Origin of the sequence: Flavobacterium kayseriense (assembly GCF_014305095.1) — a bacterium.
GTDB classification, from domain to species: domain Bacteria; phylum Bacteroidota; class Bacteroidia; order Flavobacteriales; family Flavobacteriaceae; genus Flavobacterium; species Flavobacterium kayseriense.
In genome coordinates, this window is record NZ_JACRUI010000001.1 from 765,723 (window position 1) to 823,393 (window position 57,671).

Here is a 57,671-nt window from a genome sequence, read left to right on the forward strand (position 1 = left end):
GATTTGCATCAAATGCGAGGACGTGTGGGTCGAAGTAATAAAAAAGCATTCTGTTATTTCATTTGTCCGCCTTATTCCGCCATGACCGAGGATGCCAGAAAACGAATTCAAGCGCTGGAACAATTTAGTGAGTTGGGCAGCGGATTTAATATTGCGATGAAGGATCTTGAAATTCGTGGTGCAGGAGATTTGTTAGGTGGTGAGCAATCGGGTTTCATCAACGAAATAGGATTTGATACCTATCAAAAAATCATGAACGAGGCCATAGAAGAATTGAAAGAGAATGAGTTCAAAGATTTATACCCTGAAGAAAATAATATCGAGACCAAGGAATATGTAAAAGACTTGCAAATAGACACTGATTTTGAGTTGTTATTCTCAGATGAATACATCAATAATATTAGCGAACGATTGAGTTTGTACAATGAATTGGGTGCCGTTAAAAACGAGGAAGAGTTAATTGTTTTTCAAAATAAATTAATTGACCGTTTCGGACCTATGCCACCTCGAGCTATCGCGCTGATGAATAGTATTCGAATTAAGTGGATTGCAACTGGAATCGGAATCGAAAAGCTCGTGATGAAGCAAGGGAAGATGATTTGTTATTTTGTTTCTGATCAGCAATCGGATTATTACCAGTCGAAACGCTTTAAAAAGGTTTTGGATTTTGTACAAAAACGGACTGACATTTGTAAAATGAAAGAGAAACAAACACCAAATGGTTTGCGCTTATTATTGACTTTTGATGATGCAAAAACGACTAGAAAGGCTTTAGAGATGATGAAGCTGTTGGGAGGAGAGTAAAATCTTGTATGTCTAATTGAGTAAGTAATCGTACTCTTTTAGTCTTGTAGCTTTTCTAATCTTAAACAAATCTTCTACATAATACCCATAGTGAACTGTAATGTTCCCATCCTTTACGGTATTGTAAGGAGCAGGGAAACTTTTAGAGATCTCTTCTTGAAACTTCTTCTCATACTCAAATTCAATTGGTTCGATAAAATCGATATTAATCGGAGCATAGGAGTCAGGAGAAATAGTACTAAATAGTCCTTTAGGTTTTAATGGTGATGCCCATCGTCCTTGTTTTGTCATATAAACATCATCAAATAGATATTTCATTTGAACAAATTCTCCCTCAAATTCTAAAACATAGAATAAACAATACTCGTAGTCACCATAATTAGATTTAAATGGAATGTAATTTTGCTTCGCTGGAGACTCGTGTGCATAGGATGTGAATTGGATAGTGTCTTTTGCATAATCACCATAAATAACACTAACAACAGCATATTTTGCTATCGTTCTAGAATCTAAAGAAATACCATTGCAATGACTTTGAGGAGAATTCCATAATTTAATTTTCTTTCCAATAAATACATGAAGTTTTGAAGGATTTTCTGGATGTGTCGGCCAGACTTCACATGGTTCTAAAACTAAGTTCACAGTGATTCTTTTCTGTTTTAGCAAATCACTAACTAAGTATTTTTTTGTGGTGTGGTCAGTAGATTCAAAAAATAGGGAATCTGATAACTTGGCTCGTATTTCAAAATTACCTAAAGTATCTGTTTTCGTTCTAAATTCTTTGTTATTTAAAAATTGTTGAATTATTTCTGAGCTTTCATTAGCTTTCTTGTAAGAGTCGGTATCTCGATCTCTAAATTTAGAAGTCGCTCTCCAATTATTGTATAAAGATTTATTAATTTTTCTTAATTTATTTATGGTGTCATTTTTAGTCACATAAACGATTGGGTCACCCAGTTTAGTTGAATTTAGTGCTTGTCCTTTTATTACTACTTCTTGTGAAAAAAGTAATTGTAATGAGAATAAAAATAGAATGATATATTTTTTCAACTTATGATTTTTTAGTAATCTTAAAGGTATATTTTTCTTTTGTCTTTTAAGCAATCGAAGTTACTGTTGTTGTTGTATTACTAGAAAATGATAGTTAATCAATGAAGGAGTATTAACGAGAAAGCTTTTACGTAATGAATACTATTTGATAGATTTAACCTCTTACTTTTGTGCTTTAGGTGTATAAACCTTTAAAAAGAAGTTAAAACATTGTAAACTAGTTGTTTTAGTTATTTCTGTTTTGCTATATTTGATGTAAATAATTGGATATGAATATTACAGCCGAAAAATCGTTTTTAATTGACTTGCTTCAAAACAGCACTGATATTGATTTTATTCACAAAGTAAAGAGCTTTATTTTGAAAGAAATCGACGCCAATGAATCATCACCTAAAAACAGTGATTTGTTGAAGATGGATTCAGGCACTGGCCTTAATAATGTGGACAATGAGAGTCCGCTTGAGGTTCAGAAAATCATTGAAGTTTGGACAGATTACACGCAATATTTTAGATCGTCACCTAAAGTAGATTCCAAGTAGCAGTATGGCATGATGTTAAATGTTGCGTATATTAGTTGCGTTTCGTTATGCAATTTATGCCTAGTTATAAATATTAGTTTACAAACAAGAAAGCCGTCAGTTAAAACTAACGGCTTTTTTGTATTACTCTATTTTGAAATCTTAGTTTTTCAAATCCTTGATTACCTTGAAAGCAACATCCACCTGTTCCTCGCTTACTAAAATTGTGAACTCATTAGAAGTTGAAATTACTTCATTGATAATGATACCTTCCCAAGCTAAACGTTGAAAAATAAAATAATAAATACCTGGAACTACAATATTTTCTTTTGGTAACTTAACTGTGATAGAAGCTAAATTCTCTAATTTCTGAATCAGCTTTTCGTTTGCAAAATGTTTTTCAACTAATGCATTTACGCTATTACTTAAAACAATATTGATTTCGTTTACTCCTCTGGATGAGGTATAAAACACATCTGGAAAGCCATTGATGTCCGAAATTAATTCGGCTTGCTTGTTGAGAACTGTTTCAGATACTGCAAATGTATAATCAGTTAATGCTGACCGAACCGTTATCTCACCAATATTTTTTATTACTTTATTGATTTTATGATTCAGTCTAAAGTCTAATTCTTCCGTTAATCGCTTAAGCGCCATTACAACAGCTCCTTGTTTTACTTCTTTGCCAAATTCACTTTCCAGCTCCGACATAATATTCCGAGAAAGTGAAGTCAAATTGATAATGCCAAGTGATAATGCATTCAACAAAAATGGTTTAGTTTTAATGTAATTTTCGACAATAGATGAAACGGTTTTCATAATGCGTTTGTTGTTTGTACTTAAATGTAGTAGTTATTTATTATGTGGTTGTGTTAAAAACGTATGCAAATATAAATAAAAAACAATTTGTTACAAATATAACAATGAAAAAAATACATTAAAAGTGATAAAAAGCGTCGATAAGGTGTTCAATTACAAAGGATTTCCCTTCTTTATGGACAGCTATGATATCAAAACGCACATTAAGGTCAAGGTTTTCTTGGTTCACATAGGCGTCAATTGCCTTGGTAAGAAGTTGTATTTTTTTTGGTTTTACAAAGTCTTGTGGCAACCCAAACTCTAACGATGACCTGGTTTTAACTTCAATGACCGCTAGGATTGTTTCTTTTTGAGCAATAATATCCACTTCGGCTTTTTGAAAAGTCCAATTTGTAGCTAAAATTGTGTAGCCGTCTTTTTGTAAAAATTCAACGGCTAATTCTTCTCCTAATTTACCTAATTCATTATGTTCAGCCATAATTAAGTAGTTTTATGATCTTGCATATAATGTTCTAATCTACTTTATAAATATAAGGGCGCTTTTAGTTGGAGTAACTTCCATTGAAACGGTACTACCTAAAATCAATGCTCTATTGTCTTGTATGTGTCCTGCAGGAAAATTGTAAATAATCGGAATAGTGTAATTTTTGGTTATATCCTCGATAATTTGGACTGCATTTTTCCCCCATGGAATGTCATTATCTTTCATTTTGGTCATCGAACCAACAACAATTCCTTTAATGCTTTCTAGACAACCATTGCGCTTAAGATTCATCATCATGCGATCAATATGGTACAGATATTCATCTAAGTCTTCGATAAATAAAATTTTATCACGGCAATCAATAGCTGATGGAGAGCCCAATAAACTGTATAGTATAGATAGGTTGCCACCGACTAATTCTCCACTAGCTTTCCCTATTTTATTCATGGGAGCGGTTGTTATTTCGTATTCTAGTTTGTTTCCAAAAAGTGAAAGACGCAAGGTCTCTATCGCTTCTTTTGTCGCTCTAGGAACGGTAATTGGCATAACTCCATGAATTGTTTTAAACCCCATTGTGTTAAGATGATTGTGTAAAACGGTAATATCGCTAAAGCCAACAATCCATTTAGGATGTTGCTTGAATTTGGTAAAATCAAGTAAATCAATGATTCGGACCGTTCCATAACCTCCTTTTACACACCAAATTGCTTTTATATTTGGATTATCTAATTGCTGCTGAAAATCAGCGGCGCGTTGTTCATCTGTCCCTGCAAGCTGGTTGTTGTCTAGACCTATGGTTTTCCCAATAACCACTTCAAGTCCCCAACTGTGTAGTAAATCTATCGCTGGTTTTAAATTATTATCTACATTTTTTCGAGCAGTTGCAAGTATAGCTACGGTGTCTCCTTTTTGTAAATTAGTTGGTGTGGTCATTGTTATTTGAGATTGGCTTGTTGTGGAATAAATAATGAGGAAGAATAGAAATAACTTAGAAAGAATAAAATTCTTGACTGAAAGTAAAAAATGAGGTTTATTCATAGTAAAATTTCCAATTCTATTAATTTTCATTGGCTGTACTGCCTAAAAGCAAATATAGCCATTTTCGAAAATAATTGTCGTTTTCTTGTGTAAATGAAGTATTTTTACTTCAAAAGGATGTGTTAATTGTTGCTAATTATGGTAAAATATATAGGTACACTATTGTTGTTACTGGTTTTCTTAGGACCAAATTGCTTTGCTCAACAAAAAAATTATCGCATCCATACCGTCGCCTTTTATAATTTCGAAAATCTTTTTGATACCATTAATGATCCTGCAACGAACGATGATGAATGGACGCCAAAAGGAGCTCAACATTGGACATCTAAAAAATACCATCAAAAATTAGAGAGCTTATCAAAAGTTTTATTAGAGATAGGTTCTGCCGAGAATACTAATTCACCCACATTTATAGGTTGTTCAGAGATCGAGAATCGCGGTGTTCTAGAGGATTTAATTAAACATCCAAAACTTATTCCTAAAGATTACGGAATCATCCATTTTGATTCCCCAGATAAACGTGGTATTGATGTGGCTTTGCTTTACCAACGCAAGTATTTCCGTCCTACATCCTACACTAATATTCCGTTATATGTTTACAAGAAGGAACTGCCAGCCGAGTTGCCTGTAGTTGTGACGGCCGCTGACAAGTCTGATGATGTTTTAGAAATCAATTATCAAAATAATCGTGTATTTACTAGGGACCAACTTTTGATAACCGGATTTCTGGATGACGAGGAGATTCATATTATTGTAAATCACTGGCCTTCAAGATCTGGTGGTGAGAAAAAATCAAGTCCGTTTAGAGAGGCCGCAGGTGCCTTAAATCGAAAAATTATAGACTCACTACAACGTATAAATAGCGATGCAAAAATAATTACACTTGGAGATCTCAACGATGGACCGTTTAATAATAGTGTCAAAAAAGCATTAGGTGCCAAAGCTAAAAAAGCAGAGGTGCCACCCTTGGGAATCTATAATCCTTTTGAAGAAATGGCTAACAAAGGTTTAGGAACCATTGCGTTTAGAGATTCATGGGATATCTTCGATCAGATTATGGTATCTCAAACTTTAATAGAGAGTGACTTTTCGTCTTATCGCTATTGGAAGGCGGGTATTTACAACAAACCTTTTTTAGTGCAAACATCAGGGCAATACAAAGGATATCCCAAACGGCATTCCGTTTCTGAGGTTGGTTTTAGTGATCACTTTCCCGTTTACATTTATTTAATCAAGGAAGCCAAATAAATTAATACTTTATGACTTTGTAAACCAAGCATCACAAAGCTTTTTAGTAAATTAGCGTAACTAAACAATAAGTCAAGAATCATGGCAATAGCAAAACCCTTTAACCTTACAAAGTGGATTGAGGAAAACCGTCAATTACTAAAACCGCCGGTGGGTAACAAGAATATATATAAAGAATCTGGTGATTATATCGTTATGGTGGTAGCAGGACCAAATGCCCGTAAAGACTATCACTACAATGAAACGGAGGAGTTGTTTTACCAGTTGGAAGGCAGTATAAAAGTTGTCATTCAAGAAGATGGAGTCCGTAAAGAAATGGAATTGAATGCCGGCGATATGTACTTGCATCCCGCAAAAACACCTCATTCTCCAGTTCGATCTCAGGGTTCAATTGGGTTGGTTTTCGAGCGCAAACGTGCTGGTCAAGGATTTGTGGATGGACTACTATGGTTTTGTGATAATTGCAATCATAAACTGCACGAAGTGTATTTTGAATTAAACGATATCGAAAAAGATTTTTTACCTCATTTCGAACACTATTATGGATCGAAGGATTTAAGAACCTGTACGTCCTGTGGCACCGTTATGGAGGTTGATCCTCGATTCGTGGCCAAATAGGTTTTTTTAGGAGCTAATTCCCGCTGTTCGTTGTATCTATTCCTTCTTAAAGAAATCAGGAATAGGATGCCACTTCCATCGGGGCTAGGATTGTACTGGTCAATGAAGCGATAGTCTAAATCATATTTTAAGTCAAATTTTGATCAAAATAGGATAGTAGAAACTTAATTATTTTAGTTTCATCATAGGGTGTATTTCACTGCTAGATTCTTACTATTCAACTTGAAACACTATATTTGTGTATAAATACAACAATTTTAACCAAAAAAGTTACAATGATAACAATAGCAAATCAATTCGGTATGAAAGAAGCTTTAGCTCAATTGGGTATAAAGGACGTAAATGAAGGAACTTCGACAGGACTTAATCACTTTTCAGACGGAGAAATTCTCGAAAGTTATTCACCTGTAGATGGTCAATTGATAGCAAAAGTTAAAACAACCACTGCTGCTGATTATGAAAAAGTAATGGAATCAGCAACAGCTGCTTTCAAAACTTTTAGAACCATGCCAGCACCGCAACGTGGAGAAATTGTACGTCAGTTTGGTGAGAAATTGCGTAAAAATAAGGAAGCTTTAGGGAAACTGGTTTCGTATGAAATGGGTAAATCACTGCAAGAAGGTTATGGCGAAGTACAAGAGATGATTGATATTTGTGACTTTGCAGTAGGACTTTCTCGTCAGTTGCACGGCTTAACCATGCACTCAGAACGTCCAGGACATCGTATGTATGAGCAATACCATCCAATGGGAGTAGTTGGAATTATTTCGGCGTTTAACTTTCCAGTTGCCGTTTGGGCTTGGAACACAGCCTTGGCATGGATTTGTGGCGATGTTTGCGTTTGGAAACCATCAGAGAAAACCCCACTTTGTGGTATAGCTTGTCAAAATATTATTGCAGAAGTTATCAAGGAAAATAATTTACCAGAAGGAATTTCTTGTTTAATAAATGGAGATTATAAAGTTGGTGAGATGATGACAAGTGATAAACGTGTGCCATTAATTTCAGCTACAGGTTCTACTCGCATGGGTAAAATTGTAGCGCAAACTGTTGCAGGTCGTTTAGGGAGATCGTTATTAGAGCTTGGTGGTAACAATGCTATCATAGTAACACCAGATGCAGATATCAAGATGACCGTAATAGGAGCTGTTTTTGGAGCGGTTGGTACTGCTGGTCAACGTTGTACTTCTACACGTCGTTTAATCATTCACGAAAGTATTTATGATAAAGTGAGAGAAGCACTGGTTTCGGCTTACGGTCAGTTGCGTATAGGGAATCCATTAGACGAAAACAATCACGTAGGTCCAGTAATTGATACACATGCCGTTCAAATGTACAATCATGCTTTGGCAAAAGTAGTTGCCGAAGGTGGAAATATATTAGTTGAAGGTGGAGTTCTTACTGGCGAAGGATATGAAAGTGGTTGTTATGTGAAACCCGCAATTGCTGAGGCAGATAATTCTTTTGAGATTGTACAGCACGAAACTTTTGCCCCTGTATTGTACTTGCTTAAATACTCCGGTACTGTAGAGGATGCATTGGCAATTCAAAATGGAGTAGCACAAGGTTTATCATCGGCTATTATGACTAATAATTTGCGTGAAGCCGAATTGTTTTTATCTGTAGTTGGATCTGATTGCGGAATTGCAAATGTGAATATTGGAACTTCGGGAGCAGAAATAGGTGGTGCTTTTGGTGGAGAAAAAGAAACTGGTGGAGGAAGAGAATCAGGATCTGATGCCTGGAAGGTATATATGAGACGCCAGACCAATACAATTAATTACACAACGAGTTTACCGCTAGCACAAGGGATAAAGTTCGATTTGTAGTTCAATTGTAAACATAAAAAAAGGCAATTTGATTTTTCAAATTGCCTTTTTTTATGTTTTTGAACGACTCTATAAATTAAAAGAGGCACCAATATTTAATGTAAACTGATTGTTTAAGTGGTCAAAACCGCTGGTGGTATTATCATATTTTGCAATAGGGAATCCTGCTTCGCTGAAAACACCAAAACCGTCTGTGAAGAAATAACGAAATCCTACGTGGCCACCAAAATTTTTCAAACCCAAATCAATTCCTGGATACAAATCCATCTTTGATCCCATATTAAATACGTTACCTAGATTAGCATTAAAACGTGCTTTAAGATCAATACGGTCTTTAAATTCTGGAATTTCACCCAAAACATTAGCGCGAACAGAAAGTAAATAGTTACCAGTTAATCCTAACGATATGTTTTCCCCTACGCCAAAATCAGTACTAAGGTAAATCCCTGTTCCTCCATCTTGTAAATTAGTTCCTATTTGTCCTTTAAAATCACCGTTCCCTTTAAACGCTTGGCCCTGCATTATAAATACTGTTATAAAAGCTAGTGCCGTTATGAGTTTTTTCATCACTCTTTTATTTTAAATTAATAAGATGTAAAAATAGTTCTTTATAATCTAATTTCGTCCTTTTTCTTCAAAATACAGTTGGTGTAGAGGCTCGCTTTGCCAAAACTCCTTGGTGTCGATATCCATAATAGTTAATGGTCCTTTAAAGGCTGCTCCCGTGTCGACATTCCAAATACATGCTCTTTGAACTGGTGTAGTTATCCCAATTCTTGTTACTGGAGTATGTCCTATATAGATTTCGTCATACAAGGTAAGTCTTTTTGGGTATAACAAGTCATTGGGTTTAATACTTGGGTCTAACGATAAAGCAGTTTCCCACAGTGTTCGATCCCAATAAAATAATTTTGGATAAAATTCATATTTTACACCATTCATATTAGTAAATCCTGCATGAACAAACAGGCGGTTTTTTTCGTCAAGGTGATAGTCACTTAGTTCTTTCAAGAATTTAATATGACTTTTTTTAGTAGCACCATCTACTTTGGTGTAAGCCGTAACAGTCGCTTCACCTCCATGATTATACCATAAAAGATTGTCTTTACTTTCGGTAAGCCAATGCAATAAGAGCTCGTCGTGATTTCCTCTTATAAAAACACAGCTGTTTGTTGTGCTTAACTCAATCAAATAGTCTAATACTTGCGGTGATTGACTCCAGCCATCAACATAGTCTCCTAAAAAAATTAAAGTATCTTGTGGGGTTACATGGGCTCTTTCGATAATTTGGTGAAGGGCACGCAAGCCTCCGTGAATATCACCTATAACTAATGTTCTCATTTTTTGTTTGGTCAATCAGGATTATAAAAATAACCCGTTTGTTGTTTTGAAAAATATAAAAATAAACAAAAGAGTTAGGAAGCGGTAATTTTATGGCTTTTTTATTTTTTTTTCAAAATAAAACTGATGAATGGAGCAAATTTAGGGCTACTAAAATATCACTAAATTTGGTGATTGTTTCATGTTAATTATTTTTATTAACTTTACAAAAACATTTAAATTTATTTAAGATGAACACACTTATTACTTTATCGATATTGATTGTCAGAACGATATTAAATTTGTTGAATGATGTTTTGTCTTTTTTTAATCTTCACCTTTAGTATCGTACTTCATTTTTCGTACTACTCTCATCGCTTCCTTGAAGGACAAATAGATTGAAGGATAGGCTTTTAAATCTTCCTTAGCATCGATGAGTTTTTCTTTAGCTTCAGTAAATCCATTTAAATAGCAAATCATCAATGCTGATGGTAAGTTTTCAAGATCTCGTAGTTCTCTATCATCCAAAACGATCTTTTTATTGAGTCTATTTAACAAAGCTAGATTAGCGTTGTAAATATGATGAAGAAGTTTCTTGTTATATTCTGGCGGCTGAAAAAGCATTTCGCTCTCTATTTTGTAATAACCATTTTCATAAAAATAAATTGTTTTTTTCTCCAAAGGATAATAACTTGTTTTATCATTTAAACCTAACGGAATATATTCGACAATGGTGAAACTTTTGTCATCGTAATTTATAGTTACAACATCTTGAGCAGAATAAAATAACTTGATTTGTTCATTGATTAATTCTATATCGACTCTGGAGAGGAAGGTTTTGTCACGATTTTTTTTTGGTATTCCAGCCCAGCAAATGATAAATAACTCTTTAAATACTTTGTATTTAGGAAAGATATCTTTGTGTCTGAAGTTGATGAAATCAAAAACACCATCAAGGGTGTATTGGATGTTATTTCTAGAATTATTCTCAATATCAATTACCGTTTCGGTATTCGTGTAATTTTTTTTGATAGGTTCAAGAGTTGGTGTCGTAGTGCTTCCACGTCTTATAAATGTACTGTTGGCTGTAATTTTGTGAATACCTTTTCTAAAATAAGATGGTTTGTTTTTAGGTTTGATAGTCACTAAACCTACTACCTTATCTTTTGGTAAATTGGGAAAAGGTACATTTTCATATTGTATTTTTGGTGGATTTTCTAGGTAGGCATTTACTAAATTTTGTATTCTACTATCATCAAAAAAATCATCGCCAATTATCTCATTATCTTGATCTTCTACACCCACTACGATATAGGAATTATTAGCAGGATTAGAATTGGATAAGGCACAAATGTGTTTCAAAAATTTGGCCTTACCCTCTCTAGTATGTAAATTCAACTGTCGCTTTTTGTCATAAAAACTAGTCTCATCGTTATGCGCAAGTAAGTTCTTGATTAAAAGTCGTTTGTTGATCATTGAATTTCTTTTTTAATCTCTTTTTACAATCGTTGATGAGGCTTGAGCGGTACTCATAACGATCAAATCAGCAATATTAACATGATAAGGTCTTGAGACTACAAAATGAATAATATCTGCAATATCTTCTGCTTGAAGAGGAGTAAACCCTTTGTACACATTTTCTGCTCGGTTGGTATCGCCTTTAAAACGTATTTCGCTAAATTCGGTTTCAACCATACCGGGGTGGATCGCGCCTACGCGAATACCAAAAGGATTCAAATCAATTCGCATTCCTTGATTCAAAGCATCTACGGCATGTTTTGAAGCACAATACACATTCCCATTTGGATATACTTCTTTTGCAGCAGTAGAACCAATGTTGATGATGTGACCTGATTTTCTTTCGATCATTTGCGGAATAATAGCTTTAGATACGTACAAAAGTCCTTTGACGTTAATATCGATCATCGCATCCCAATCATCAATATCTCCAGTTTGAATTGGATCTAATCCATGAGCATTACCTGCGTTATTAATTAAGACATCAATAGTAGAAAAATCATGAGGCAAGCTGTTAATAGCTTCAAATACAAGATTCTTATCTCGTACGTCAAATGACAAGCAATGCACATCGGTAAATGCTTCTAATTCTTTTTTAAGTTCTTGTAAGCGATCTTCTCTTCGACCGCACAAAATGATTCGATAGTTATTTTTTGCTAGTATTTGTGCTGTTGCTTTACCAATCCCGCTTGTAGCTCCAGTAATTAAGGCTGTTTTATTCATTTTACGTTTGTATGTTGTTTTTGTTTTAATATGTATTTAGGGAACATCTTTACCCATGCTTTCAGACCAAATTGCGAACCAATCTTCCTTATCTAATTCTAAAGCAATTGCTTTATGTAAGGATTGTATACGGGCTACGTTTACCGTGCCGGCAATGGGTATTATTTTTGCCGGATGTCTAAGTACCCAAGATAGTAATAAAGTGTCAGATCCTAATTCATACTTAGACACTAACGTTGCTAAAAGTTTTTTAAGACGGTGCGTTTGCGCATTATCTTCTCTAAAAATGGATCCCAAAGGATTCCATGACATAGGTTGTATCTGGTGAAGTTGCATGTAATCCAAGCTACCATCCAACATAGGCTCATAATTAGTCGCTGAAAACTGAATTTGATTATAATTTACCTCCGTTTTTTGACGAATTAACTCTGTTTGCGAACTCGTAAAATTAGACAGTCCAAAGTCTATAATTTTACCTTCAGATTTTAATATGGAAATAGCTTCTGCAATTTCATCGGCTTGCATCAATGGACTTGGTCTGTGCAGTAAAAAAACATCTAGATAATCAGTTTGTAAGTTTTTTAAGGAACGCTCTACCGAGGCGATAATATGTGCTTTTGAATAATCGTAATGTTTGATAGTATTGCTTCGGTTACCGGCAATCATTTGAATTCCACATTTAGATATCAACTGCATTTTTTCTCGCGCAATTTGGCTTGCAGCAAATGCTTTTCCAAAGTCATTTTCGGTTGTGTACGATCCGTAAATATCGGCATGATCGAAAGTGGTAATTTTGTTTTCAAGGCATATTTGAATCATGCTTTCCATTTCATTTATTGTCAGGTTTTTATCCCAAACACCCCAGTTCATGGTACCAGCAATAGTAGGTGATAATGTTGTTTTATTCATGGCTTTTATTTTTAAAAGAAATCACTAAAACAAGGATTTCAAGGTATATTTCTCAAAGTTCTTAAAAATATAAAAATTGTATCATAATTCGTCCTTAAAATTAAGAGGTTGGCGGAAGTTTTAACCATTTTTTAACATCTTACCTCTAAAAAAAAATTCAATTTGCACTCTCAAAAACAAGGCATTAATTTCAAGGTTTTAAAAATAATAATATGGAAGAGAATACATCGACTTTAGACATTAGAGCAATCAATGAAAAGATAGAGAGAGAGAGTGCATTTATAGACCTTCTTTCAATGGAAATGAACAAGGTGATTGTGGGTCAAAAGCACATGGTTGAACGATTGTTGATTGGATTACTAGGACAAGGGCACATTTTATTAGAAGGTGTACCTGGATTAGCGAAGACTTTAGCAATAAACACCTTGTCGCAAGCAATTCATGGCTCTTTTAGTCGTATTCAATTTACACCAGATTTATTACCTGCGGATGTTGTAGGTACGATGATTTATAATATCAAAGCAAATGAGTTTTCTATTAAAAAAGGACCCATTTTTGCAAATTTCGTTCTAGCAGATGAGATTAACCGTGCACCAGCAAAGGTACAGTCTGCTTTGTTAGAAGCGATGCAAGAAAAGCAAGTAACCATTGGTGATACTACTTTCAAACTAGAAAGACCTTTCTTGGTTTTAGCAACTCAAAACCCGGTGGAGCAAGAAGGTACTTACCAACTTCCTGAGGCACAAGTTGACCGTTTTATGTTGAAAACAGTTATTGATTACCCTAAAATGGATGAAGAGCGATTGGTTATCCGTCAGAATCTAAAAGGTAGCTATGAGAAAGTCAATCAAGTTGTTTCTGTAGAGCAAATTTTACGTGCACAAGAAGCGGTTCGTGAAGTGTATATGGATGAAAAAATAGAAAAATATATTTTAGATATTGTATTTGCAACGCGTTACCCAGAGAAATACAAACTTGCCGAGTTAAAGCCATTAATTAGTTTTGGTTCTTCTCCTCGTGGAAGTATCAACCTTGCAGTTGCAGCTAAATGCTATGCTTTTATCAAGCGCCGTGGGTACGTAATACCTGAAGACGTACGTGCCGTTGTACACGATGTATTGCGTCACAGAATAGGTATTACCTATGAAGCAGAAGCTGAAAATATCACCTCAGTAGATATTATTAATAAAATCGTAAACGAAGTAGAAGTTCCATAGAGTGAATAGTAACTAGTGAATAGTCAGAAGCCAATGTAGGCTACTATTCACTGTTCACTAATAGCTAATTACTAAAAAAATGGATACAAAAGACCTTTTAAAAAAAGTACGTAAAATAGAAATTAAAACCCGAAGGTTGAGTGATCACATCTTTTCGGGCGAATACCATACTTCATTCAAGGGGCGCGGTATGACATTCAGTGAAGTGCGTCAGTATCAATATGGAGATGATATTCGAAATATAGACTGGAATGTAACAGCACGTTACAACGAGGCGCATGTCAAGGTTTTTGAAGAGGAGCGTGAATTAACTATGATGTTGATGGTTGATATTTCTGGATCTGAAAGTTTTGGATCTAAAAATCAATTCAAAAAAGATATTGTTACTGAAATTGCAGCAACAATGGCTTTTTCGGCAACACAAAACAATGACAAGATAGGATTGATTTTGTTTTCGGACCAAATTGAACTTTATATTCCTCCTAAAAAAGGGCGTTCGCATGTTCTACGCATTATTAGAGAATTGATCGAATTTCATCCGCAGAGTAATAAAACAGATATTGCACAAGCATTGAAGTTTTTATCTAGTACGCAAAAAAAGAAAGCAATCGTATTTGTAATATCTGATTTCATGTCAGACGGTTACGACCAAACGCTGAAAATTGCTGCAAAAAAACATGATATTACAGGAATCAGAGTTTACGATATTAGAGAGCAGAGTATGCCAAACTTAGGAATGGTGCCTATGCTGGACGCAGAAACAGGTGTGATGCAAATAGTAGATACAAGCTCGAAAGCAGTACGATTTAATTATGAAAAACATTACAACGAACAACTTAATTACTTCAAGGAAACTTTTAGCAAATCAGGTTCAGGAGTTGTTAACACGAGAGTTGACGAAAGTTATGTAACCAAGTTATTAGGTTATTTTAAATCGAGATAAAGCATTTTCCCAAATCCTCGCGATTGAGGTGTTGAAAACAAATGTTTCAAACAACATGAAAAGAAATACATACCTACTTATAATTCTGCTTTGTTCTACCGTTTTTGCGCAACAAAAACGAGTAGTCACAAGTATAGATACTACCAGAAATAAAATAGGAGCGGAGTTTAAATTAACTGTTAAAACATCAGTAGACACCTTGTCTAAAGTTGTTTTTCCTAATTTAAAAAACATCGGTGCGCTTGAAGTTATTCAATCTTATCCCGTTGATACGGTTAAAAATAATGATCGTTATGAGCTAATCAAAAAGTATGGACTAACTCAGTTTGATTCTGGGAAATATACTATTCCTAGTATAAAAATCTTAATCAATAGTAAATCCTACATGACGGATTCTATCGCTGTAGAAGTAGCCAATGTTCCAGTAGATACTCTAAAGCAAAAAATGTATGATATCAAGGATATTCAACCTGCTAAAAGCGAAATAGGCGATTGGTGGAAATACCTTTTAATACTCGCTATAATTATAGGTGTTGGAGCCGCTATTTATTGGTACATCAAAAAGTACCAAAAGAAAAAAATAGAAGCAGAAATCTATAAAACACCAATAGAAAAAGCAACTACCTTGCTTAATACTCTTGAACAGAAAGGCTTGTGGCAAAAAGGAGAAGTAAAAGAATATTATAGTGAGTTGACTGATATTGCTCGTAATTATATTGAAGAAGCAATTGAGATCCCTGCCATGGAAAGCACTACCTCAGAATTGATAGTAGCCTTAAGAGCAGCCTCATTAAAAAAGAAAATGAGTGTTTCGCAAGAAACAATCGAGAATTTAGAACGTGTTTTGAAACAAGCCGATTTAGTAAAATTTGCCAAATCAAAACCGCTGGATTTCGAAATTACAGAAGATAGAAACAAAATTCAAAAGGCAATTTTAACCTTAGATAACGCTATTCCTGTTGAGGTGCCTGAGGAAGAGGACACACTATTGAATGAAGCACAGCGACAAAAACAAGTGCAAATTCAATTAAAGAAAAAACGAAATAAGCGAATCGTTTTGAGTGTCACATCAGTATTAGTTTTACTTACGTTGATTACTGCTTACTTTATTGCGACTAAAGGTTTTGCCTATGTAAAGGATAATGTTATTGGTCATCCTACTAAGGAATTATTGGAATCCGAATGGGTAAAAAGTGAGTATGGGAATCCTAGTGTTCTAATCGAAACACCTAAGGTACTTAAGCGAATAGATTTGACTAAGTCACTACCTAAAGAAGGATTGGCGCTTATAAAGGATATGCAGTCGTTCGTTTACGGAAGCTTTGTGGATAATTTCTACCTAATGGTTTCTACTGTAAACTACAAACAAGAGTCGCAAATTGATTTAAAAAAATCGATGGAGGTTACGTTGCAAACCTTAGAATCGCAAGGTGCAAAAAATATGATTGTAAAACAGGATGATTTTCAAACAGCTGAGGGCATCAGTGGACTTAAATCCTATGGTACGTTCTCGAGAGTGAACGAAAACACCAATAGTAGAGAGGATTTATATTATGAAATTGTATTGTTTAGTCAGAACGGTGGCTTGCAACAAATTCTAATTTTCCACGAGCAAGGAGATACCTACGCAGATAAAATTGCAGAACGTGTTTTAAGTTCTGTCGAATTAAAAATAGCAAGTAAATAATGGGAAAATTAACATTTTTAAATCCTGAGTTTTTCTGGTTATTTCTTTTGATTCCATTGGCTGTTATTTGGCTTTTTTATAAAAGAAACCAGCAGGTAGCTACTTTAAAAGTTAGTTCTATCAAAGGTTTTGAAGGGAATAGTTCATTATTAGTAAGGTTCAAACCTTATTTAAGTGTGCTGCGATTACTTGCTTTAAGCTCGTTAATCATTGCTTTGGCTAGACCTAGAACCGTTGATATTAGCAACAGAACGAAAACTACAAAAGGAATCGATATTGTAATGGCGGTAGACGTTTCAGGAAGTATGCTTGCTAAGGATTTGAAACCTAATCGAATGGAGGCACTAAAAAGAGTAGCAGCTGACTTTGTTCAAGAAAGACCAAACGACAGAATTGGACTTGTTGTTTATGCTTCTGAAGCCTATACTAAAACTCCAGTTACAAGTGATAAAGCCATTGTCGGTGAAGCAATAAAGAGTATCAAATACGATAATGTTTTACAAGATGGTACGGGTATAGGAATGGGTTTAGCGACTGCTGTGAACCGATTAAAGGATAGTAAAGCGAAGAGTAAGATCGTCATTTTGTTAACAGATGGAGTAAATAACGCTGGTTTTATTGAGCCAGAAACAGCTGCAGATATCGCCAAGCAATATGGTATAAAAGTATATACAATAGGTTTAGGAAGTAATGGAATGGCCGAATCACCTTATGCATTAGGAGCTAATGGTCAATTACTTTTTCAAATGATGAAAGTAGAAATTGACGAACAATTGATGAAAAATATTGCTCGAAAAACAGATGGAAAATATTTTAGAGCAACTAGTAACGATAAGTTGGCCGAGATATATGGCGAAATTAATAAATTAGAAACAACCGAAATTGAAGAGCTAAAATTCTATGATTATGATGAAAAGTACAGAGCATTTGTATGGATTGCAGGTCTTTTGTTATTGGTCGAAATAGGATTAAGAAATACAGTTTATAAGAGTTTTATTTAGTAGCTAAACACAAAGATTTCAAACGAATTGGCAAGTGTTGACTTATTTAAGATTATCAAAATGTAAATTAGGATTGTTAATTAATTGCAATGTTGGTTTATTTAAAAATGGAGTGAAGAGAGTACTAAATTACTCTCTATGACGTAAAATAATTTAGTGTGCTTAGTGCTAAACCTTAGTGCCCTTAGTGTTTAAAAAAGAATATGGAATTAGACGAAATAAAATATTTATACTTACTTTTTTTACTACCACTCATCGTAGCATTATTTCTTTTCAATATGTATTGGAAGCGAAAAAAGCAACGCGAGTTTGGTGATTTAGAAGCAATACAGAGATTGAGTCCTGATCGGTCAGTTTTTAAACCAGTTTTCAAAATCGTAGTTCTTTTATTGGCTTTGGCTGCTTTAATTATTGGTTTAGTCAATCCAAAGATTGGTACTAAGATGGAAACTGTAAAGCGGGAAGGAATTGATATTGTATTTGCAATGGACGTTTCTAAAAGTATGTTAGCCGAAGATGTTGCGCCCAATCGTTTGGATAAGAGTAAGCAAATCGTATCTCAAATCATCAACCAACTAGGAAACGACAGAATAGGAATAGTCGCTTATGCAGGAAATGCCTTTCCTGTTTTACCAATTACAAGCGATTATAGTGTAGCCAAGATGTTCTTGCAAGGTATGAATACGGATATTGTTTCTTCTAGAGGAACTTCACTTGACGAAGCTATAAAATTGTCAGCTACTTATTTTGACGATAAAAGTAAAACTAGCAAACTCTTGATTTTAATTTCTGATGGAGAAGATCATTCAGAAGGAGCACAAGCAGCTGCAGAGGAAGCTAGCAAGTTAGGCATGCGAATTGTAACTGTTGGTGTTGGAACTGAAAAAGGAGGTACAATCCCTTTAAAAGTTAATGGTGTAGTGCAAAGCTATCAAAGAGATCAAAACGATGAGGTAGTGGTAACTAAATTAAACAAACCAGGTTTAGAATTAATCGCCAAAGTTACAAAGGGTGGTTATGTGAGTGGAAACAATACTAAGGAAGTAATAGAATATATTAAAAACACCTTGGACACTATTCAGAAAACCGAATTTGAATCAACACAAATGGCCGATTTTCAATCGCAATTTCAGTGGTTTATAGGTTTTGGTTTTGTGTTGTTGTTCTTGGATCTTTTCTTTCTAGAGAAAAAGACAAAATGGGTTAAAAAGTTAAATTTATTTAACGACGAAAAATAAATGTCAAATCCTTTCGGGAAATCCCTGAAATGGAGTAAGATAATAAAATGAAAATGAAAAATTTTAAAACATACTTATTTGCTTTTTTTGCACTTTTCTTCTGTGGTGTCACAGGGGTATTGGCGCAAGAAAAAGATAAAAGTTTGCCTGCAGCAAATGAACAATATGTAGCCAAAAATTTTGCGGATGCAGAGGCTGAATACCGAATTTCGAACTCAAAGTTCCCTAATAGATCCGTAGCGCCTTTTAATTTAGGAAACGCAATATACAAGCAAAATCAAGCTTCAGAAGCTAAGTATGCTTACGCCAAAGCATTGAAGAACGCAAAATCTAGAGTACAAAAGCACAAAGCCTTTCATAATCTAGGTAATGTTTTCATGAAAGAGAAAAATTATACTGATGCCGTTGAAGCGTATAAAAACGCCTTACGCAATGGTCCGTCTGACGAGGAAACAAGGTATAATTTTGCATTAGCAAAGAAAATGCTAAAAGAGAATCCGCCGAAAGACAACAAGGATAAGGATAAAAACGACAAGGATAAAGACAAAGACAAGAAGGATCAGGACAAAAAAGACCAAGATAAGAAAGATCAAGATAAAGACAAAAAGGACGAAAAGGATAAAAAAGGAGATCAAGACAAAGATAAAGAGGGCAAGAATAAAGAGGATAAAAATCCCCAACCCAAACCTGGAGGTATTTCTAAAGATCGATTAAAAAATCTTCTTGATGCTGTAAATAATGAAGAGAAAAAAGTGCAAGATAAAGTAAATGCTAAGAAAGTTAAAGGACAGTCAACCAAGACCGAAAAAGATTGGTAACCCATAACCTAAATGAGAGTTTGAATAGAACTTAAAATAGTTAACGCATCCGTAATATATACAGGGATTGAATAAAGCAATGAAGAGATATTTATTTTTAGTACTACTAAGTTTTCAAGGACTTTTAGCTCAAGTTCAATTTGAGACAAAAGTAAGTAAAACGACACTTGGCCTTAACGAAAGACTCCGTGTTGATTTTGCGATGAATATAGATGGCGATAATTTCAATGAGCCTTCATTCGATGGATTCAATGTAATAGCAGGACCAAGCCAGCAGGTAAGTCAGTCCTGGGTGAATGGTAGAAGCTCTTTCGAGAAAATCTACTCGTATTATCTAGTTCCAAATCAAAAAGGAAACCTGACGATCAAGTCGGCTACTATTGAATACAACGGTCAGGTTTTTAAAACAAATCCGGTAAAAATTACCGTAACAAACGCTATACAGCAACCAAAGGATCCGAGTGATGCTAGTATTTCAGCCGATGATAATTTACATCTAATAGCCGAAGTTTCTAAGACCAATCCTTATGTAAATGAGCCAATTACGGTGGTATACAAATTGTATTTTAGTAATAACATAGGTATAGGTAATTTTAGAGAATTTGGAAAACCAAAGTATAACGATTTTTGGAGTCAGAACATAGAGATCAAACAATTAGCGCTTGAAGAAGGAACTTTTAAAGGAGAAAGATACCGCTATATTGTGCTTAAAAAAGTCGTTTTATACCCGCAAAAATCAGGAAAACTCAGCATTGAACCGCTAGCTTTAGATATTGATGTTCAATTACCATCCAATCGTAGAGATGTTTTTGGGCGACAATTAATAACTGAAGAAAGTAAGCGCGTTTCGGCAGGTGCAAAAACGATCACGGTAAAAGCGTTGCCAGAGGCAGGAAAACCAGATAATTTTTCGGGTGCCGTGGGTACTTTTGATTTTAAAGTAGCTCCGTCAAAAAATAATTTAAAGAATGGGGAAAGTCTTGACTTAGTGGTTAGCGTGGTAGGAAAAGGGAATATGAAACTATTTTCCTTACCAAAGCCAATAGTTCCCAATGCGCTAGAAATGTATGACCCAGTTCATAATGAAGATGTTAGTACTTCGCTTGCAGGAATGTCGGGAAAAATTAGTGATAGCTATACCATAATTCCTCAGTACCGTGGGAATTATCCAATTAAACCAATTCAGTTTTCTTATTTTGACCCTGCTAGTGGTAAGTACAAAACAATTAGCTCACCGCAAATCATAGTAAATATGCTCGAAGGACCTACTCCAGTTGATTCTGTAGGGACAGGAGCTGCGGGCAAAAATAAAATTGTGGCTAGTGAACAATTCAAGTCGATTAAGTTTAAAACTGATTTACAGCCTTCAGCTACAAACGATTTTCTTGGTTCAAGATTATTTTATATCTTATTATTATTACCGTTTTTGCTAGTGCCAATAATTATTTTGGTAAGGGTTAAAAAAGAAGCAATGGATGGAGATATTGTAGGAAACAGAATAAGGAGAAATAATAGATTAGCTAAAAAATACTTGTCGCAAGCCAAGAAACAATTTAACAACAAGGAGCTATTTTATATTGCGCTTGAAAAAGCGATGCACAATTTCTTAAAGGCCAAACTTAATATCGAAACCTCAGAAATGAGTAAGGCAAATATTAAGGAGATACTGTTGTCTAAAGAGGCGAATGTCGAAGTAGTAAATGATTTTATTGCATTGACTGAGAATTGCGAGATTGCTAGGTATGCACCTGCGTCTAACGCCACAATTCAAAACGATTATGACAAGGCTGTATCGATAATTTCAGACCTTGAAAAACAGATAAATAATTGATTCTTGCTGATTCGCAATTGATAATTAGAAAATGAAAAAACTAGTATACTTATTTTTATTAATAACCCAAGTGTTTTTTGCCCAGAGTGGTTTTGAAACAGGAAATGCTTTGTACAAAAAAGGGCAGTACGAGCAAGCTATTGATGCTTACAACACTGTTTTAGGAAGTAAAATGCAATCGGCTGAGTTGTATTACAATATAGCAAATTGTTATTACAAATTGAATAAGGTAGCGCCGGCGATTTACAATTATGAAAAAGCCTTGATATTAAGTCCCAATAATACAGATGTAATTAATAATTTAAAATTTGCTCAAAAACGTACGGTCGATGAGGTAAAAGTGATTCCTAAAGTGGGATTTGAAAAATTACTACGAGACTTTACAGCCATTTACAACTATGATAAATGGGCTTGGTTAGCTATTACATTTTCAGTTTTGTTTTTGTTAGGTTTTATAGGATATTATTTTTCAGCAGCATCCGTACTTAAAAGAGTGTTTTTTGTTAGTATGTTTTTGATGCTGGTTTTTGTATTAATCAGCGTTTCAGCTGCAATGTTCGAAAAGAATTATGCTGTAAACGAACGCCCAGCAATTGTTTTTGCAGATAGGACTGAAGTCAAAAGTGAGCCACGAAACAAAGGTAACAAAGTGATTGATCTCCATGAAGGTACAAAAGTCTATGTCAAAAAAGTAGAAGGCCGTTGGAAAAAGGTACAGCTAACAGATGGAACCATGGGTTGGATAGATAGTGAAGCGATACGCGAAGTAAAATAACTATTTCTTATTTCGCTTTTTCCTCTTCCGTAGTGTTACTAGTTTTGGTTTTAAATTCACCGTACCATTTTTCTAATGATGGATAGAAAAACTGAGCTGTTTTGTGGATAGGGTTGTAGAACAACGAGGCGTCTAACGTTTCTTTTTTTGCTATATAATTGTTGTAATTTACTTTCTCAAAAACAGTAAATACGATCCCTAGTAGTAAAACAGTCTTTAATACTCTAAAAAAGCCACCTCCCAATTTATTAATCCACCCTAAAAAAGCGAGATCAGCTACTCCTGTTAGTATTTTGGCTAAAAAGGTTACCCCAATTACTACTAGAATAAAAGTAAGAATAAAAGCAATAGTTTGGATGGTATTGGGTTTCCAGTGCAAAAAACCACCTAAAGCATCTCTCATTAAAAACGAAAATTTTATAGCAAAGTAAATCCCTAAAATCAAAGAAATCAAGGAAGCAATTTCTACAAAAAGTCCGTTAACAATGCCTTTGTACAATGAATATGCTAGCAATACTCCTAAAACAATATCTAAAAAGCCCATAAGTAATTGGTAAATACAAAAGAACAAAGATAAAAGAATATCCCAAAGTCAAAAATGTACTGCTTATCTTTGCAAAAAATTAATTTTACACAGAGCAAGGACAAAACCTAAAGCCTCATTCACAATAATTACAAATGTCAAGAGATACACAACTAAAAGAGCGATGGGAAAAGCTCGTTAACCTACTTTCAGATCAATTCTCACAAGGAGAAGATTTAGATTTAGATGCTATAATATATTTAATAGGAGTCCAGGAATTAGGTCAAATTCATCGTGAGTTTAAAAAAGATGAAAAACTAAATCTGATGCACATCGCGATTTGTCGATTATTGGAGCCTTATGGGTTTTACGAATTCGATTTTTACGATGATGAGCGTTGGCCTCATTACAAAGTAAAGGAAGAGTTACCACCGCTTAAGGCAGGAGAGCAATCGGTTTTAATGAAGGAAGCCATTGTCAATTACTTCATCGAGAGAGAACTTATAGCGTAGTGTTTGCTACGCGAGGCAAGAAGTAATTGGAGTTTTTTCATTTTACCCACTAAACTTTGAATTTAAACTTTAAACCTAAAACAAATTTTGTAATTTTGCACACTCAATTATTGGATGAAAATGATAGATAAGATAAAAGAATATATTGGTGAAGCACAAGCTTTTTCAACTCAGGATCCGGCCGAATTAGAAGCCTTCAGAATCAAGTTTCTAGGGAGTAAAGGACTTTTAAAAGCGGTTTTTGCCGAATTTAAAAATGTTCCTAACGATCAAAAAAAGGAATTCGGACAGGTAGTTAATTTACTAAAATCATCTGCTGAGGATAAAGTGAAAGCCATTCAAGAAGCGCTCGAAAGTAAAGTAGAAAGCAAAGGAATTTACGGTGACTTAACGCGTTCTGCTGAGCCGGTATTAATTGGTTCACGACACCCTATTTCGATTGTAAAAAATCAAATTATCGATATCTTTTCAACCATTGGTTTCAATGTGTCAGAAGGACCAGAAATCGAAGACGATTGGCATAATTTCACTGCATTAAACCTGCCAGAATACCATCCGGCGCGTGACATGCAGGATACCTTTTTCATTCAAACCAATCCAGATATTTTGTTGCGTACCCACACATCATCTGTGCAAGTTCGTTACATGGAAAATAACAAACCACCAATTAGAACGATTTCCCCAGGAAGAGTTTTTCGTAATGAGGCCGTGTCATCCCGTTCACACTGTATCTTTCACCAAGTTGAGGGATTGTACGTTGATAAAGATGTTTCGTTTGCTGACTTAAAACAAACGCTATTGTACTTTACAAAAGAGATGTTTGGCAAGTCAAAAATCCGTTTGCGTCCGTCTTATTTCCCATTTACAGAGCCTAGTGCTGAGATCGATATCTATTGGGGTTTAAAAACCGAAACCGATTACCGAATCACAAAAGGAACCGGTTGGTTAGAAATTGGTGGTTGCGGAATGGTAGACCCGAACGTTCTAAAAAACTGTGGTATCAACCCTGACGAGTATAACGGTTTCGCCTTTGGAATGGGAGTAGAACGCATCGCGATGCTATTGTATCAAATCGGTGATATCCGTATGTTTTATGAAAACGACGTTCGTTTCCTAGAGCAATTCAAATCAATAATCTAGCAATTAAGTAGTAGTTTCTTTAGGAGCTCGTCCAGCTGTACACTCTATCTATTGCCCCGAACCCCGGGGCAATAGGATGCCGTTTCCATCTGGGCTATACAAGTATCGTAATAACGCGCTACCTGTTTGCACAAATAGTAATTTAAAATGAGAAAAGACATTATCATTCCCGAAGTAGAAAATGTATTTGTTGCCGCTGTTCAAGAGTGGAGCGATGATTTTATGGAAAAAGTGTGGTATGCTTATCTAGTAAACGATAGTGATTTTTTAATCGAAAACGTATTAATTGTTTCCAAAGCATTTGGTACCATCGATGGTGAAATGAAAAAAACGTCACTTCTGCGCCATGCCTTTGTCGAAGTGCCTTCTGTTTCTGTAGTTAAAATTGAGATGATTGAAAAAAGTGTTCTTGCACTCAACAACGAGTTTATGGTTTCCTTTTTTATGGGAAATAAACTGTACGACAAAAAGTTTATTTTTAAAGCCAATAGCATCAACGAAAACGATACTGAAGAGGTTCCAATACTATTTGTTGAGGGCGTTATAGTGCGATAACTATACTTTATTTGCTTCTTTCAGCTTTTTCTTCCAGCTGAAATAACCAACCATAAAAATGCCAATTAGCAGAAAAAAAACCAGTTTGATAAGATATTTTTTAGACAAAAATTCTTCTTCAAAACTCGCATCCGTTAAATTAAAAATTGAAAGTATCGTTGCAGTTGCAAATCCCCACAGTCCTCCAGTTTTAATTTGATATTTCCATCTATCAGTCATAATGGTTTGCATTTAGGTTCATTATAACTCAGTAATGGTAGTCAATTTATCTGTTGCTAGGAATTTTTTATCCGCGTTTTGGTACCAAGCTCTGTTTTTAGGGAATTTTATTCCAGAGAACGTTTCTTCTTCACTCAAAAGGATGTACTCACCATCATTTTTCGCTACATCATGGTAAAATTGGTAAATTTCCATGGCATAGGTTTGTGGGTCAAAGTAAAAGTACCATACATCTTTCCCTACTCCTTCTTCATATTTTACTTGTAAAACCAAGTACTCTTTTCCCATAAATTCTTTTCGCTCTACAACTGGATTTACAATTGTCCCATCATCACTTAATTTCATAGGTAAGCCATACAAGTAGGTATAATAGTTTTTCATGAATTTAGCTCTAGTATCAGTCAAACTGTATTTCTTAGCTTCTTCTTCAGTGAATGTTGTTTGGTCATTCAAACTAAAGCTAGAACTGTCCTTAGAGACAATGTGTGAGATTGCAGTATTATTTCTTGACGACGTTAGTTTAAAATATTGGTCCGGTAGATTGATAATAATGTCACTAAGGCGTTGGTTGCCATCTGGAGTCGTCATTTCTACTACCAAGTGGCCTTTGAAATCACTCCATTTGTTTGATGGATCATGATAGGCAATTGTTTTCTTTAAAAGTTCTTGTCCAGATAGTTCTTGAGCAAATGCTTGCAGACTGCACATAAATAAACAGAGCAATAATAATTTTACGGTAAATCTTTTGTGTGCTGAAGCTTTTAGTGGTGACATGTTTTTTTTATTTAGTTAACAATCATTATACTAGCTGCAATTAGTCTAGTTGGTCTGTTAGTTTCTTAAAGATAGTTTTGGCGTCTTTGCCTTCATAAAGAATTTCGTATACAGCATCGATAATTGGAGTTTTTGCTCCGTAACCTTGGTTGAGTTTATAGGCACTTTTAGTGGCGTAATATCCCTCAGATACCATACTCATTTCCATCATGGCGCTTTTTACTGTGTACCCTTTACCAATCATATTTCCAAACATTCTGTTTCTAGAAAAGACAGAATATCCCGTAACTAATAAATCTCCTAAGTAAGCGGAGTCATTAATATTACGTTTCATCTTATGTACTTTTTTGATGAATTTTTTCATCTCTCTGATACCGTTACTCATCAAAACAGACTGAAAATTATCGCCATAACCTAAGCCATGAGCAATCCCTGCTGCTATTGCATAAATATTTTTTAGCATAGCTGCATATTCCGTACCTATGATATCATCTGTGATTTTAGTTTTTATGTAATTTCCAGATAGGTGTTCAGCTACAACTTTTGCTTTATTAGCATCACCACAAGCTATTGTTAAGTAGGACAGTCGCTCAAGAGCAACTTCCTCTGCGTGACACGGACCTGTGATAACTCCAATGTTATAATACGGAATATCATATTGAAAATGAAAATGTTCACCAACAATTAAGCTCGTCTCAGGAACAATCCCTTTTATAGCCGAGAAAATAACTTTATCTTGTAGGGAAACGGTGAGTTTTGATAATTCATTGCTTAAGAATGCAGATGGAATTGCAAAAATGATATAATCAGCATAAGCTACTGCTTCATTAATATCAGAAGTTAATAGTAATTTGTTGGTATCAAATTCTACTGAGCTAAGGTAATTAGGGTTGTGTTTATGTGTTTTGATATGCTCAATAGCAGAGTCATTACGCATATACCACGAAACTTCAGAAAGATTTACGCACAACATTTTAGTAATAGCTGTTGCCCAACTCCCGCCGCCAATCACTGCGAATTTTATATTTTCAGTCATTTTTATATTAAGTTTATTCAAAAGTACTTAAAAATGTATTAATTAAACAAGAAAAAGAATTATTGGTATGCCTTGTCTTTATTAGGAAATCTAAGTTTTCAGCTCCTAATTATATTTTTTTTGTAAAAAGACACAATATAAATAAATTTTTAACGTTCTAACTTACTATAAATTATCTTTTTATGAAATTAATGAAAGTTGAATTAGTTAATTTTGTTTTTTTATCATGAAAAAAGGCGTCCAAGAAATCAATTCAAGAACGCCTTTTTGTTTTATCATTTGTAAAATAAAATCTGCTTAGTAGCTCATTTCTACGATCTCTTTTACTTTTTCTAGAGTAACATTTTGTTTCTCTCCAAGTCCTTTCCAACCCCTTTCTTCAAAACGTTTTACGATAAACTCAGCTGTATTGTTGTACTCTTTTGTATAATCAGAAAGCTTCGTATCCATTCCCATAGTATGGAAGAATTCAACCGTTTTATTGATGGCCTCATTAGCTACTTCCTCTTCTGTTCCCTCTAGATTAAAGATTCGTTTTCCGTATTGTGCTAGTTTTGCTTTTTTAGTTTCAAACATAACTTTGTACAAGCTTGGCCCAATGATTGCTAAAGTTCGAGCATGATCAATTCCGTACATTGCAGTTAACTCATGTCCGATCATATGCGTTGCCCAGTCGCTAGGAACTCCTTTTTGGATTAATCCATTAAGTGCCATTGTGCAAGACCACATAAAATTAGATGCTAATTCATAATTAGCAGGGTCTTCTACTACTTTTGGACCTACTTCAATCAAAGTATGTAAAATCCCTTCTGCAATACGATCTTGTAAATGTCCTTCGTGCGGATAAGTTAAGTACTGCTCCATTACATGAGTGTAAGCATCAACAACACCATTTTGTAATTGTCTTTTTGGTAAAGATTGAATTACTGTCGGATCTGTGATTGAAAACTTCGGAAACAATGCTGAACCTCCAAAGGCTAATTTCTCTTTAGTTGATTCGATGGTAACTACTGCTCCAGAATTCATTTCGCTTCCTGTAGCTGGTAAGGTTAAAACAGTTCCGAAAGGAACCGCATTTTCTTTAATCAAAATTCGCTTTTGCAAAATTTCAATAGGATCTCCCTGATAGTTGACAGCACCCGAAATAAATTTCACACCATCAATTACAGATCCGCCACCTACTGCTAGGATAAAATCTATTTTTTGTTCCTTAACAATTGCAACTGCTTTCATTAAAGTTTCAAAATGCGGATTTGGCTCTATACCTGAAAATTCTACTATTTCGTGTCCTTTAAGGTTATTGATCACTTGTTCGTGAATTCCGTTTTTAAAGATACTACCACCACCGTAGGCTAATAAGATTTTTGCACCTTTAGGAACTAAATCGGCTAATTTTTCCATTTGTCCTTTACCAAAAACTAAGTTGGTAGGATTGTATAATTCGAAGTTTAACATAATGCTCTATTTTTTGTTATTTTAAAAGGCTCTAATTACAATCAATTCTTGTTACCAAATTGCTGAAATTAAGAGCCTATAAAATCTGTTAATTATTTTTTAGCGTTCAACTGACCTAACAATTTTTCTGCCACTAGTTTAGATGAAGCTGGATTTTGTCCAGTAATCAATAAACCATCTTCTACTGCATATGGATTCCAGTCTGAAACTTTAGAGTAGCTAGCTCCATTTGCCTGTAAAGCATCTTCTAATAAAAACGGAACGACATCAGTTAATCCTACCGCTGCTTCTTCTGTATTAGAAAAACCAGTTACTTTTTTTCCTTTTACTAAAAATTCTCCGTTTACTTTTACGTTTTTCAACACTGCTGGTGAGTGACATACAAAAGCTACAGGTTTGTTGTTAGTGTAAAAAGAAGTAATTAAAGCACTAGAATTTTCATCTGTCGCTAAATCCCATAATGGTCCGTGACCTCCTGGATAGAATACTGCGTCATAATCCGACTCTTTTACGTCAGTTAATTTATGTGTTTTGCTTAATTTAGTTTTAAGCTCGGTGTCTTTGTCAAAACGTTTTGTATCCTCCGTCGCTGCAGATGGATCATCACTTTTTGGATCGATTGGCGGTTGTCCTCCTAGTGGAGTTGCAATATCGATTTCCACTCCTTTATCTGCTAATTCATAATATGGAGCTGCAAATTCTTCAACCCAAAACCCTGTTTTTTCTCCTGTGTTCCCCAGTTCTGAATGACTTGTTAGAACGAATAATACTTTTTTCATCTTAGTTTTTTTTAATTTTTGTGCTGAAGCCGAAAAGCTACCCACAGTTAATAATACTATTGCAAATAATGCGACTTTTTTCATTTTGTTATTTTATCTTACAAATTTACGGCTATTATGTTATTAGTAAAAATAATTTAAATTATGTTTGTGATAAATATATTTATATCATGGTAAATTTAGAATGGTATCGAACGTTTAAATCGGTTTATAAAAATGGTAACTTTTCTTTGGCCGCGAAAGAGCTTTTTATAAGCCAACCAGCAGTCAGTCAGCAAATGTCAATGCTGGAGGCACATGTAGGTTATAAGCTGTTTATTAGGAAATCTAAAGGCGTAGAACCAACAGAATACGCTAAGTTACTCAATAATTTAATCATTGAGGCTCTTGATCGTTTAGAAAATGTAGAAAGTGGTTTTCGATCTAAAGCTTTGGATGCTAATCGATTAATAACAGTAGGGGTTTCTAAACATTTGTTTACAAGTGTAGGCAGCGTATTGATCTCAAAGTTTGACTACATTGATTTTAGCTTCCATGAAAACGATGTTTTATTTGAATTAGTAGACACCAAAAAAATTGATTTTGCTATAATCACAACCAAATACGACACCTTTGATACTGTTCAAAAAAAGCTTGGGGAGATGAAACAAATAATAGTAGGCTCTACTAATATCGATCCTATTGAAGTGCATCGTCACATTAAAAGCAACAATTACGACGCTGTTGAGAATTGGCTAAACGAACAAAAATGGTTCAGCCATGACTCAGGAATCCCTCATATTAAGTTGTTTTGGTTGCATGTATTTAATAAAAAACGACCATCTATGGTACCCAATTATATTATTCCATCAGAATATGAGATGCTAGAAGTACTTTCGAGAAATACGGGTATTGCTGTAACTTGGAATTTAAATGCCAAAAAATTTATTACTGAAAATAAGTTGCTACTACTATGGGAAAGTTCGAATATGCCAACGACAACTGTCTATTTACTTTCGGCCAAGAATACTAATTTCAATACGATTGTTCCAGAAATCCAAGCAGAGTTGACAGCCGTTTTTAGTTAATTTATTTCTTGTAAAATAAATTATGATCAACATACTCCCAAACTTTATTGGGTAACAACGGTTGAATATTTTTACCTTCTTTGATGTTGTTGCGTATGAATGTTGAAGATATTTCCACGACAGGTGCATCAATAATGTGAATTCGGGGATGGTTTTTTAATTCTAGATTTTCCTCTTTCGCTGAAATTACTTCGCCTATGTGTCCTTTGGTCTCAAGTCGAGGATAAACGTAGATGTCATAATTTTGCAACAATACCTCGTAGTTTTTCCACTTGTGTAAGGATCTTAAATTATCCTCTCCCATGATTAGGGAAAATGTGTGGGAAGGAAATCGTTCTTCTAGATGAACAAGTGTGTTTACGGTATAATTAGGTTGCGTTAATTTAAACTCAATGTCTGATGGTTTTATTTTAGGGTAATCCTCGGTGGCGAGGTGCACCATTTGCAAACGATGATGGTCATCAAGCAAGGTGCTTTTCTTTTTATGAGGATTGTGAGGAGTTACTACCATCCATACTTCATCTAAATCAGAATGTTCAGCCATATGATTGGCAATGATCAAATGACCAACATGTACAGGATTAAATGTTCCAAAGTAGAGTCCGATTTTCATTGTTCTAGTAACTAGTGATTAGTAAAAAGTAATTAGTTTTTGAGCGTTTTCGAAAAAGAATTAATCATCTTTGATTCTTCTTCAATTTGTACTAAGACTTCTTTGAATAAAGGTGATTTGTAATAAAACCAAGTTCATTAGCAATAAGTAACTGAGTTTCAATTTCGAATAATGAGCCTCTGAAAATGTCTAAAAAATGTCTAAATGATTTCTCTGTATTTCTTCCATAACCCTCAGCATTATTGGACGGAATAAATACTGAAGCTCTTTTTAATTGACTGCTTAGTGCATATAGTTCTTCTTTTTGGAAAAAACTTTACTAGCTAATAAACTAAAAAGACAATTTTAATTCCCTTTTGCCAAATCAGTAAATCTTTAACGATTTTATTTCTCCCATTTTTAGGCTAATTACTAGTCACTTTTTACTAATCACTGTTTTACTTACTCACAAAGTCCTTTACCAACTGATAGGCTTCTTCAAGAGCGACCGGTAAATCGTAATTTTTAATAATTACATCAAATTGAGGAGCAGTAGCTAATTCTACAGAGGCTTTAGCAATTCGCATATTTATTTTGTCCTCGCTTTCAGTCGAGCGCTCTTTTAAGCGTCTTTTAAGTTCGTCCACACTGGGTGGTTTTACAAAAACAGCTAAGGTTTCTTCTGGAAATTTAGATTTGATTCGTAATCCTCCTGCGACGTCAATGTCAAAAATCACATTTTTACCCAATGCCCAAATACGTTCAACTTCGCTTTTAAGCGTACCATAAAAATTATCACGATACACCTCTTCCCACTCAACAAAATCTTCGTTTTTGATATGACCTTTAAAGTCTTTTAAAGACATAAAATAATAATCTTTTCCACTTACTTCTTCTCCTCTTGCTTCACGCGTTGCCGCTGATATTGAGAATTCAAGATTTAAATCTTGTTGATTTAATAAATGCCTAACTATGGTTGTTTTTCCAGATCCTGATGGTGCCGAGAATACGATCAATTTTCCTTTTTTCATTTTATGCTGAATTTATTCCAGTATATCTTATAAGTTATTCACTTACAGTACATTTAAAACCTGTTCTTTTATTTTTTCCAATTCGTCTTTCATCATCACGACTAATTTCTGCATTTGAGCATGATTGGATTTAGAGCCCATGGTGTTTATTTCTCTTCCCATTTCTTGGGTGATGAAACCTAATTTTCTACCATTTGCCTCTGTTCCATTTATTGTTTCCAAGAAATAATCTAGGTGATTAGTCAAACGAACTTTTTCTTCAGTAATATCTAGTTTTTCTAGATAGTAGATCAATTCTTGTTCAAAACGATTTTCATCCACATTTACCTTTAACTCTTCGATAGCAGTTTGTAATCGGTCTTTGATCGCTTGCACACGCTCTGGATCAAGTGCCAGTGCATCATTCATATATTGACGAATATTACCAATACGCAACTGAAATTCTTTTTCAAGTGACATTCCCTCATCTCTTCTAAAAGCCAACATGTTTTGAACAGCTTCTTCGATAACGGTTTGGATTTCGGTCCAATCATTTTCATCAATTTCGTCACGTTCGATTTTTAATGCATCTGGCATTCTAATGGCCATTTTCATTAATTCGGTATCATCACCTCCGTTATAAATTTCTCTAAGCTGATTCATATACGCTTTTACGATTGGCGCATTCACCTTAGTCGATGTTTGTTCGGCAGTGCTTTCGATATAAATAGAAAAGTCTACTTTTCCTCTTTCTAATTTAGAAGCTATTTGAGTTCTCAAACCCAATTCCATTTCGCGGTACAGTGATGGCATTCTCACATTTAGATCTAAACCTTTACTATTCAAAGATTTTACTTCCACTGTTATTTTTTTGGTTGGTAATTGCAAAGTGGCCTTACCAAAACCAGTCATTGATTGTATCATATTATTTTCTAAAAGTGTTCAAAGATAAGAAAAAAGAGGGGAGTGGTGGGCTAATTACTGCTGAGACTCCTCATCGCTTTTTATTTCAACGTTTTTGTTCGGCATTGTAACGAGGTAGACACCGCTAAAAATTAAAACTGCCGAAACAATTTTAATTAGGTTTAAGTCGTCCTTACCCAGACCAATAGCAAATACAGTTGCAAAAACGGGTTGTAAATAAATAAAAACGGCAACTGTTGTTGGTTTTAGTTCTTTCATCGAAAGTAAATTCAATAAATAGGTCAAAAAAGTAGAAAAGACCACTACAAACCCTATTTTCCACAGAATATCAACTGGAACATCAGTCCAAGTCACCTGACTAAATTCGCCCCAGCCAAAGGGAATTACCATTAGGAATCCAAACAAGTAAATCCATTTTACAAAAGTAAATGCATTGTATTGATTCATAAGTTTTTTCACGATAATCAGATAGAAACTATACGAAATAGCATTCATTAAAACAAGGAAGTTACCATAGCCAGCTTGTGGAGCATTAGCAATCGATTTGCCATACAGGATTAAAAACCCTGTTCCTATGAGCCCAAGCAGTATTCCGCCTACCATTCTTTTCTTCATCCGTTCTTTCATAATAATCGCTGAGAGTACTAATACAATCATTGGTGTAGAAACCATAATTACAGAGGCGGAAATAGGGGAAGTAAGACTTAAGCCTTTAAAAAACGTAAGCATATTGAAAGCTACACCAAAAAAAGCAGCAGCGATAATTCTGGGAAAATCAGTTAGGTCTATTTTTTCTTTCGGCATAAAGAACCAAGCTAACCAAAACAAAATAGTGGAACCACCCACACGCAAAAAGATAAAACCATAAGCATCGATGTGCTGCGGCATTACATCTTTGGCAATGGTAAAAGTGAGTCCGTAAATAATGGAGACAACGGTAGCGCCAGCAAGTGCTAGGTTTCTTTTTGACATTAACCTATTGCTTTCATTACCTGCAGCATATTTTGCTGTGTATTGCCAATGTATATTTTGTTCGCAATCACAAATACAGGACGACTCAAAAAGGTATAATGTTCTAGGATGTATTTTTTATAATCTTCCTCGCCTAAATTTTTATCCTTTAACCCCATCGATTTGTAAAGTTGTGCCTTTTTGCTAAACAGCGCTTCGTAGCTTCCTGCCATTTGGTACATTTCCTCTAATTGTTCTACCGTGATTGGATCTTGCTTGATATCGTGATAAGCAAGATTTAAACCTTTAGGCAAAGTTTTGATTATTTTTCGACAAGTATCACAGGAAGCAAGGTAAAATATAGTATCAATCATAAATTGGGTTTTCTTTATGCAAAGAAAAATCATTTCAAACGGAAAATGATTATTTTTAGCCAAAAATTATAAATTCAATCCCATGCAAGAGATTTTAGCCATTACGAAAGCCAGTAGAAATATGGTTACTAAATTGATCGAAGGCTACACAGTAGAACAATTAAACAAAGTGCCTGAGGGTTTCAACAACAATATTATTTGGAATGTCGCTCATATTATGGTGACCCAACAATTATTAGTTTACAAGTTATCGGGACTACCCATGTTAGTGACCGAAGAAATGATCGAAAAATACCGAAAAGGGTCGAAAACGGAACATTTTGCCAGTCAAGACGAAGTGGACGAGATTCTTTCACTAATGACACAAACTATCGCCAAAACAGAGGTAGATATCCGAAACAACGTATTCACAAATTTTACTGAATATCCCACCTCTGCGGGATATGTACTAACAAGTGCACAGGATGCCATGACGTTCAATAATTTTCATGAAGGAATTCATCTTGGCGTAATTTTAGGACTTCGTAAATTAGTGTAATTTTTTTTAGGAGCTATATCCTGCTTTTTTTACAACCACTTTTGCTAACCGCTTTTTTTTTCAACAGCAGCTCAGGAGCTTCCGCTGGTCGCTCTAAGCAGCAAGAAAAAAATAGCTTCTAGCTCAAGTGGGTTTCCACGTCAATCAGGGCTAGGTAATCCCAACTAATAATACTTTGTTTTGCTGCCAAATGCTCTAAAAGTTAAGTAGTGTTAAAACCGAATAGCATTACCTTTGAGATGAATAGAAAATAATAAAGCATCAAGATATAAGCAATATAAAACCATCAGTTATGAAATTTAATACCAAAGCAATTCACGGCGGACAACGACATGATCCCTCTACAGGAGCTGTCATGCCACCTGTTTTTCAAACTTCCACTTTTGCTCAAACTAGTCCAGGGAATCCGGTCGGGGATTATGGTTACAGTCGGTCTGCTAACCCTACAAGATCTGCTTTAGAGGAGGCGCTAGCAAGTATTGAAAATGGAGTTAGAGGGTTGGCTTTTTCATCAGGACTTGCCGCTACTGATTGTTTAATGCGTTCTTTTAAAGCGGGTGATGAAATTATTACAATGGATGATTTGTATGGAGGAACGTACCGCATGTTTACTCAAATATATCAAAATTCGGGTATTAAGTTCCATTATGTTGATATGAATAATTTGGATAATATTACTGCTGTATTGAACGTAAACACCAAGATGATTTGGGTTGAAACCCCAACTAATCCCTTAATGAAGTTAGCGGATATCGCTGCCATTGCAAAAATTACGGCCGCCAACAATATAATATTAGCCGTAGACAATACCTTCGCTTCTCCTTATTTACAAAGACCATTAGATTTAGGTGCCGATGTAGTTATGCACTCTGCTACGAAGTACCTAGCAGGGCATTCGGATGTTATTGCAGGTGCACTGGTAACTAAATCTGTCGACTTAGGTAGGCAATTGCACTTTCAGCAATTTGCTACTGGCGCCACTTTAGGCCCTATGGATAGTTTTTTGGTTTTAAGAGGAATCAAGACACTCCATTTACGAATGCAAAGACATTGTGAAAATGGAGAGAAAGTAGCTGCGTACTTAAATGAGCACCCTAAAGTGAAAACAGTCTATTTTCCGGGCTTGACAACTCATCCTTATCATGAAATTGCTAAAAAGCAAATGAGTGCTTATGGTGGGATGGTATCTTTTGATTTTGTTTCGGGAGCCAAGCAAGATGCAATAACTTTTTTAGAAAAATTAAAATTATTCACGTTGGCAGAATCGTTGGGTGGAGTGGAATCATTAGCAAATCATCCTGCATTGATGACCCATGCTTCTATTCCTGAAGAGAAAAGAAAAGCTGTTGGAATCACAGATGACCTTGTTCGTTTGAGTGTGGGCGTTGAGGATATTGAGGACTTACTAGATGATTTAAAACAAGCTTTAGAATAGAGTAATTAATTTTTGTACTGAATCAAAAAAATCCCAATTCTAATTTATTTAGACAATGGGATTTTAATATTTATTTGTTAACTGCTATTGTAAGTAATAAATGTATCCTACGTTAAACCATACAAGCCAGTCATTAGCTTTATTTTCTTTATAAATATCGGGGTTGGGGTTAAGCCCGTCTACCCAATTGGAGAAGTAATACTGAAATCGAAGATCTACCATAAAATCACTCAGTGGACTAATTTTATATCGCGTTCCAACGCTCGAAACAATAGACCAAACAGTGCCTGTTTCCGTAGAGAAACCATAAGGTCGACCTTCACTAGGTGTTAGGTATTTAGGGAAAGTTGTCAATGGAGTTCCCAGTGGGCCTAAGGTAGAAGACGCTTTGGCATCATAATGGCTAAACTGTCCACCTAAACTAACAAAAGGGCCTAGGCTTCCTATTGTTGCTGTAAAGTCTCGAATGCTTAAAGGAAAGTATTCAAGTTGCATTCCTATATTTGTTACAGCGGTACTTCCAGTCATGGCTCTTAATTGGTCAGACCCTAAAGAAGTTCTACTTGGTTTCACATATTCACCAAAATGCTGAAGGTTGGTTTTATTGTATGATAATTCACTTCTTAATTTAAAGTGATCGTTGAAATACGTTTCAGGAGTATAGCAGTTACACTCTGCAGTGTAAGAAAAGTTTAAGTAATGAATTATTCCTATTCCTACACCTGTATTTCCTGCATTTGTATTTAAATTGTATCGCTCCCCATAATCAGATTGAAAAGCGACAGGACCAGCTATAATCCCTACCTCATGAGAAAAACCAAATTGAGCGTAGGAACTGGATGTGAGCCCAATACTGATCAATAAAGCAAAGTAGATTAGTTTCTGCATGTAGAATTATTATTTCTTGTCTCGACAAATATATAAAAAACGGACCATTCGATTCCTAAAAATTAAAATTAAAAATAACTAAATAAATACTTATTTACTTAAGAAAATAGCAAGGTTTTGCTTTAAACTATCATTTTTAAAGCGTCATTTTTAACGATTGTTTAGTGAAAAGGTAATTCTGTTGAGTATAATCAAATAAATATCAAAAAATATTTTTTAAGATGTATCTTTGTGCTATCTAACGAAAACGTTTTCTTAAACGTTAATAATCTATTAATCATGTCACAAAGTATAAACGCTTTCATCGCAGAGGTTACTAAGAAAAACCCTAATGAGCCAGAATTTTTACAAGCAGTACTTGAAGTTGCTGAAACTGTAATTCCTTTTATAGAAGAAAATAAAAAATACCAAAACAAAATGCTTTTAGAGCGTATGGTCGAATCTGATCGTATTATCATGTTTAGAGTGGCTTGGATTGATGATAAAGGACAAACACAAGTAAACAGAGGGTACCGTATTCAAATGAACTCGGCTATCGGACCATACAAAGGTGGACTTCGTTTTCACCCATCTGTGAACTTAAGTATCTTGAAATTTTTGGCTTTTGAGCAAACGTTTAAAAATAGTCTAACTACATTACCAATGGGTGGTGGAAAAGGTGGAGCTGATTTTGATCCGAAAGGAAAATCAGATAATGAAGTAATGCGTTTTTGCCAAAGCTTTATGACTGAATTATCTAAACATATTGGTGCTAACACTGACGTTCCTGCGGGAGATATTGGAGTTGGAGGAAGAGAAGTTGGATACATGTTTGGTCAATATAAAAGATTAAGAAACGAATTTACTGGTGTTTTAACTGGAAAAGGAATTTCTTTTGGAGGATCTTTAATCAGACCTGAAGCTACAGGATACGGAGCAGTTTATTTTGCACAAAGTATGCTAGAAACTAAAGGTGATAGTTTTAAAGGTAAAACAGTTGTTGTTTCTGGATCAGGAAACGTTGCACAATACGCAACTCAAAAAGCAACTCAATTAGGAGGTAAAGTGGTTACTATGTCTGACTCTGCTGGATATATCTACGATGCTGACGGAATTGACGCTGATAAACTGGCTTTTGTAATGGAGCTTAAAAATGAAAAAAGAGGAAGAATCAGCGAGTATGTTGAGAAATATCCAAACGCTAAATATTTTGAAGGAGCACGTCCTTGGGAAGTAAAATGTGACATCGCATTGCCTTGCGCAACTCAAAATGAGTTGAACGAAGACGAAGCAAAAGCGCTTGTAGCTAACGGTTGTATTTGTGTTGCTGAAGGAGCTAACATGCCTACTACACCAGAAGCGGTTTTAGTTTTTCAAAATGCTAAATTATTATTCGCTCCAGGAAAAGCATCTAATGCTGGTGGAGTAGCTACTTCAGGTCTTGAAATGTCTCAAAACTCATTGAGATTAAGCTGGTCTGCTGAAGAAGTTGATGAAAAATTAAAAGGAATCATGCTTGCTATTCACGCTTCATGTGTAGAATACGGTAAAGATTCTTCTGGTTATGTTGACTACGTAAAAGGAGCTAATATTGCCGGTTTCGTTAAAGTAGCTGATGCTATGCTAGCGCAAGGAGTAGTTTAAACTACTTTTTAAATTCTTATAATGAGCCTTCTGCCGTTTCCGGTTAGAAGGCTTTTTTTATTTTGGTAACAACCAAAAACCAATACTTTTGTTTGAGTATATTTGTGTTTCAATAGCTCTCATAATGAAAAAAAGATTTTTAAGCATTATGCTTTTTTGTTTTGTGCAAATAGTTTTTCCCCAAAGCAATTTGTCTTGGCAGGGCTATTTCTCGTACAATGAAATCAAGGCTATTTCCAGTTCACCAGCTGCCATTTTTGCTGCTTCAGAGAATGCTTTATTTTCTAAAAACACAGTCGACAATCAAGTTAAAACCATCAATACTGTAGACGGACTGTCTGGTCAAACGATTAGCTCTCTGTATTACAGTACGACCTATAAGAAAACATTCGTAGGTTATGAAAACGGACTAATGATCGTAATTGATACTGAATCTGGTAAAATGGTTAGTGTGGTCGATATTATTAATAAGCAACTTTCACCAAGGATAAAAAAGATAAATGATTTCATGGAGCAAGGCAAATTTGTCTATGTCTCCTGTGATTTTGGTATTGTACAATTTAACTTAGAAACACTACTTTTTGGAGACACTTATTTTATAGGTGACAATGGTGCTGAAATAGTAGTGAATCAAACTACTGTTTTTAATGGATTTATATATGCAGCTACCAATACCGGTATTCGTAGGGCTGCTATAAATAATAGTAATTTAAATGATTTTAAGCAATGGGAGTTGGTAGCTGCAGGTGATTGGATGAGCGTCGCTGCTTTTGATTCACAATTGATAGCGATTAGTAATAACGGGTTTATTCATAGGTACAATACTAATTCGAACTCATTTACAGGCTTCATAAATTTACCCCAGCCCGCTTTAGATGCTAAAAGATCAGAGGAGTATTTAGTTGTTACTACTGCAAGTAGCATATACATTTACAATGAACAAATGAGTTTGGTGCGGCAAGTTTCAAGTAATCAATTGCTTGTTAATGGTTTGGTTTTCTCGTGCGCTACTATACTTAATTCAGTCGTTTATATAGGTACTAAAGAAAACGGTTTGTACTCCACCACGCTAGCGAATAGTACTTCTTTTGATGATTTAACACCTTCCGGGCCTTTACGAAATTCAATTTTTGCCTTGCAAACAACAACAACTTCTCTTTGGACAGTTTATGGCGACTACGATGTTCAATACAATCCGTACGATCTGGACAATTATGGTATTAGTAAATACAGTAATGAAGGTTGGCTCAATATTCCCTATGAGAAGGTTTTAGGTGCAAAGTCGATGGTGCGCCTTACGGTTAATCCAGCAAACGAAAATGAAATATTTGCTAGCTCTTTCTTTTCTGGACTATTAAAGATTGTAGATGATGTTCCTACACTTTTATACAATCAGAATAACAGCGGATTAGAAACAATTACATTTTTAGGACCTAATTATTTTGATGTACGAATTAATGGTGTTGTTTTTGACAAATCAGGTAATTTATGGGTTACTAATAGTCGTGTTAAAAACGGAATTAAAGTGTTGCGAACCAATGGTCAATGGCAAAAATATTCAACAGATGCTGCGCTTTCCGCTAGTGAAGACAATAGTTTTTCACGTATGGTAATCGATAGGAATGGTGTAAAATGGATGGGTACCAATCTCGATGGAGTGCTAGGTTTTAATGAAAACGGAGCTGTTTTTAAAAAAATTACAGAGGGAGCAGATAGTGGAAATTTACCAATTTCTGATGTGCGTGCAGTAGCTTTAGATACAAGGAACCAACTTTGGATTGGAACCACAAAAGGCTTACGGGTATTATCTAACGCAGGAAGTTTTCAAGGTCAGGAACAACTCACTACACGGGCAATTATTATTGAAGATGATGGGCTGGAGCAAGAGCTATTATTTGAACAGTTTATTACTGATATTGTGGTTGATGGTGCTAATAATAAATGGATCGGTACTGCTGATTCGGGTGTTTTTATGGTATCGCCAGATGGACAAGAAACTAAATATCATTTTACAGTAAACAATTCGCCTTTGCCTAGTAATGTTATAAATGATATCGATATTAATAGTATCACGGGAGAAGTCTTTATTGCTACTTCAAAAGGATTAGTCTCTTTTAAAGGTGTTGCGACTAAGGCAAATGACGACCTTGCTAATGTTTACGCCTATCCTAATCCTGTTCGACCTGGTTATGCGGGAACGGTAAAAATTGCTGGATTAATAGATAAAGCAACAGTAAAAATCACAGATATAGAAGGCAATTTGGTTTTTGAAACAACATCCGAAGGAGGAACAATCGAGTGGGATACTACTGCTTTTGGTAAATACAAAGTTGCATCAGGAGTGTACATGATTTTCATATCGGCTCAAGACGGCATCGAAACTACAGTCAAAAAAGTAATGATAATAAGATAGATCAAAGGGAAAAATTCAATTTTTCAATCTTTAAATTTTTCAATCTTTAAATTAAAATCGTGCAAGTTAAAACAAAAGCAATAGTTATATCATCGATCAAATACCAAGAGAAAAGCTTGATTGTAAAATGTTTTACGTTGTCTCATGGCTTGAAGTCCTATTTTGTTCGGAATGCTTTTGCAGGTCGGAAATCAAATCAAAAAATAGCCTATTTTCAGGCACTCACCATTTTAGAAATTGAGGCGGTACACAAGAACAAAGGCACTCTAGAACATTTCAAGGAAATTAAAATTAGCAGTCCTTTTCAGTCTATTCACTCAGATGTTTATAAAAGTACGATTGTGATGTTTATATCTGAGATCTTACATCATTCTATCCATGAGGAAGAAAAGAACGAAGCCCTTTTTTCGTTTTTAGAAGTCGCTTTATTTTGGCTTGATGCCCACGACGAAATTGCTAATTTTCACTTAATTCTTCTGCTGGAAGTTTCAAAATATTTAGGCTTTTATCCTGATATTTCTGATATTGATATGCCGTTTTTTGAAATGACCGAAGGTGTTTTTACACCTTTCAGCGCTATGAGTTCATTAACCCAGCATGAAACGAGTTTGTTCAAAAAACTCCTAGATTTAAAACTAGACAACGATCAAAAAGTCTTTCATGTTATCGAAAGACAACTACTTTTAAAAATTCTAATTGATTATTACAGTTACCACCTTGATGGGTTTAGAAAGCCAAAATCATTGGATGTTTTGAAAGAGGTTTTTTCTTAATGATTGGGGCGTGACCCTACGTAAAAACTTCGGGTCGGGCTTTACGATCCATCTTTTATTCCGCTATCGCTTCAAAAAAGGATGTCACTGCAATCCCTCACGCACAAAAACTCGCGACTCCTTACTCATAATTGATAACTATTTATTACTTTCGCACCTCGATTAAGAAAAGGATAAAATGAGCACAAAATTTACTGAATACAAAGGACTTGACTTACCAACGGTAGCGTCAGAAGTACTGGATTTTTGGAAGAAAGAAAATATATTTGAGAAGAGTGTAACCACTCGTGAAGGCAACCAACCGTTCGTGTTTTTCGAAGGGCCACCTTCAGCAAATGGATTACCAGGAATTCACCATGTAATGGCTCGTGCTATTAAAGATATTTTTTGCAGATATAAAACTCAAAAAGGATTTCAAGTAAAACGTAAAGCGGGTTGGGATACACATGGTTTACCAGTAGAATTGGGTACGGAAAAAGAACTTGGAATCACAAAAGAAGATATTGGTACAAAGATTTCTATCGAAGAATATAACGAAGCGTGTAAAAAAACCGTAATGCGTTATACTGATGTATGGAATGATTTGACCGAAAAAATGGGCTACTGGGTAGATATGGAAGATCCGTATGTTACCTACAAACCTAAATACATGGAAACGGTATGGTGGATTTTGAAACAAATCTACAACAAAGATCTGATGTACAAAGGCTACACTATTCAGCCGTATTCTCCAAAAGCAGGAACAGGATTATCATCTCACGAAGTAAACCAACCCGGCAGTTACCGTGATGTTACGGATACGACAGTAGTGGCGCAGTTTAAAGCAGTCAATGAAACTTTACCAGCTGCTTGGCAAGGATTAGGGGAAATCTTGATCTTAGCTTGGACAACAACACCTTGGACATTGCCATCAAACACGGCTTTGACGGTTGGTCCAAAAATCGATTACGCTGTTGTAAAAACATTCAATCAATACACTTTCTTGCCTACGAATGTGGTTCTGGCTAAAAATTTAGTTGGAAAACAATTCGGAAAAGGTTTTTTTGCTAGCGAAGATATAACCGATTTTGAGAATTTCAAAGTTGGAGATAAAAAGATACCATACCAAATTATCGCTGAAGCAAAAGGTGCTGACTTAGTCGGAATTAAATACGAACAATTAATGCCATTGGTACTTCCATATCAAAATCCTGAGAATGCTTTTAGAGTAATTTCAGGTGATTTTGTTACTATCGAAGACGGAACAGGAATTGTACATACATCTCCAACTTTTGGTGCAGATGACGCAAAAGTAGCCAAAGAAGCTACTCCAGAAGTACCACCAATGTTAGTTCTTGATGCTGATGGAACTCCAGTACCGTTAGTAGATTTACAAGGGAAATTCATCCAAGGTTTAGGTGATTATTCTGGTAAGTACGTTAAAAACGAATATTATGACGAGGGTCATGCTCCAGAACGCTCTGTAGATGTGGAGATTGCAATTCAGTTAAAAGAAGAAAATAAAGCTTTCAAAGTAGAGAAATACGTCCACAGTTACCCACATTGCTGGAGAACAGACAAGCCTATTTTGTACTATCCGCTAGATTCATGGTTTATTAAAATCACGGAAGTTAGAGACCGAATGTTCGATCTAAATGAAACCATCAACTGGAAACCAAAATCGACTGGAGAAGGGCGTTTTGGTAACTGGATAAAAAATGCCAACGACTGGAACTTATCCCGTTCAAGGTATTGGGGGATTCCGTTGCCTATCTGGAGAACAGAAGACAAACAAGAAGAGATATTGATTGGTTCAGTTGAAGAATTATACAACGAGATCGAAAAATCAATCGCGGCTGGTGTTCAAAAAGAGAATCCTTTCAAAGGTTTTGAAATTGGGAACATGGATGATAGCAATTATGATTTAATCGATTTACACAAGAATGTCGTTGATGAAATCACCTTAGTTTCTGCTTCTGGAAAACCAATGATTCGTGAAGCTGATTTGATAGATGTTTGGTTTGACTCTGGTTCTATGCCTTATGCGCAATGGCACTATCCTTTTGAGAACAGAGAAAAGATTGATGCGAATCAAGATTTTCCTGCTGATTTCATTGCAGAAGGTGTCGATCAAACACGTGGTTGGTTTTATACTTTACACGCTATCGGAACTTTAGTTTTTGATAAAGTAGCTTATAAAAATGTAGTTTCGAATGGTCTAGTGCTAGATAAAAACGGTCAAAAAATGTCCAAACGTCTTGGGAATGCTGCAGACCCTTTTGAAACGCTTTCAGAATATGGACCAGATGCAACGCGCTGGTACATGATATCAAACGCAAATCCTTGGGATAATCTAAAGTTTGATTTAGAAGGAATCGCTGAGGTGCGTCGTAAATTTTTTGGAACATTATACAACACCTATTCTTTCTTTAGTTTGTATGCTAATATTGATGGGTTCAAATATGAAGAAGCCGAAATTCCGTTGAACGAAAGACCAGAGATTGACCAATGGATTATCTCTGAGCTAAATACTTTAATCAAGGACGTCGATGGTTTTTATGCTGACTACGAACCTACAAAAGCAGCTCGTGCAATCTCTGAATTTGTTCAGGAGAATTTGAGTAACTGGTACGTTCGTTTGTGTAGAAGACGTTTCTGGAAAGGGGAATATGCTCAAGACAAAATTGCTGCTTATCAAACACTTTATACTTGTTTATTAACGATAAGTAAGCTTGGAGCGCCTATTGCACCTTTCTTTATGGATAAACTTTACAGAGACTTAACGGTAGCAACACAGACAGAAAAATTTGAGAGTGTACATTTGGCTCAGTTTCCAATTTCGGTTGAAAACTATGTTAATAAAATGTTAGAGAGCAAAATGCAGAAAGCGCAGACGATCTCATCACTGGTTTTATCACTGAGAAAAAAGGAAATGATCAAGGTACGTCAACCGTTACAAAAGGTAATGATTCCGGTACTTGACGAGGATCAGAGAGTTCAAATTGAGGCGGTTTCGGACCTGATAAAAGCAGAGGTAAACGTAAAAGAAATCGTTCTTTTAGATGATGCATCTGGAGTTTTAGTAAAGCAAATTAAGCCGAATTTTAAAGCACTAGGACCTCGTTTTGGAAAAGATATGGGGTTGATTTCTAAAGAGATACAAGCTTTTACAGCAGATCAAATTAATACCCTAGATAAGGATGGAAGCCTAGAAATTGTAATTGCAGGAAATACCGTAATTTTATCAATAGAAGATGTAGAGATAACATCACAAGATATCGAGGGATGGTTAGTAGCAAATGCTAATGGAATCACGGTTGCACTTGATATCACTATCTCAGAAGAATTAAAACAAGAAGGTATTGCAAGAGAATTAGTAAACAGAATTCAGAATATCCGTAAAGATTCTGGATTTGAAGTTACAGACAAGATTAAAGTTCAATTACAGAGAGACGGGCTTTTAGAACAAGCAATTCTTAAAAACGAAGACTATATTAAGTCAGAAACATTGACCAGCGAATTGGTTTTTATGGACGAAGTTAGTAATGGTACGGAAATTGAATTTGACGACATAAAAACAATGATTTTAATTTCAAAATAAAATAAAGATGGTAGATGAAGCTACAAGATACTCTGACGCTGACTTAGCTGAGTTCAAAGAAATAATTCAAAAAAAAATAGATAAAGCACAATCTGATTTAGATTTGATTAAAAGTGCCTACATGAATGATTTGAATAATGGGACTGATGATACGTCTCCTACTTTCAAAGCATTTGAAGAAGGTAGTGAAACAATGTCTAAAGAAGCAAACTCGCAATTGGCAATTCGTCAAGAAAAGTTTATTCGTGATTTAAAGAATGCGCTATTCCGTGTAGAAAATAAAACGTACGGACTATGTAAAGTAACAGGCAAGTTGATTAGCAAAGAAAGATTGAAAATCGTTCCTCATGCTACAATGAGTATCGAAGCAAAAAATTTGCAACGATAAATAGCAATCTGCTATTAAAATATTAACGCTCCTTTAGGGGCGTTTTTTTTGATAAAATTATTACTTTTACGCACTTAAATTATAAAAAATGTCATTACGAAAAGCGTATCTACTTATCTTCATTATATTATTAGTTGATCAGGTTTCCAAACTATATGTAAAAACTAATTTTGTGTTAGGTGAAGAAGTTGAAGTATTTCGATGGTTCAAGATCTTATTTATCGAGAACGAAGGAATGGCTTGGGGTACAAAAATACCAGGGGAATATGGTAAGTTATTTCTAACCTTGTTTAGGCTTTGTGCTGTGGGCGGAATAGGTTATTGGCTTTGGGATGTTACAGAACGTAAAAAAAGTTCAAATTTTTTAATTGTTTCTATCGCACTGATTTTCGCAGGAGCTGTTGGTAATATTATCGATTCGGTTTTTTACGGAGTAATTTTTGACGGTAGTCAAGGGCAATTGTCTACTTTATTTGCTGAACAACCTTATGGTAAGTGGTTTCATGGCCAGGTAGTAGATATGTTTTACTTCCCCTTCTGGCACGGAACCTTACCGGAATGGTTGCCGGTATGGGGCGGGAAAGATTTTACTTTTTTTAATGCTATCTTCAATGTTGCTGATATGGCAATCTCTACAGGAGTGGGGATATTAATATTTTTTAATAAAAAAGCATTTCATCAAACAGCATCATAATGTCAAAAATAAAAAAATACAGAAGGCCTGTTTCAATTGTGAAACAGGCCTTCTGTATTTTTTAGAAAAATTAAACTTCGAAGCGATGATTAATATGCGGTGTTACACAATAATCGAGTTGTACATCGCCTTCAAAAATATCAGAGATCAATTCCTCAGGTTCAAAGAAGGAAAGCCCAATTTTAATTACATCTGGGTTGCACTCTGATAAAAACTTATCATAAAACCCTTTTCCATAACCCACTCGATTGCCTTTTTTGTCATAAGCAAGAAGCGGAACAAAAACGACCTCTATTTTTTTAGAAGGTACTTCAATACCCTCAACGGGTTCTGGAATATTGTACTCGTTTTTTGCAATTCGGGTATTATCAGTAAGTAAAAAGTGAATCATCTCTCGGGTTTCAAAATTCGATTTCGAAATTAAAATCTCTTTGTCTTTCCCGGATAGAAGATGTAAAATCAACTCTGTATCAACCTCTTTTTGTTCAGTTATTGGTAGAAATACTTGAAAATAAGTCTTGTCCCAAATAGGGAGTTGAATTAAGTTATTGGTGATTTCGAGGCTTTTTTGCTCTATATCACGTTCAGAGAGTTGCTTTCGTAGACTTTTGTAGATAAGTCGAAGTTCTTTTTTATTTTTATCCATTTAAAATGGTTTTTGAGATGTGGTAGATCGCGTCTCCTTGGTAGATAATAGGAGAGTGGTTCGCATTTATAATGTATCCGTCATTAGGTGCTTTTACAATATGTTCGAATTTCCCAAAAGGGTCTGTTATGGTTGCTAAAACAGTTCCCTTCTTTACAAAAGCACCTATGGTGTTGTGATCATGCAGTAATCCGGAATACTTAGCTCTAATCCACGTTGATTTTTCGATATAAATAGTTTGTTCCTCTGGCTGCTCCACAATATGTCTTGAATCTAACATATTCAAGTGAGATAAAAAACGTTTTGCACCTGCGACACCTGCATTTGCGACAGAATCGTTAATATCTAATGATTTACCTCCTTCAAAAAGTAATATTTTTACATTTAACTTCTGACTTGCATTTCTAAAAGAGCCTGCGATATTTTTAGAGAATAAAGTAAATGGTGCGTTAAACACATCTGCTAGTTGCTTTAGTTCAGGACTATTTGGTGCTAATCGAATTTGCGGTGCATTAAAACGGCTGGCACCACCAGCATGAAAATCCACTGCGTAATCAACAAGTGGCATGATTTCAGTTAAAATATGATAGGCAAATCGACCGGCTAAAGATCCTTTTTTAGATCCAGGAAATACACGGTTTAAATCTCTACCGTCGGGAAATTGTCGCGACATATTGATAAAACCAAACATGTTTATAATGGGAATACAAATTATAGTTCCTTTTTTAGGTCTGTTGATTTTTTTAGCAATAATTTGACGAACAATTTCAACGCCGTTGATTTCATCTCCATGAATTCCTGCTGAGAATAAAACAACGGGTCCTTCAATTTTAGAGCGACATACAATAATTGGAATTTTAAGTTTTGCCGTATTGTGCAATTTTGCAATTTCCATATCGATGGTTTTGCTTTCTCCTGGGAGTATTGATTCCCCCAGTATGCTAATGGCTTTGGTATTTTTCATATAGAATTAAAAGGCTAAATGTAAAGATTATTATTTGGAATTCGTAAATTTGAAATCATTTCAGTCAATAACCATCTAAAAATACAATCGCAATCGTTGGCTAAATTTAGCTCTGAGACTTTGTGAAATAGTAGTACAATGCAAAACCCAACTCTAGCACTTCAAATTCAAACGTTACCAGATGGACCTGGCGTTTATCAATATTATGATAAAGAAGGTAAGATTTTGTACGTAGGCAAGGCCAAGAATCTTAAAAAAAGAGTTTCCTCTTATTTTAATAAAATTCATGATGCTGCAAAGACCAATGTGCTGGTAAAAAAAATTGTGACCATCAAACACATCGTTGTTCCTACAGAAACCGACGCTCTTTTATTAGAAAATAATCTGATAAAAACATTGCAGCCTCGCTATAATGTGTTGTTGCGTGACGATAAAAGTTATCCTTGGCTATGCATAAAAAAGGAGCCTTTTTCTCGGATTTTTGCTACTCGCAGAATGGTCAAGGACGGATCAGAATATTTTGGTCCTTATACTAGTTTCAAAACGGTCAATACAATCTTAGAGTTAATAAAAGAACTATATCCTTTACGAACATGTAATTTTGATTTAAGCCGATCTAATATTAACAGCGGTAAATTTAAAGTTTGTTTAGAGTATCATATAGGGAACTGTAAGGGACCTTGTGAAGGTTACGAATCCTTAGAGAATTATCAAAAGCAAGTAGATGCTATTAGGGAAATTCTAAAAGGAAATTTTAAAGAGAGCATGAAGGATTTTAAGCGAGTAATGACAGAATTAGCGCAAGACATGCACTTTGAAGAAGCACAAAAAATCAAAGAAAAAATAGAAGTTTTAGAAAACTATCAGTCGCGTTCGACTATTGTAAATCCAAAAATTACCAATATTGACGTTTTTTCGATTGTATCTGATGAAAGTGCGGCTTACGTGAATTTTTTACAAATTTCTCATGGATCAATTATTCGCTCCCATACCATGGAAATTAAGAAAAAGCTAGAAGAGACAGATGCCGAGTTGTTAGAGCTAGCTATAATTGAATTAAGAGAGCGTTTTCAATTGTTGTCTCGAGAAATCATAGTTCCTTTTACTGTAGATTTAGGGGAACAAATTAAAGTTACGGTGCCACAACTTGGGGATAAAAAACAAATTCTTGATTTGTCTATTCGAAATGCTAAGTTTTATCGCATTGAACAGCTAAAACAATTGCAAATTGTAGATCCAGATAGGCATACCAATCGTATTATGGCTCAAATGCAAAAAGATTTACGATTGCATGTAGAACCACGCCATATTGAGTGTTTTGATAACTCGAATATTCAAGGTACTAATCCGGTGGCGGCTTGTGTAGTTTTTAAAGATGGAAAAGCAAGCAAAAAGGACTACCGACATTTTAATATTAAAACAGTCGAAGGTCCCGATGATTTTGCTTCTATGGAAGAGGTTGTTTATCGTCGTTACAAACGTCTTTTAGATGAAAAAGAACCACTCCCAGATTTAATCATCATAGATGGAGGTAAAGGACAGCTGTCTTCAGCATTAAAGAGTTTAGATGCTTTAGGACTGCGAGGCAAAATTGCTATCATTGGGATTGCTAAAAGACTAGAAGAACTTTTTTATCCTGGCGATTCTGTGCCACTTTATTTGGATAAAAAATCTGAAACGTTAAAAGTGATTCAGCAACTTCGAAACGAAGCGCACCGTTTTGGGATTACGCATCATAGAGACAAACGTAGTAAAGCAGCCCTTAATTCATCTATCGAATCAATTCCGGGTATTGGTGAGAAGACTATGCTAACGCTAATTCAGCATTTTAAAAGTGTTAAAAGATTGAAGTTGGCATCTGAAAAAGAAATATCAGGAGTGATTGGATTGTCTAAAGCGAAAAAAATTGTCGACTTTTACAATGCATTGCCAAAATAATAAAACAATAAAGTTTTAAATTAGGCTACTCTTTTAAACTTCAAAAACAATTTATGAAAAACATCACTTTATCAATATTGGCTTTTCTTAGTTGCTGGATTTCTTATTCACAGGAGCAAAACAGACCTAAAGTAGGGTTGGTTCTTAGTGGTGGTGGTGCTAAGGGGTTTGCACACATAGGAGTTTTAAAAGTATTAGAAGAGGCAGGTGTAAAGATCGATTATATTGGGGGCACAAGCATGGGCTCAGTCATTGGGGGGCTTTATGCGACGGGATACAATGCTGCTCAAATAGATTCTATTTTTCAATCGACTAATTTTGATGAGTTGATTAATGATTTTATACCTAGATCATCTAAGAATTTTTACGAAAAAAGGAATGATGAGCTGTATGCTCTAGTGTTGCCATTTAATAAATTCAAAGTGGGTATACCTGAAGCCTTATCTAAGGGTATGTACAATTTTAATTTACTCAGTAGTGTGACGAGAAGCGTTAGGTACCAACGTGATTTCCGAAATTTACCAACACCTTTTTTATGTATTGGAACTGATATTGAAACAGGAGAACAGGTAGTTTTAAATAAGGGAAATCTAGCACAAGCTATTATAGCGAGCTCAGCATTTCCATCACTTTTTTCTCCCATAGTAATAGACGGAAGACTTATTGTAGATGGCGGTGTTACTAATAATTATCCCATTGATGAAGTTAGAAAGTTAGGCGCTGACATTATTATAGGGGTCGACGTTCAGGATGATTTATTAAAAAGAAATTCGCTAAAAGACGCTACTAAGATTCTGGTACAAATTAATAATCTCAATACCATTAAAAAGATGAAAGAGAATATTAAAAGAACAGATATTTATATAAAACCAGATATTAGAGATTACGGCGTAATATCCTTTGATAAAGGAAAAGAAATTATTAAAAAAGGGGAAGATGCTGCATTTGCAGTTTATGAAAAATTGAAACCTCTAGGCGAAGGAGCTAAGAGATATGAAAAGCCAAAACTAAAATTAGAGGTTGATAGCCTGCAAATTGATAAGATTAATTTAGGCCCGCTATCGAACTATACTAAGGAATATGTGACGGGTAAGTTAAGGTTTAAGCCTGGGACTAAAATTGCTTACAGCCAACTAATAAAGGGAATTAACAATATAAATGCCACTCAAAATTTTAGCGCAATTGATTATTCATTAGACGAAAGGCCTGATGGCAAGGATAATTTAAACCTAAATTTAGTTGAGAATCCTACGCAAACCTACCTTAAATTTGGTTTACATTATGATGGTTTGTTCAAAAGTGCGGTTTTAGTTAACCTAACGAGAAAGAAAACCCTCTTTAAAAATGACATCGCTTCGCTAGATATCGTTTTAGGAGATAATTTTAGATACAATTTTGATTATTACATAGAGAACGGATATAATTTAAGCTTAGGTTTTAAATCTCAGTTCAATCAGTTTAATCGCAACGTGGCGAAAGAGTTAAGCGGATTAAATTCTATTGACACGAGTGTAAACTCTATCAATATGGATTATTCAGACTTTACAAACCAGCTGTATTTTCAGTCTCTTTTCGTGCAAAAGTTTTTATTGGGTGCTGGTATTGAGTACAAAGACCTTCGAATTAATTCACCTACGCTCGATGCATCTGGTCAATTTATTGAAAAAAGCCAATACGGAAGTGTATTTGGTTATTTGAAATATGACACGCTTGATAATAAATATTTTCCATCTAAAGGATTGTTCTTTTCGGGGGATATACAGTCTTATTTGCTTTCGTCAAATTACACTAATAATTTCAATCCATTTTCTATCGCTAAAGCTGATTTTGGAGTCGCTGCAACTATATTTAAGCACGCGACTATAAAAATAGCGACTGAGGCAGGTTTTACTTTTGGTAGCGACAGTGTTCCTTATCTAAACTTTGTTTTAGGAGGTTATGGTTTTAATACCATCAATAATTTCAGGCATTTTTATGGTTATGATTTTTTAAGTTTAGCCGGTAATAGCTACATCAAATCTACATTGAATTTTGACTACGAAATCATTAAAAATAATCACTTAAATTTTACAGCTAATTTTGCTAATATAGGCAATGATATTTATAACTCAGTAGACTGGATTTCAATACCTAAATATTCAGGATACGCAATAGGTTATGGTTTAGAAACCGCAATAGGGCCTCTCGAAATAAAACATAGTTGGTCTCCAGAAACGGCTAAGGGGTATACTTGGTTTAGTGTGGGATTTGTGTTTTAAATTTAATTTATTTCAATAATAATTCCGATATTTGTTATAATGAAAACAAATTGGGCAGGTTTACTAGAGTATCTTCAATTCCTTATCAAGAGAAATCCTGAATAAGTCATCTTTTTTTGATTTAGAATAGCAAATTTCAAAGCAATCTCGCTTAATTTAGTTACACTTTTAAACAAAAAATTATGCCATTATATCATAAACTAGGGACATTCCCTCAAAAGCGTCACACACAGTTTGTAAAGCCAGATGGAGGTTTTTACTACGAACAATTATTTGGAACCGAAGGGTTTCATGGTCATGCCTCATTGTCATACCACGTACACAGACCAACACAGGTCAAAGAAATTCTAAAATCATATTCAGTAGAACCTAAAATTGCCATCGGTAAAAACATTAAATCTTTACTATTAAAAGGTTTTGAATTAAAGCCGGCTGACGATTTTTTAGAAAGTCGCAAAGCGATATTAGTCAATAAAGACTGTACCATAGGTCTTGCTGCACCTAGAAAATCACTAACCGAATATTTTTATAAAAATGCCGATGCTGATGAGATGATTTTCATCCACAAAGGAAAAGGAAAATTACGTACTATGTTAGGGAATATTCCTTTTGAGTACGGAGATTACTTAATTATACCGCGCGGAATTATATATCAAATTCAATTCGACACCGAAGAGAATCGTTTGTTTTATGTCGAGTCATTTGCTCCTTTTTATACGCCAAAACGTTATAAAAACGAATCAGGTCAACATTTAGAGCATTCACCGTTTTGTGAACGTGATTTTATCTTACCTAACGAGCTAGAAACACATGACGAAAAAGGAGACTTTTTAATCAAAATAAAAAAGGAAGGCATGATTCACGAAGTGGTTTATGCAACGCACCCTTTTGACGTCATTGGTTGGGATGGATACAATTTTCCGTACGGATTTAGTATTCACAATTTCGAACCTATAACAGGGCGTGTGCACCAACCGCCACCAGTACACCAAACGTTTGAGACGGCTACCTTTGTAGTGTGTTCATTCGTACCAAGGCTGTACGATTACCATCCAAAATCTGTTCCGGCACCTTACAATCATAGCAATATTGATAGTGACGAAGTGCTTTATTATGTAGATGGTGACTTTATGAGCCGCAATAACATAGAGCAAGGACACATCACTTTACACCCCAAAGGGATTCCACACGGACCAGCGCCGGGAGCTATGGAGCGCAGCATTGGTCATACCGGTACTGAGGAATTGGCTGTAATGGTTGATACCTTCCGTCCGTTAATGGTTACTGAAGAAGCTATGGGACTTGACGATGGTCAGTACTATAAATCTTGGTTAGAGTAAATTTTAAACGCTAATTGCAGTAAGGAGCTGTTTCCTGCTGTCCGCTATATCTTTATGTTTTTAAAGAAAAAACATAAAGGATGTCGCTACCATCAGGGCTAAAAAAATCAAAATTCAAAGAAATAATTCGGATACATCATCTATATGAGTAACCGACAAAAAATAAACACAATGGCAAAAGAAGTAAAATCAGTAGAATACGGATTAGAGAAAATATTTGAAGGAGCACAAGATTTCCTTCCATTATTAGGAACAGATTATGTAGAATTCTACGTAGGAAACGCAAAACAGTCGGCACATTATTACAAAACAGCTTTTGGATATCAATCATTGGCGTATGCTGGTTTAGAAACTGGAGTTCGAGACAGAACTTCTTATGTTTTAAAACAAGATAAAATACGCATTGTATTAACGACGCCTTTAACACAAGATTCACCTATTCACGAACATCTTAAGAAACATGGAGACGGAGTAAAAGTAGCGGCTTTATGGGTTGAAGATGCAACAAGTGCTTATGAGGAAACGATGAAACGTGGCGCGCGTTCTTTTATGGAGCCTACTGTAGAGAAAGATGAGCACGGTGAAGTAGTACGTTCTGGAATTTATACTTATGGTGAAACGGTTCACATATTTGTAGAGCGTAAAAACTACAATGGTGTTTTCTTGCCAGGATATAAAGAATGGAAATCGGATTATAATCCAGAGCCTACAGGTTTAAAATACATTGACCACATGGTAGGGAATGTAGGTTGGAATGAGATGAATACGTGGGTGAAGTTCTATGAAGAAGTAATGGGATTTGTTAACTTTTTGTCTTTTGATGATAAACAAATCACAACAGAGTATTCGGCATTAATGAGTAAAGTGATGTCAAACGGAAACGGAAGAATTAAATTCCCAATCAATGAACCAGCCGAAGGAAAGAAAAAATCACAAATCGAAGAATATTTAGACTTCTACGGAGGGCCAGGAATACAGCACATTGCTATTGCTACAGATGACATTATTAAAACCGTAAGTCAATTAAGAGCAAGGGGAGTGGAGTTCTTATCAGCGCCGCCGCATACCTACTACCAAGCAATCCCAGAACGTTTGGGAGCGCACATGGGTATGATGAAAGAAGACATCAATGAAATCGAAAAATTAGCCATTATGGTAGATGCCGATGAAGATGGGTATTTATTGCAAATATTCACTAAACCAGTGCAAGATAGACCAACCTTGTTTTTTGAAATAATTCAGAGAATGGGGGCAAAAGGCTTTGGTGCTGGTAACTTTAAAGCACTTTTTGAATCCATAGAGCGCGAACAGGAATTACGAGGAACACTATAAATTGAGCTTTTTTTTGCATTATGTGAAAAAATAACCATTCAATCGGTTCGGATTTTATTAATGATGTGTTAAACTTTTTTTTTAGTTTTCATATCCTGATTTGTTAGCTACCTTTGCACTCGCAAAATGGAAGGGGTGGTTTCCTTCCGATTTGATATAAATTTCATAATTTATAGTTTTTTGGTTAGTTAATAGCATAAAAACTCAGTCATTATTTGACTGAGTTTTTTTGTTTTAATATATTTGGAACAAAATTTGCAACTTCCATCAATAAATAGAAAAAGTAAGTTATGAAAAAGATAATACTGATCTTGTTATTGATACTAACCGTTAGTTTTGACTCTCAAAACGATGACGCCTACACCTCAGGCGAATGGTTCAAGTTTAGAATTCACTATGGCTTTGTAAATGCAGGTTACGCAACACTAGAAGTCAAAGATGCAGTGATTGATAATAAAAAAGCTTTTCACGTTGTAGGTAAAGGATACACCACAGGTATGTCCCGTTTTTTCTTTAAGGTTGATGATTTATACGAAAGCTATATTGACAAAGAATCGGGTAACCCTACTCAATTTGTTCGAAAAATAAATGAAGGAGGGTATACGAAAAATCAACAAGGTTTTTTTAATCAGTCTGCTAATAAAATCACAGTAAAGGATTATAAAAACAATACAGAGAAAGCATTTGTTATTCCTAAAAATACACAAGATATTTTATCAGCATTTTACTACCTAAGGAATTATCCCACGATTGATAAAATTAATCCTGGCGAGTCAATTGTTATCGACATGTTTTTTGACGATGAAACGACAAAATTTAAGTTAAAATTCATAGGTAGAGAGAATATTACAACTAAATTTGGAGTTGTATCTGCAATGGTATTTAGACCTTTAGTGCAATCAGGTCGAGTTTTTAAAGAACAAGAGAGTTTAACTGTTTGGGTGTCAGATGATGAAAACAGATTACCCATTCGAATTAAAGCTGAATTAGCGGTAGGATCTATAAAAGCAGATCTAGATGCATTCAAAGGATTAAAAAATTCGTTTAAAATTAAAAAATAATGAACATTAGTGATAATGCAGAGGCTATTTTAAATGAAATAGAACTTAAATATGAGGCTATAAACCAAAAAACAGAGACACATCTTGAAGGTTTGCTGTGGTCTAAGCCAATAACATATTGGGATTACATACAGACGGACGCGCTTTTAAGTTTACAAACACAAAGAACCACTCTCCCTGATGAAATGGTCTTTATTATGTACCACCAAGTTAATGAGTTGATATTTAAAATGATTCTTTGGGAAATAGACCAAATTTCTAATTCTTCTAAATTAGAGACATCATTTTTTACTGAAAGGGTGATGCGTATTAGTCGCTATTTTGATATGCTAACTACATCCTTTAGTATTATGGAAAATGGTATGGAAGTAGAGCAATATATGAAGTTCAGAAATACATTAACTCCTGCAAGTGGGTTTCAAAGTGCACAATACCGACTTATTGAATTTTGTTGTACTGATTTAATCAATCTTATTGATTATCGCTTTAGAGCAAATATTGACCGTAGTACTCCCTATGAAAATGCATTTGAACATTTGTATTGGCAAGCAGCTGGGAAAGACTATCATACTGGTAAAAAATCGTTCTTATTAGAAGAATTTGAACGCAAGTACAAAGATCTTTTCATAAGAAAAATGAAGGAGTATAATACGATAAATATTTGGCAAAAATTCAAACAGTTACCTGATGCTGATCAAAATAACACCGACTTAAGGAATGCGATGCGTCACTTAGATCATACCGTTAATATAACTTGGGTAATGCAGCACTTAAATGTTGCTATTAAATACATTGATCAAAGCGGTATTGGAGATGGAGAAGCTACAGGTGGTAGTGAATGGAAAAAGTATTTACACCCAAAGTACCAACGAAGAATATTTTTCCCAGAGTTGTGGACAGTGCAAGAAATTGCTGATTGGGGAAACTAAAATAAAGTACAATTAGAAAAAAACATAAAGTTTGAAACAATTATTCATAATCATCATTGTATTACTTACAATAATAGCCTGTAATAAATCCAAAGAAGAATCTAATAATAAAAGTAAAGTAAAAGTTGTTAAGCGGATCGACAAGGATTCTGACTTTGGTTTCAATTTTGCAAATTTTAACGTGGTACAAGATACCGTTGATAAAGGAGATACATTTGGAACAATTTTGAGTAAACAAAACCTAGGTGATCGTAGAGTTTATGATATTGTCGAAAAAGTAAAAGACACCTTTAATGTTCGTTCCATCAGGCCTAACAAAGCGTTCACTATCTTAAGGTCAAAGGACAAGAAAAATAAAATTCAGGTATTTATTTACCAACCCAATTCACTCAGTTATTATGTAATCGATTTTAGAGATTCAGTAGTTTCAGCTTATAAAAAGGTAAGACCTGTTACGATTAGAAGAAGAATGATTGGTGGGGTTTTAAAAGGTTCCTTGTCAGAAACATTAGTAAATGCTGGTGTGCAAGCCGCTTTAGCAGGTAAAATGACAAAAGTATATTCTTGGTCAA

The 57,671-nt window shown here is 34.9% G+C and carries 57 protein-coding genes (2 of these 57 cut by a window edge); 33 read left to right on the top strand and 24 right to left on the bottom strand.

Annotation, left to right across the window (positions count from 1 at the left end; translation table 11 throughout):
* On the top strand, positions 1–804 hold the final stretch of the coding sequence (mfd, locus tag H8R22_RS03220; RefSeq protein WP_394368131.1) for a transcription-repair coupling factor. 2,520 nt of this gene lie to the left of the window's left edge; the window shows 804 of its 3,324 coding nt (coding positions 2,521–3,324); the start codon falls outside the window, past its left edge; the stop codon is at positions 802–804.
* Between the two features lie 12 nt (positions 805–816).
* Here mfd and H8R22_RS03225 read toward each other — a convergent pair whose 3' ends face one another.
* On the bottom strand, positions 817–1,854 hold the full coding sequence (locus H8R22_RS03225; protein ID WP_187008964.1) for a hypothetical protein: 1,038 nt from the start codon (positions 1,852–1,854) through the stop codon (positions 817–819).
* A gap of 269 nt (positions 1,855–2,123) precedes the next feature.
* Here H8R22_RS03225 and H8R22_RS03230 point away from each other — a divergent pair, with 269 nt between their 5' ends.
* The gene (locus H8R22_RS03230) at positions 2,124–2,393 is read left to right on the top strand and encodes a hypothetical protein (RefSeq protein WP_187008963.1); all 270 of its coding nucleotides are present in this window, start codon (positions 2,124–2,126) and stop codon (positions 2,391–2,393) included.
* Between the two features lie 141 nt (positions 2,394–2,534).
* Here H8R22_RS03230 and H8R22_RS03235 read toward each other — a convergent pair whose 3' ends face one another.
* From H8R22_RS03235 to H8R22_RS03245, 3 genes are all read right to left on the bottom strand, one after another.
* Positions 2,535–3,191, bottom strand: a complete 657-nt coding sequence (locus tag H8R22_RS03235) for an aspartate kinase (protein ID WP_187008962.1) — start codon at positions 3,189–3,191, stop codon at positions 2,535–2,537.
* A 118-nt stretch (positions 3,192–3,309) separates the two neighbouring features.
* A complete protein-coding gene (locus tag H8R22_RS03240) occupies positions 3,310–3,669 on the bottom strand; it encodes a YraN family protein (protein WP_187008961.1) in 360 nt (119 codons plus the stop codon).
* Positions 3,670–3,708: 39 nt separating this feature from the next.
* Positions 3,709–4,608: a S66 peptidase family protein gene (locus tag H8R22_RS03245; RefSeq protein ID WP_187009594.1), complete on the bottom strand. Its 900-nt coding sequence runs from the start codon at positions 4,606–4,608 to the stop codon at positions 3,709–3,711.
* A 243-nt stretch (positions 4,609–4,851) separates the two neighbouring features.
* Between H8R22_RS03245 and H8R22_RS03250 the strand changes: the two genes are divergently transcribed.
* From H8R22_RS03250 to amaB, 3 genes are all read left to right on the top strand, one after another.
* Positions 4,852–5,961 (top strand): endonuclease/exonuclease/phosphatase family protein, encoded by a 1,110-nt coding sequence (locus H8R22_RS03250; RefSeq protein ID WP_187008960.1) that lies wholly within the window; start codon positions 4,852–4,854, stop codon positions 5,959–5,961.
* A gap of 81 nt (positions 5,962–6,042) precedes the next feature.
* Positions 6,043–6,579: a 3-hydroxyanthranilate 3,4-dioxygenase gene (locus H8R22_RS03255; RefSeq protein WP_187008959.1), complete on the top strand. Its 537-nt coding sequence runs from the start codon at positions 6,043–6,045 to the stop codon at positions 6,577–6,579.
* A gap of 275 nt (positions 6,580–6,854) precedes the next feature.
* Positions 6,855–8,408, top strand: a complete 1,554-nt coding sequence (gene amaB / locus H8R22_RS03260; protein WP_187008958.1) for an L-piperidine-6-carboxylate dehydrogenase — start codon at positions 6,855–6,857, stop codon at positions 8,406–8,408.
* Between the two features lie 69 nt (positions 8,409–8,477).
* Here amaB and H8R22_RS03265 read toward each other — a convergent pair whose 3' ends face one another.
* From H8R22_RS03265 to H8R22_RS03285, 5 genes are all read right to left on the bottom strand, one after another.
* Positions 8,478–8,975: a DUF6646 family protein gene (locus H8R22_RS03265; RefSeq protein ID WP_187008957.1), complete on the bottom strand. Its 498-nt coding sequence runs from the start codon at positions 8,973–8,975 to the stop codon at positions 8,478–8,480.
* A gap of 48 nt (positions 8,976–9,023) precedes the next feature.
* Positions 9,024–9,749 (bottom strand): metallophosphoesterase family protein, encoded by a 726-nt coding sequence (locus tag H8R22_RS03270; RefSeq protein ID WP_187008956.1) that lies wholly within the window; start codon positions 9,747–9,749, stop codon positions 9,024–9,026.
* A gap of 306 nt (positions 9,750–10,055) precedes the next feature.
* Positions 10,056–11,204: an ATP-binding protein gene (locus H8R22_RS03275; protein ID WP_187008955.1), complete on the bottom strand. Its 1,149-nt coding sequence runs from the start codon at positions 11,202–11,204 to the stop codon at positions 10,056–10,058.
* 12 nt (positions 11,205–11,216) lie between these two features.
* A complete protein-coding gene (locus tag H8R22_RS03280) occupies positions 11,217–11,969 on the bottom strand; it encodes an SDR family NAD(P)-dependent oxidoreductase (RefSeq protein WP_187008954.1) in 753 nt (250 codons plus the stop codon).
* 36 nt (positions 11,970–12,005) lie between these two features.
* Positions 12,006–12,878 carry an aldo/keto reductase gene (locus H8R22_RS03285; RefSeq protein ID WP_187008953.1) on the bottom strand — a complete coding sequence of 291 codons (873 nt, stop codon included), beginning with the start codon at positions 12,876–12,878 and terminating at the stop codon, positions 12,006–12,008.
* Between the two features lie 212 nt (positions 12,879–13,090).
* Here H8R22_RS03285 and H8R22_RS03290 point away from each other — a divergent pair, with 212 nt between their 5' ends.
* The 9 genes from H8R22_RS03290 (at position 13,091) to H8R22_RS03330 (ending at position 22,388) form a co-directional block, all read left to right on the top strand.
* Positions 13,091–14,095 carry an AAA family ATPase gene (locus H8R22_RS03290; RefSeq protein WP_187008952.1) on the top strand — a complete coding sequence of 335 codons (1,005 nt, stop codon included), beginning with the start codon at positions 13,091–13,093 and terminating at the stop codon, positions 14,093–14,095.
* Positions 14,096–14,174: 79 nt separating this feature from the next.
* Positions 14,175–15,038: a DUF58 domain-containing protein gene (locus H8R22_RS03295; RefSeq protein WP_187008951.1), complete on the top strand. Its 864-nt coding sequence runs from the start codon at positions 14,175–14,177 to the stop codon at positions 15,036–15,038.
* Between the two features lie 55 nt (positions 15,039–15,093).
* Positions 15,094–16,725 carry a phenylalanine--tRNA ligase subunit alpha gene (locus tag H8R22_RS03300; RefSeq protein ID WP_187008950.1) on the top strand — a complete coding sequence of 544 codons (1,632 nt, stop codon included), beginning with the start codon at positions 15,094–15,096 and terminating at the stop codon, positions 16,723–16,725.
* Complete coding sequence (locus tag H8R22_RS03305; RefSeq protein WP_187008949.1) at positions 16,725–17,726, top strand: vWA domain-containing protein; 1,002 nt, start codon at positions 16,725–16,727, stop codon at positions 17,724–17,726. The genes H8R22_RS03300 and H8R22_RS03305 overlap by 1 nt, the downstream gene beginning before the upstream one ends.
* A gap of 34 nt (positions 17,727–17,760) precedes the next feature.
* Positions 17,761–17,868 (top strand): GxxExxY protein, encoded by a 108-nt coding sequence (locus tag H8R22_RS03310; RefSeq protein ID WP_187008948.1) that lies wholly within the window; start codon positions 17,761–17,763, stop codon positions 17,866–17,868.
* A gap of 61 nt (positions 17,869–17,929) precedes the next feature.
* Positions 17,930–18,964, top strand: a complete 1,035-nt coding sequence (locus tag H8R22_RS03315; protein WP_187008947.1) for a VWA domain-containing protein — start codon at positions 17,930–17,932, stop codon at positions 18,962–18,964.
* Positions 18,965–19,017: 53 nt separating this feature from the next.
* Positions 19,018–19,782 carry a tetratricopeptide repeat protein gene (locus H8R22_RS03320; RefSeq protein ID WP_187008946.1) on the top strand — a complete coding sequence of 255 codons (765 nt, stop codon included), beginning with the start codon at positions 19,018–19,020 and terminating at the stop codon, positions 19,780–19,782.
* A 79-nt stretch (positions 19,783–19,861) separates the two neighbouring features.
* Positions 19,862–21,613, top strand: a complete 1,752-nt coding sequence (locus H8R22_RS03325) for a BatD family protein (protein WP_187008945.1) — start codon at positions 19,862–19,864, stop codon at positions 21,611–21,613.
* A gap of 31 nt (positions 21,614–21,644) precedes the next feature.
* Positions 21,645–22,388, top strand: a complete 744-nt coding sequence (locus tag H8R22_RS03330; RefSeq protein WP_187008944.1) for a tetratricopeptide repeat protein — start codon at positions 21,645–21,647, stop codon at positions 22,386–22,388.
* A gap of 7 nt (positions 22,389–22,395) precedes the next feature.
* On the opposite strand, the gene H8R22_RS03335 is transcribed toward H8R22_RS03330, so the two are convergent.
* Entirely contained in the window at positions 22,396–22,932 is a 537-nt protein-coding gene (locus H8R22_RS03335; protein WP_187008943.1) for a CvpA family protein, read from the bottom strand.
* A 134-nt stretch (positions 22,933–23,066) separates the two neighbouring features.
* Here H8R22_RS03335 and H8R22_RS03340 point away from each other — a divergent pair, with 134 nt between their 5' ends.
* The 3 genes from H8R22_RS03340 to H8R22_RS03350 all read left to right on the top strand — a co-directional run bounded on the left by H8R22_RS03340 (position 23,067) and on the right by H8R22_RS03350 (position 25,118).
* A complete protein-coding gene (locus tag H8R22_RS03340; protein ID WP_187008942.1) occupies positions 23,067–23,423 on the top strand; it encodes a hypothetical protein in 357 nt (118 codons plus the stop codon).
* A 120-nt stretch (positions 23,424–23,543) separates the two neighbouring features.
* Positions 23,544–24,563, top strand: a complete 1,020-nt coding sequence (gene pheS, locus H8R22_RS03345) for a phenylalanine--tRNA ligase subunit alpha (protein WP_187008941.1) — start codon at positions 23,544–23,546, stop codon at positions 24,561–24,563.
* Positions 24,564–24,710: 147 nt separating this feature from the next.
* Entirely contained in the window at positions 24,711–25,118 is a 408-nt protein-coding gene (locus H8R22_RS03350; protein ID WP_187008940.1) for a hypothetical protein, read from the top strand.
* Here H8R22_RS03350 and H8R22_RS03355 read toward each other — a convergent pair whose 3' ends face one another.
* From H8R22_RS03355 to H8R22_RS03375, 5 genes are all read right to left on the bottom strand, one after another.
* Entirely contained in the window at positions 25,119–25,349 is a 231-nt protein-coding gene (locus H8R22_RS03355) for a hypothetical protein (RefSeq protein ID WP_187008939.1), read from the bottom strand. It abuts the gene before it with no gap.
* A 9-nt stretch (positions 25,350–25,358) separates the two neighbouring features.
* Entirely contained in the window at positions 25,359–26,111 is a 753-nt protein-coding gene (locus H8R22_RS03360) for a DUF6503 family protein (protein WP_222616883.1), read from the bottom strand.
* 40 nt (positions 26,112–26,151) lie between these two features.
* Positions 26,152–27,147, bottom strand: coding sequence for an NAD(P)H-dependent glycerol-3-phosphate dehydrogenase (locus H8R22_RS03365; RefSeq protein WP_187008938.1), 996 nt, complete (start codon positions 27,145–27,147; stop codon positions 26,152–26,154).
* Positions 27,148–27,444: 297 nt separating this feature from the next.
* Positions 27,445–28,602: an iron-containing alcohol dehydrogenase gene (locus H8R22_RS03370; protein WP_187008937.1), complete on the bottom strand. Its 1,158-nt coding sequence runs from the start codon at positions 28,600–28,602 to the stop codon at positions 27,445–27,447.
* Between the two features lie 92 nt (positions 28,603–28,694).
* A complete protein-coding gene (locus H8R22_RS03375; protein WP_187008936.1) occupies positions 28,695–29,465 on the bottom strand; it encodes a type 1 glutamine amidotransferase domain-containing protein in 771 nt (256 codons plus the stop codon).
* Positions 29,466–29,551: 86 nt separating this feature from the next.
* Between H8R22_RS03375 and H8R22_RS03380 the strand changes: the two genes are divergently transcribed.
* Positions 29,552–30,448: a LysR family transcriptional regulator gene (locus H8R22_RS03380; protein ID WP_187008935.1), complete on the top strand. Its 897-nt coding sequence runs from the start codon at positions 29,552–29,554 to the stop codon at positions 30,446–30,448.
* Between the two features lies 1 nt (position 30,449).
* Here the strand turns inward: H8R22_RS03380 and nadD are convergent, their stop codons facing one another.
* From nadD to H8R22_RS03410, 6 genes are all read right to left on the bottom strand, one after another.
* The gene (nadD, locus tag H8R22_RS03385) at positions 30,450–31,061 is read right to left on the bottom strand and encodes a nicotinate (nicotinamide) nucleotide adenylyltransferase (protein WP_187008934.1); all 612 of its coding nucleotides are present in this window, start codon (positions 31,059–31,061) and stop codon (positions 30,450–30,452) included.
* A gap of 91 nt (positions 31,062–31,152) precedes the next feature.
* Entirely contained in the window at positions 31,153–31,314 is a 162-nt protein-coding gene (locus H8R22_RS03390) for a four helix bundle protein (RefSeq protein WP_317171730.1), read from the bottom strand.
* Positions 31,315–31,498: 184 nt separating this feature from the next.
* Entirely contained in the window at positions 31,499–32,071 is a 573-nt protein-coding gene (gene gmk / locus H8R22_RS03395; RefSeq protein WP_187008933.1) for a guanylate kinase, read from the bottom strand.
* A 42-nt stretch (positions 32,072–32,113) separates the two neighbouring features.
* Entirely contained in the window at positions 32,114–32,974 is an 861-nt protein-coding gene (locus H8R22_RS03400) for a YicC/YloC family endoribonuclease (protein ID WP_187008932.1), read from the bottom strand.
* A 54-nt stretch (positions 32,975–33,028) separates the two neighbouring features.
* Positions 33,029–33,946 (bottom strand): DMT family transporter, encoded by a 918-nt coding sequence (locus H8R22_RS03405; protein ID WP_187008931.1) that lies wholly within the window; start codon positions 33,944–33,946, stop codon positions 33,029–33,031.
* The gene (locus tag H8R22_RS03410; RefSeq protein WP_187009592.1) at positions 33,946–34,296 is read right to left on the bottom strand and encodes an arsenate reductase family protein; all 351 of its coding nucleotides are present in this window, start codon (positions 34,294–34,296) and stop codon (positions 33,946–33,948) included. Before H8R22_RS03410 ends, H8R22_RS03405 begins: the two co-directional genes overlap by 1 nt.
* 85 nt (positions 34,297–34,381) lie before the next feature.
* Between H8R22_RS03410 and H8R22_RS03415 the strand changes: the two genes are divergently transcribed.
* Positions 34,382–34,837, top strand: a complete 456-nt coding sequence (locus H8R22_RS03415) for a DinB family protein (RefSeq protein WP_187008930.1) — start codon at positions 34,382–34,384, stop codon at positions 34,835–34,837.
* Positions 34,838–35,129: 292 nt separating this feature from the next.
* Positions 35,130–36,272 (top strand): cystathionine gamma-synthase, encoded by a 1,143-nt coding sequence (locus H8R22_RS03420; protein ID WP_187008929.1) that lies wholly within the window; start codon positions 35,130–35,132, stop codon positions 36,270–36,272.
* Positions 36,273–36,356: 84 nt separating this feature from the next.
* Here H8R22_RS03420 and H8R22_RS03425 read toward each other — a convergent pair whose 3' ends face one another.
* A complete protein-coding gene (locus tag H8R22_RS03425) occupies positions 36,357–37,160 on the bottom strand; it encodes a THC0290_0291 family protein (RefSeq protein WP_187008928.1) in 804 nt (267 codons plus the stop codon).
* A gap of 279 nt (positions 37,161–37,439) precedes the next feature.
* Between H8R22_RS03425 and gdhA the strand changes: the two genes are divergently transcribed.
* The 6 genes from gdhA (at position 37,440) to H8R22_RS03455 (ending at position 46,631) form a co-directional block, all read left to right on the top strand.
* Entirely contained in the window at positions 37,440–38,783 is a 1,344-nt protein-coding gene (gene gdhA, locus H8R22_RS03430; protein WP_187008927.1) for an NADP-specific glutamate dehydrogenase, read from the top strand.
* 124 nt (positions 38,784–38,907) lie between these two features.
* On the top strand, positions 38,908–41,196 hold the full coding sequence (gene porZ / locus H8R22_RS03435; protein WP_187008926.1) for a type IX secretion system anionic LPS delivery protein PorZ: 2,289 nt from the start codon (positions 38,908–38,910) through the stop codon (positions 41,194–41,196).
* 59 nt (positions 41,197–41,255) lie between these two features.
* On the top strand, positions 41,256–41,969 hold the full coding sequence (gene recO / locus H8R22_RS03440; protein ID WP_187008925.1) for a DNA repair protein RecO: 714 nt from the start codon (positions 41,256–41,258) through the stop codon (positions 41,967–41,969).
* A gap of 178 nt (positions 41,970–42,147) precedes the next feature.
* Positions 42,148–45,549 carry an isoleucine--tRNA ligase gene (gene ileS, locus H8R22_RS03445; RefSeq protein ID WP_187008924.1) on the top strand — a complete coding sequence of 1,134 codons (3,402 nt, stop codon included), beginning with the start codon at positions 42,148–42,150 and terminating at the stop codon, positions 45,547–45,549.
* Positions 45,550–45,556: 7 nt separating this feature from the next.
* Complete coding sequence (locus tag H8R22_RS03450; RefSeq protein WP_187008923.1) at positions 45,557–45,937, top strand: TraR/DksA family transcriptional regulator; 381 nt, start codon at positions 45,557–45,559, stop codon at positions 45,935–45,937.
* 88 nt (positions 45,938–46,025) lie between these two features.
* Entirely contained in the window at positions 46,026–46,631 is a 606-nt protein-coding gene (locus H8R22_RS03455; protein WP_187008922.1) for a lipoprotein signal peptidase, read from the top strand.
* A gap of 70 nt (positions 46,632–46,701) precedes the next feature.
* Here H8R22_RS03455 and H8R22_RS03460 read toward each other — a convergent pair whose 3' ends face one another.
* Together H8R22_RS03460 and H8R22_RS03465 are read right to left on the bottom strand one after the other, a co-directional pair.
* A complete protein-coding gene (locus H8R22_RS03460; protein ID WP_187008921.1) occupies positions 46,702–47,277 on the bottom strand; it encodes a 5-formyltetrahydrofolate cyclo-ligase in 576 nt (191 codons plus the stop codon).
* A complete protein-coding gene (locus H8R22_RS03465) occupies positions 47,270–48,241 on the bottom strand; it encodes a succinylglutamate desuccinylase/aspartoacylase family protein (RefSeq protein WP_187008920.1) in 972 nt (323 codons plus the stop codon). Before H8R22_RS03465 ends, H8R22_RS03460 begins: the two co-directional genes overlap by 8 nt.
* A gap of 138 nt (positions 48,242–48,379) precedes the next feature.
* Between H8R22_RS03465 and uvrC the strand changes: the two genes are divergently transcribed.
* From uvrC to H8R22_RS03500, 7 genes are all read left to right on the top strand, one after another.
* A complete protein-coding gene (uvrC, locus tag H8R22_RS03470; protein WP_187008919.1) occupies positions 48,380–50,179 on the top strand; it encodes an excinuclease ABC subunit UvrC in 1,800 nt (599 codons plus the stop codon).
* Positions 50,180–50,232: 53 nt separating this feature from the next.
* The gene (locus H8R22_RS03475) at positions 50,233–52,437 is read left to right on the top strand and encodes a patatin-like phospholipase family protein (protein ID WP_187008918.1); all 2,205 of its coding nucleotides are present in this window, start codon (positions 50,233–50,235) and stop codon (positions 52,435–52,437) included.
* Positions 52,438–52,619: 182 nt separating this feature from the next.
* Positions 52,620–53,777: a homogentisate 1,2-dioxygenase gene (locus H8R22_RS03480; protein WP_187008917.1), complete on the top strand. Its 1,158-nt coding sequence runs from the start codon at positions 52,620–52,622 to the stop codon at positions 53,775–53,777.
* A 171-nt stretch (positions 53,778–53,948) separates the two neighbouring features.
* Positions 53,949–55,109, top strand: coding sequence for a 4-hydroxyphenylpyruvate dioxygenase (gene hppD / locus H8R22_RS03485; protein ID WP_187008916.1), 1,161 nt, complete (start codon positions 53,949–53,951; stop codon positions 55,107–55,109).
* Positions 55,110–55,399: 290 nt separating this feature from the next.
* The gene (locus H8R22_RS03490; protein WP_187008915.1) at positions 55,400–56,170 is read left to right on the top strand and encodes a DUF3108 domain-containing protein; all 771 of its coding nucleotides are present in this window, start codon (positions 55,400–55,402) and stop codon (positions 56,168–56,170) included.
* Positions 56,170–57,099 carry a tryptophan 2,3-dioxygenase family protein gene (locus H8R22_RS03495; RefSeq protein ID WP_187008914.1) on the top strand — a complete coding sequence of 310 codons (930 nt, stop codon included), beginning with the start codon at positions 56,170–56,172 and terminating at the stop codon, positions 57,097–57,099. Before H8R22_RS03490 ends, H8R22_RS03495 begins: the two co-directional genes overlap by 1 nt.
* 31 nt (positions 57,100–57,130) lie before the next feature.
* On the top strand, positions 57,131–57,671 hold the 5' end (the start) of the coding sequence (locus H8R22_RS03500) for a M23 family metallopeptidase (RefSeq protein ID WP_187008913.1). It continues 692 nt past the right edge of the window; the window shows 541 of its 1,233 coding nt (coding positions 1–541); the start codon lies at positions 57,131–57,133; the stop codon falls past the right edge of the window.

What these genes read in the sequence shown, in the direction of transcription:
- H8R22_RS03245 (WP_187009594.1), bottom strand. Translation starts at nt 4,608, where the DNA reads ATGACCACACCAACTAATTTACAAAAAGGAGACACCGTAGCTATACTT.
- H8R22_RS03370 (WP_187008937.1), bottom strand. Translation starts at nt 28,602, where the DNA reads ATGTTAAACTTCGAATTATACAATCCTACCAACTTAGTTTTTGGTAAA.
- H8R22_RS03230 (WP_187008963.1), top strand. Translation starts at nt 2,124, where the DNA reads ATGAATATTACAGCCGAAAAATCGTTTTTAATTGACTTGCTTCAAAAC.
- H8R22_RS03350 (WP_187008940.1), top strand. Translation starts at nt 24,711, where the DNA reads ATGAGAAAAGACATTATCATTCCCGAAGTAGAAAATGTATTTGTTGCC.
- H8R22_RS03425 (WP_187008928.1), bottom strand. Translation starts at nt 37,160, where the DNA reads ATGCAGAAACTAATCTACTTTGCTTTATTGATCAGTATTGGGCTCACA.
- hppD (WP_187008916.1), top strand. Translation starts at nt 53,949, where the DNA reads ATGGCAAAAGAAGTAAAATCAGTAGAATACGGATTAGAGAAAATATTT.
- H8R22_RS03420 (WP_187008929.1), top strand. Translation starts at nt 35,130, where the DNA reads ATGAAATTTAATACCAAAGCAATTCACGGCGGACAACGACATGATCCC.
- H8R22_RS03490 (WP_187008915.1), top strand. Translation starts at nt 55,400, where the DNA reads ATGAAAAAGATAATACTGATCTTGTTATTGATACTAACCGTTAGTTTT.
- H8R22_RS03465 (WP_187008920.1), bottom strand. Translation starts at nt 48,241, where the DNA reads ATGAAAAATACCAAAGCCATTAGCATACTGGGGGAATCAATACTCCCA.
- H8R22_RS03455 (WP_187008922.1), top strand. Translation starts at nt 46,026, where the DNA reads ATGTCATTACGAAAAGCGTATCTACTTATCTTCATTATATTATTAGTT.
- H8R22_RS03290 (WP_187008952.1), top strand. Translation starts at nt 13,091, where the DNA reads ATGGAAGAGAATACATCGACTTTAGACATTAGAGCAATCAATGAAAAG.
- H8R22_RS03495 (WP_187008914.1), top strand. Translation starts at nt 56,170, where the DNA reads ATGAACATTAGTGATAATGCAGAGGCTATTTTAAATGAAATAGAACTT.
- H8R22_RS03480 (WP_187008917.1), top strand. Translation starts at nt 52,620, where the DNA reads ATGCCATTATATCATAAACTAGGGACATTCCCTCAAAAGCGTCACACA.
- uvrC (WP_187008919.1), top strand. Translation starts at nt 48,380, where the DNA reads ATGCAAAACCCAACTCTAGCACTTCAAATTCAAACGTTACCAGATGGA.
- H8R22_RS03325 (WP_187008945.1), top strand. Translation starts at nt 19,862, where the DNA reads ATGAAGAGATATTTATTTTTAGTACTACTAAGTTTTCAAGGACTTTTA.
- H8R22_RS03295 (WP_187008951.1), top strand. Translation starts at nt 14,175, where the DNA reads ATGGATACAAAAGACCTTTTAAAAAAAGTACGTAAAATAGAAATTAAA.
- H8R22_RS03270 (WP_187008956.1), bottom strand. Translation starts at nt 9,749, where the DNA reads ATGAGAACATTAGTTATAGGTGATATTCACGGAGGCTTGCGTGCCCTT.
- pheS (WP_187008941.1), top strand. Translation starts at nt 23,544, where the DNA reads ATGATAGATAAGATAAAAGAATATATTGGTGAAGCACAAGCTTTTTCA.
- H8R22_RS03305 (WP_187008949.1), top strand. Translation starts at nt 16,725, where the DNA reads ATGGGAAAATTAACATTTTTAAATCCTGAGTTTTTCTGGTTATTTCTT.
- H8R22_RS03375 (WP_187008936.1), bottom strand. Translation starts at nt 29,465, where the DNA reads ATGAAAAAAGTCGCATTATTTGCAATAGTATTATTAACTGTGGGTAGC.
- H8R22_RS03415 (WP_187008930.1), top strand. Translation starts at nt 34,382, where the DNA reads ATGCAAGAGATTTTAGCCATTACGAAAGCCAGTAGAAATATGGTTACT.
- ileS (WP_187008924.1), top strand. Translation starts at nt 42,148, where the DNA reads ATGAGCACAAAATTTACTGAATACAAAGGACTTGACTTACCAACGGTA.
- H8R22_RS03380 (WP_187008935.1), top strand. Translation starts at nt 29,552, where the DNA reads ATGGTAAATTTAGAATGGTATCGAACGTTTAAATCGGTTTATAAAAAT.
- H8R22_RS03355 (WP_187008939.1), bottom strand. Translation starts at nt 25,349, where the DNA reads ATGCAAACCATTATGACTGATAGATGGAAATATCAAATTAAAACTGGA.
- H8R22_RS03400 (WP_187008932.1), bottom strand. Translation starts at nt 32,974, where the DNA reads ATGATACAATCAATGACTGGTTTTGGTAAGGCCACTTTGCAATTACCA.
- H8R22_RS03250 (WP_187008960.1), top strand. Translation starts at nt 4,852, where the DNA reads ATGGTAAAATATATAGGTACACTATTGTTGTTACTGGTTTTCTTAGGA.
- gdhA (WP_187008927.1), top strand. Translation starts at nt 37,440, where the DNA reads ATGTCACAAAGTATAAACGCTTTCATCGCAGAGGTTACTAAGAAAAAC.
- H8R22_RS03340 (WP_187008942.1), top strand. Translation starts at nt 23,067, where the DNA reads ATGTCAAGAGATACACAACTAAAAGAGCGATGGGAAAAGCTCGTTAAC.
- H8R22_RS03450 (WP_187008923.1), top strand. Translation starts at nt 45,557, where the DNA reads ATGGTAGATGAAGCTACAAGATACTCTGACGCTGACTTAGCTGAGTTC.
- gmk (WP_187008933.1), bottom strand. Translation starts at nt 32,071, where the DNA reads ATGAAAAAAGGAAAATTGATCGTATTCTCGGCACCATCAGGATCTGGA.
- H8R22_RS03280 (WP_187008954.1), bottom strand. Translation starts at nt 11,969, where the DNA reads ATGAATAAAACAGCCTTAATTACTGGAGCTACAAGCGGGATTGGTAAA.
- H8R22_RS03365 (WP_187008938.1), bottom strand. Translation starts at nt 27,147, where the DNA reads ATGACTGAAAATATAAAATTCGCAGTGATTGGCGGCGGGAGTTGGGCA.
- H8R22_RS03320 (WP_187008946.1), top strand. Translation starts at nt 19,018, where the DNA reads ATGAAAAATTTTAAAACATACTTATTTGCTTTTTTTGCACTTTTCTTC.
- H8R22_RS03330 (WP_187008944.1), top strand. Translation starts at nt 21,645, where the DNA reads ATGAAAAAACTAGTATACTTATTTTTATTAATAACCCAAGTGTTTTTT.
- H8R22_RS03405 (WP_187008931.1), bottom strand. Translation starts at nt 33,946, where the DNA reads ATGTCAAAAAGAAACCTAGCACTTGCTGGCGCTACCGTTGTCTCCATT.
- amaB (WP_187008958.1), top strand. Translation starts at nt 6,855, where the DNA reads ATGATAACAATAGCAAATCAATTCGGTATGAAAGAAGCTTTAGCTCAA.
- H8R22_RS03285 (WP_187008953.1), bottom strand. Translation starts at nt 12,878, where the DNA reads ATGAATAAAACAACATTATCACCTACTATTGCTGGTACCATGAACTGG.
- H8R22_RS03265 (WP_187008957.1), bottom strand. Translation starts at nt 8,975, where the DNA reads ATGAAAAAACTCATAACGGCACTAGCTTTTATAACAGTATTTATAATG.
- H8R22_RS03240 (WP_187008961.1), bottom strand. Translation starts at nt 3,669, where the DNA reads ATGGCTGAACATAATGAATTAGGTAAATTAGGAGAAGAATTAGCCGTT.
- nadD (WP_187008934.1), bottom strand. Translation starts at nt 31,061, where the DNA reads ATGAAAATCGGACTCTACTTTGGAACATTTAATCCTGTACATGTTGGT.
- H8R22_RS03360 (WP_222616883.1), bottom strand. Translation starts at nt 26,111, where the DNA reads ATGTCACCACTAAAAGCTTCAGCACACAAAAGATTTACCGTAAAATTA.
- H8R22_RS03475 (WP_187008918.1), top strand. Translation starts at nt 50,233, where the DNA reads ATGAAAAACATCACTTTATCAATATTGGCTTTTCTTAGTTGCTGGATT.
- H8R22_RS03235 (WP_187008962.1), bottom strand. Translation starts at nt 3,191, where the DNA reads ATGAAAACCGTTTCATCTATTGTCGAAAATTACATTAAAACTAAACCA.
- H8R22_RS03300 (WP_187008950.1), top strand. Translation starts at nt 15,094, where the DNA reads ATGAAAAGAAATACATACCTACTTATAATTCTGCTTTGTTCTACCGTT.
- H8R22_RS03335 (WP_187008943.1), bottom strand. Translation starts at nt 22,932, where the DNA reads ATGGGCTTTTTAGATATTGTTTTAGGAGTATTGCTAGCATATTCATTG.
- H8R22_RS03315 (WP_187008947.1), top strand. Translation starts at nt 17,930, where the DNA reads ATGGAATTAGACGAAATAAAATATTTATACTTACTTTTTTTACTACCA.
- H8R22_RS03275 (WP_187008955.1), bottom strand. Translation starts at nt 11,204, where the DNA reads ATGATCAACAAACGACTTTTAATCAAGAACTTACTTGCGCATAACGAT.
- H8R22_RS03460 (WP_187008921.1), bottom strand. Translation starts at nt 47,277, where the DNA reads ATGGATAAAAATAAAAAAGAACTTCGACTTATCTACAAAAGTCTACGA.
- porZ (WP_187008926.1), top strand. Translation starts at nt 38,908, where the DNA reads ATGAAAAAAAGATTTTTAAGCATTATGCTTTTTTGTTTTGTGCAAATA.
- H8R22_RS03255 (WP_187008959.1), top strand. Translation starts at nt 6,043, where the DNA reads ATGGCAATAGCAAAACCCTTTAACCTTACAAAGTGGATTGAGGAAAAC.